58 protein-coding genes and 1 pseudogene (2 of these 59 only partly in view) are annotated in these 57,106 nt (G+C 48.0%); 9 read left to right on the top strand and 50 right to left on the bottom strand.

Annotated elements, in window-relative coordinates; genetic code table 11:
* From OCV68_RS03720 to OCV68_RS03710, 3 genes are all read right to left on the bottom strand, one after another.
* On the bottom strand, positions 1–556 hold the 5' portion of the coding sequence (locus tag OCV68_RS03720; protein ID WP_262570824.1) for a TIM barrel protein. It extends 305 nt beyond the left edge of the window; the window shows 556 of its 861 coding nt (coding positions 1–556); its start codon is at positions 554–556; the stop codon falls past the left edge of the window.
* A 27-nt stretch (positions 557–583) separates the two neighbouring features.
* Entirely contained in the window at positions 584–1,069 is a 486-nt protein-coding gene (locus tag OCV68_RS03715; protein ID WP_022474835.1) for a YqeG family HAD IIIA-type phosphatase, read from the bottom strand.
* 307 nt (positions 1,070–1,376) lie between these two features.
* The gene (locus OCV68_RS03710) at positions 1,377–1,877 is read right to left on the bottom strand and encodes a type IV pilin protein (protein WP_147621121.1); all 501 of its coding nucleotides are present in this window, start codon (positions 1,875–1,877) and stop codon (positions 1,377–1,379) included.
* A 560-nt stretch (positions 1,878–2,437) separates the two neighbouring features.
* Here OCV68_RS03710 and OCV68_RS03705 point away from each other — a divergent pair.
* On the top strand, positions 2,438–2,941 hold the full coding sequence (locus OCV68_RS03705; RefSeq protein ID WP_022474833.1) for a type IV pilin protein: 504 nt from the start codon (positions 2,438–2,440) through the stop codon (positions 2,939–2,941).
* A gap of 113 nt (positions 2,942–3,054) precedes the next feature.
* On the opposite strand, the gene OCV68_RS03700 is transcribed toward OCV68_RS03705, so the two are convergent.
* The 5 genes from OCV68_RS03700 to OCV68_RS03680 form a co-directional block, all read right to left on the bottom strand.
* On the bottom strand, positions 3,055–3,531 hold the full coding sequence (locus OCV68_RS03700) for a type IV pilin protein (RefSeq protein WP_262570819.1): 477 nt from the start codon (positions 3,529–3,531) through the stop codon (positions 3,055–3,057).
* Between the two features lie 292 nt (positions 3,532–3,823).
* Positions 3,824–4,225, bottom strand: coding sequence for a 30S ribosomal protein S9 (gene rpsI, locus OCV68_RS03695; RefSeq protein WP_022474078.1), 402 nt, complete (start codon positions 4,223–4,225; stop codon positions 3,824–3,826).
* 14 nt (positions 4,226–4,239) lie between these two features.
* Positions 4,240–4,668 (bottom strand): 50S ribosomal protein L13, encoded by a 429-nt coding sequence (rplM, locus tag OCV68_RS03690; protein ID WP_022474079.1) that lies wholly within the window; start codon positions 4,666–4,668, stop codon positions 4,240–4,242.
* A gap of 420 nt (positions 4,669–5,088) precedes the next feature.
* Positions 5,089–5,817, bottom strand: a complete 729-nt coding sequence (locus OCV68_RS03685) for a M23 family metallopeptidase (protein WP_262570816.1) — start codon at positions 5,815–5,817, stop codon at positions 5,089–5,091.
* Positions 5,818–5,885: 68 nt separating this feature from the next.
* Positions 5,886–6,332 carry a putative ABC transporter permease gene (locus OCV68_RS03680; RefSeq protein WP_262570814.1) on the bottom strand — a complete coding sequence of 149 codons (447 nt, stop codon included), beginning with the start codon at positions 6,330–6,332 and terminating at the stop codon, positions 5,886–5,888.
* A gap of 160 nt (positions 6,333–6,492) precedes the next feature.
* On the opposite strand from OCV68_RS03680, the gene OCV68_RS03675 reads away from it, so the two are divergent.
* A complete protein-coding gene (locus OCV68_RS03675) occupies positions 6,493–7,875 on the top strand; it encodes a sugar transferase (RefSeq protein WP_262570812.1) in 1,383 nt (460 codons plus the stop codon).
* Here the strand turns inward: OCV68_RS03675 and OCV68_RS03670 are convergent.
* Complete coding sequence (locus tag OCV68_RS03670) at positions 7,870–8,925, bottom strand: ATPase (protein ID WP_262570810.1); 1,056 nt, start codon at positions 8,923–8,925, stop codon at positions 7,870–7,872. The two genes, OCV68_RS03675 and OCV68_RS03670, sit on opposite strands and share 6 nt — an antisense overlap.
* A gap of 455 nt (positions 8,926–9,380) precedes the next feature.
* Here OCV68_RS03670 and OCV68_RS03665 point away from each other — a divergent pair, with 455 nt between their 5' ends.
* Complete coding sequence (locus OCV68_RS03665) at positions 9,381–10,223, top strand: DNA-3-methyladenine glycosylase family protein (protein WP_262570808.1); 843 nt, start codon at positions 9,381–9,383, stop codon at positions 10,221–10,223.
* Here OCV68_RS03665 and OCV68_RS03660 read toward each other — a convergent pair.
* Positions 10,204–10,737: a hypothetical protein gene (locus OCV68_RS03660; protein ID WP_262570806.1), complete on the bottom strand. Its 534-nt coding sequence runs from the start codon at positions 10,735–10,737 to the stop codon at positions 10,204–10,206. The two genes, OCV68_RS03665 and OCV68_RS03660, sit on opposite strands and share 20 nt — an antisense overlap.
* A gap of 88 nt (positions 10,738–10,825) precedes the next feature.
* On the opposite strand from OCV68_RS03660, the gene OCV68_RS03655 reads away from it, so the two are divergent.
* A complete protein-coding gene (locus tag OCV68_RS03655; protein WP_262570804.1) occupies positions 10,826–12,412 on the top strand; it encodes an NAD(P)/FAD-dependent oxidoreductase in 1,587 nt (528 codons plus the stop codon).
* A 65-nt stretch (positions 12,413–12,477) separates the two neighbouring features.
* Here OCV68_RS03655 and OCV68_RS03650 read toward each other — a convergent pair whose 3' ends face one another.
* The 7 genes from OCV68_RS03650 to OCV68_RS03620 form a co-directional block, all read right to left on the bottom strand.
* The gene (locus tag OCV68_RS03650) at positions 12,478–12,636 is read right to left on the bottom strand and encodes a hypothetical protein (protein WP_022474087.1); all 159 of its coding nucleotides are present in this window, start codon (positions 12,634–12,636) and stop codon (positions 12,478–12,480) included.
* A 293-nt stretch (positions 12,637–12,929) separates the two neighbouring features.
* Entirely contained in the window at positions 12,930–14,150 is a 1,221-nt protein-coding gene (locus OCV68_RS03645) for a class I SAM-dependent rRNA methyltransferase (protein ID WP_262570802.1), read from the bottom strand.
* 12 nt (positions 14,151–14,162) lie between these two features.
* Positions 14,163–14,669 carry a threonine/serine exporter family protein gene (locus OCV68_RS03640; protein ID WP_178085988.1) on the bottom strand — a complete coding sequence of 169 codons (507 nt, stop codon included), beginning with the start codon at positions 14,667–14,669 and terminating at the stop codon, positions 14,163–14,165.
* Between the two features lie 13 nt (positions 14,670–14,682).
* Positions 14,683–15,438, bottom strand: coding sequence for a threonine/serine exporter family protein (locus OCV68_RS03635; protein WP_022474090.1), 756 nt, complete (start codon positions 15,436–15,438; stop codon positions 14,683–14,685).
* Positions 15,439–15,454: 16 nt separating this feature from the next.
* The gene (gene ymfI / locus OCV68_RS03630; RefSeq protein ID WP_262570800.1) at positions 15,455–16,174 is read right to left on the bottom strand and encodes an elongation factor P 5-aminopentanone reductase; all 720 of its coding nucleotides are present in this window, start codon (positions 16,172–16,174) and stop codon (positions 15,455–15,457) included.
* Between the two features lie 13 nt (positions 16,175–16,187).
* The gene (locus OCV68_RS03625) at positions 16,188–16,475 is read right to left on the bottom strand and encodes a hypothetical protein (protein WP_022474092.1); all 288 of its coding nucleotides are present in this window, start codon (positions 16,473–16,475) and stop codon (positions 16,188–16,190) included.
* A gap of 16 nt (positions 16,476–16,491) precedes the next feature.
* The gene (locus OCV68_RS03620; protein WP_262570799.1) at positions 16,492–19,251 is read right to left on the bottom strand and encodes a YfhO family protein; all 2,760 of its coding nucleotides are present in this window, start codon (positions 19,249–19,251) and stop codon (positions 16,492–16,494) included.
* 231 nt (positions 19,252–19,482) lie between these two features.
* On the opposite strand from OCV68_RS03620, the gene OCV68_RS03615 reads away from it, so the two are divergent.
* Positions 19,483–20,025 carry an NUDIX domain-containing protein gene (locus OCV68_RS03615; protein WP_147621138.1) on the top strand — a complete coding sequence of 181 codons (543 nt, stop codon included), beginning with the start codon at positions 19,483–19,485 and terminating at the stop codon, positions 20,023–20,025.
* Between the two features lie 72 nt (positions 20,026–20,097).
* On the opposite strand, the gene spoVG is transcribed toward OCV68_RS03615, so the two are convergent.
* The gene (gene spoVG / locus OCV68_RS03610; protein ID WP_022474095.1) at positions 20,098–20,397 is read right to left on the bottom strand and encodes a septation regulator SpoVG; all 300 of its coding nucleotides are present in this window, start codon (positions 20,395–20,397) and stop codon (positions 20,098–20,100) included.
* A 215-nt stretch (positions 20,398–20,612) separates the two neighbouring features.
* Between spoVG and murC the strand changes: the two genes are divergently transcribed.
* From murC to OCV68_RS03590, 4 genes are all read left to right on the top strand, one after another.
* On the top strand, positions 20,613–21,968 hold the full coding sequence (gene murC / locus OCV68_RS03605; RefSeq protein ID WP_262570954.1) for a UDP-N-acetylmuramate--L-alanine ligase: 1,356 nt from the start codon (positions 20,613–20,615) through the stop codon (positions 21,966–21,968).
* A 12-nt stretch (positions 21,969–21,980) separates the two neighbouring features.
* On the top strand, positions 21,981–23,117 hold the full coding sequence (locus OCV68_RS03600; protein ID WP_262570797.1) for a CPBP family intramembrane glutamic endopeptidase: 1,137 nt from the start codon (positions 21,981–21,983) through the stop codon (positions 23,115–23,117).
* Positions 23,118–23,227: 110 nt separating this feature from the next.
* Positions 23,228–24,544, top strand: coding sequence for an aspartate--tRNA(Asn) ligase (aspS, locus tag OCV68_RS03595; protein ID WP_147621140.1), 1,317 nt, complete (start codon positions 23,228–23,230; stop codon positions 24,542–24,544).
* 284 nt (positions 24,545–24,828) lie between these two features.
* Positions 24,829–26,934: a glutamine synthetase III family protein gene (locus tag OCV68_RS03590; protein ID WP_262570796.1), complete on the top strand. Its 2,106-nt coding sequence runs from the start codon at positions 24,829–24,831 to the stop codon at positions 26,932–26,934.
* 343 nt (positions 26,935–27,277) lie between these two features.
* Here OCV68_RS03590 and hemW read toward each other — a convergent pair whose 3' ends face one another.
* The 32 genes and pseudogenes from hemW to OCV68_RS03430 form a co-directional block, all read right to left on the bottom strand.
* Positions 27,278–28,348, bottom strand: coding sequence for a radical SAM family heme chaperone HemW (hemW, locus tag OCV68_RS03585; RefSeq protein ID WP_262570794.1), 1,071 nt, complete (start codon positions 28,346–28,348; stop codon positions 27,278–27,280).
* Positions 28,349–28,355: 7 nt separating this feature from the next.
* Entirely contained in the window at positions 28,356–30,164 is a 1,809-nt protein-coding gene (gene lepA / locus OCV68_RS03580; RefSeq protein WP_262570792.1) for a translation elongation factor 4, read from the bottom strand.
* Between the two features lie 30 nt (positions 30,165–30,194).
* The gene (gene rdgB, locus OCV68_RS03575) at positions 30,195–30,779 is read right to left on the bottom strand and encodes an RdgB/HAM1 family non-canonical purine NTP pyrophosphatase (RefSeq protein WP_022474266.1); all 585 of its coding nucleotides are present in this window, start codon (positions 30,777–30,779) and stop codon (positions 30,195–30,197) included.
* A gap of 405 nt (positions 30,780–31,184) precedes the next feature.
* A pseudogene (ftsY, locus tag OCV68_RS03570) lies at positions 31,185–32,084 on the bottom strand (signal recognition particle-docking protein FtsY); the annotation flags it as partial.
* A gap of 109 nt (positions 32,085–32,193) precedes the next feature.
* Complete coding sequence (locus OCV68_RS03565) at positions 32,194–32,352, bottom strand: hypothetical protein (protein ID WP_262570790.1); 159 nt, start codon at positions 32,350–32,352, stop codon at positions 32,194–32,196.
* Between the two features lie 20 nt (positions 32,353–32,372).
* Positions 32,373–32,882: a hypothetical protein gene (locus tag OCV68_RS03560; RefSeq protein ID WP_262570788.1), complete on the bottom strand. Its 510-nt coding sequence runs from the start codon at positions 32,880–32,882 to the stop codon at positions 32,373–32,375.
* 19 nt (positions 32,883–32,901) lie between these two features.
* Positions 32,902–33,024, bottom strand: coding sequence for a hypothetical protein (locus OCV68_RS03555; protein WP_262570787.1), 123 nt, complete (start codon positions 33,022–33,024; stop codon positions 32,902–32,904).
* On the bottom strand, positions 33,000–33,398 hold the full coding sequence (locus OCV68_RS03550; protein WP_262570786.1) for a phage scaffolding protein: 399 nt from the start codon (positions 33,396–33,398) through the stop codon (positions 33,000–33,002). The genes OCV68_RS03555 and OCV68_RS03550 overlap by 25 nt, the downstream gene beginning before the upstream one ends.
* Before the next feature lie 83 nt (positions 33,399–33,481).
* A complete protein-coding gene (locus OCV68_RS03545) occupies positions 33,482–33,685 on the bottom strand; it encodes a hypothetical protein (RefSeq protein ID WP_262570784.1) in 204 nt (67 codons plus the stop codon).
* Between the two features lie 129 nt (positions 33,686–33,814).
* Complete coding sequence (locus OCV68_RS14670; RefSeq protein ID WP_317259197.1) at positions 33,815–34,177, bottom strand: chitosanase; 363 nt, start codon at positions 34,175–34,177, stop codon at positions 33,815–33,817.
* 41 nt (positions 34,178–34,218) lie between these two features.
* Positions 34,219–35,172, bottom strand: a complete 954-nt coding sequence (locus OCV68_RS03535) for a ketopantoate reductase family protein (protein WP_262570782.1) — start codon at positions 35,170–35,172, stop codon at positions 34,219–34,221.
* A 31-nt stretch (positions 35,173–35,203) separates the two neighbouring features.
* Positions 35,204–35,497 (bottom strand): GNAT family N-acetyltransferase, encoded by a 294-nt coding sequence (locus tag OCV68_RS03530; RefSeq protein WP_262570781.1) that lies wholly within the window; start codon positions 35,495–35,497, stop codon positions 35,204–35,206.
* A 164-nt stretch (positions 35,498–35,661) separates the two neighbouring features.
* Positions 35,662–39,225 (bottom strand): chromosome segregation protein SMC, encoded by a 3,564-nt coding sequence (gene smc, locus OCV68_RS03525; RefSeq protein WP_262570780.1) that lies wholly within the window; start codon positions 39,223–39,225, stop codon positions 35,662–35,664.
* A 16-nt stretch (positions 39,226–39,241) separates the two neighbouring features.
* A complete protein-coding gene (locus OCV68_RS03520; RefSeq protein WP_262570778.1) occupies positions 39,242–40,246 on the bottom strand; it encodes an elongator complex protein 3 in 1,005 nt (334 codons plus the stop codon).
* Positions 40,246–40,962, bottom strand: a complete 717-nt coding sequence (gene rnc, locus OCV68_RS03515) for a ribonuclease III (RefSeq protein ID WP_022474274.1) — start codon at positions 40,960–40,962, stop codon at positions 40,246–40,248. Before rnc ends, OCV68_RS03520 begins: the two co-directional genes overlap by 1 nt.
* Positions 40,963–41,001: 39 nt before the next feature.
* Positions 41,002–41,415 (bottom strand): maltose acetyltransferase domain-containing protein, encoded by a 414-nt coding sequence (locus tag OCV68_RS03510; RefSeq protein ID WP_262570776.1) that lies wholly within the window; start codon positions 41,413–41,415, stop codon positions 41,002–41,004.
* A gap of 12 nt (positions 41,416–41,427) precedes the next feature.
* Positions 41,428–42,438 carry a phosphate acyltransferase PlsX gene (gene plsX / locus OCV68_RS03505; protein WP_262570774.1) on the bottom strand — a complete coding sequence of 337 codons (1,011 nt, stop codon included), beginning with the start codon at positions 42,436–42,438 and terminating at the stop codon, positions 41,428–41,430.
* Positions 42,439–42,452: 14 nt separating this feature from the next.
* Positions 42,453–42,935: a YcxB family protein gene (locus OCV68_RS03500; protein ID WP_022474277.1), complete on the bottom strand. Its 483-nt coding sequence runs from the start codon at positions 42,933–42,935 to the stop codon at positions 42,453–42,455.
* Positions 42,936–42,938: 3 nt separating this feature from the next.
* On the bottom strand, positions 42,939–43,463 hold the full coding sequence (locus OCV68_RS03495; RefSeq protein ID WP_262570773.1) for a YcxB family protein: 525 nt from the start codon (positions 43,461–43,463) through the stop codon (positions 42,939–42,941).
* 1 nt (position 43,464) lies between these two features.
* Positions 43,465–44,412, bottom strand: coding sequence for a YcxB family protein (locus OCV68_RS03490; RefSeq protein ID WP_262570772.1), 948 nt, complete (start codon positions 44,410–44,412; stop codon positions 43,465–43,467).
* Positions 44,413–44,427: 15 nt separating this feature from the next.
* Positions 44,428–45,759, bottom strand: a complete 1,332-nt coding sequence (gene trmFO / locus OCV68_RS03485; protein WP_262570771.1) for a methylenetetrahydrofolate--tRNA-(uracil(54)-C(5))-methyltransferase (FADH(2)-oxidizing) TrmFO — start codon at positions 45,757–45,759, stop codon at positions 44,428–44,430.
* A gap of 5 nt (positions 45,760–45,764) precedes the next feature.
* Complete coding sequence (topA, locus tag OCV68_RS03480) at positions 45,765–47,843, bottom strand: type I DNA topoisomerase (protein ID WP_022474281.1); 2,079 nt, start codon at positions 47,841–47,843, stop codon at positions 45,765–45,767.
* A gap of 39 nt (positions 47,844–47,882) precedes the next feature.
* The gene (gene dprA, locus OCV68_RS03475) at positions 47,883–49,151 is read right to left on the bottom strand and encodes a DNA-processing protein DprA (protein ID WP_262570767.1); all 1,269 of its coding nucleotides are present in this window, start codon (positions 49,149–49,151) and stop codon (positions 47,883–47,885) included.
* 19 nt (positions 49,152–49,170) lie between these two features.
* Positions 49,171–49,977 (bottom strand): TrmH family RNA methyltransferase, encoded by an 807-nt coding sequence (locus OCV68_RS03470; RefSeq protein WP_262570764.1) that lies wholly within the window; start codon positions 49,975–49,977, stop codon positions 49,171–49,173.
* A gap of 73 nt (positions 49,978–50,050) precedes the next feature.
* Positions 50,051–50,404: a 50S ribosomal protein L20 gene (rplT, locus tag OCV68_RS03465; protein WP_022474284.1), complete on the bottom strand. Its 354-nt coding sequence runs from the start codon at positions 50,402–50,404 to the stop codon at positions 50,051–50,053.
* A 59-nt stretch (positions 50,405–50,463) separates the two neighbouring features.
* Positions 50,464–50,661, bottom strand: coding sequence for a 50S ribosomal protein L35 (gene rpmI / locus OCV68_RS03460; protein ID WP_022474285.1), 198 nt, complete (start codon positions 50,659–50,661; stop codon positions 50,464–50,466).
* 45 nt (positions 50,662–50,706) lie between these two features.
* A complete protein-coding gene (gene infC / locus OCV68_RS03455; RefSeq protein WP_147621155.1) occupies positions 50,707–51,249 on the bottom strand; it encodes a translation initiation factor IF-3 in 543 nt (180 codons plus the stop codon).
* Between the two features lie 317 nt (positions 51,250–51,566).
* Positions 51,567–52,061: an Rcat domain-containing protein gene (locus tag OCV68_RS03450; protein ID WP_262570759.1), complete on the bottom strand. Its 495-nt coding sequence runs from the start codon at positions 52,059–52,061 to the stop codon at positions 51,567–51,569.
* 5 nt (positions 52,062–52,066) lie between these two features.
* Entirely contained in the window at positions 52,067–52,588 is a 522-nt protein-coding gene (locus OCV68_RS03445) for a hypothetical protein (RefSeq protein ID WP_262570757.1), read from the bottom strand.
* A 12-nt stretch (positions 52,589–52,600) separates the two neighbouring features.
* On the bottom strand, positions 52,601–53,131 hold the full coding sequence (locus OCV68_RS03440; protein ID WP_262570754.1) for a hypothetical protein: 531 nt from the start codon (positions 53,129–53,131) through the stop codon (positions 52,601–52,603).
* Positions 53,132–53,154: 23 nt separating this feature from the next.
* On the bottom strand, positions 53,155–53,574 hold the full coding sequence (locus tag OCV68_RS03435; protein WP_262570751.1) for a MerR family transcriptional regulator: 420 nt from the start codon (positions 53,572–53,574) through the stop codon (positions 53,155–53,157).
* Between the two features lie 15 nt (positions 53,575–53,589).
* Positions 53,590–57,106: the 3' portion of a UvrD-helicase domain-containing protein gene (locus OCV68_RS03430; protein ID WP_262570749.1), read on the bottom strand. Its footprint extends 110 nt past the window's final position; only the last 3,517 of its 3,627 coding nucleotides appear in the window; its start codon lies beyond the right edge, outside the window — the gene reads right to left on this strand; it ends in the stop codon at positions 53,590–53,592.

Genomic DNA, 57,106 nt, shown 5'->3' with positions numbered 1-57,106 from the left:
TGCGGGCGTTCAGGTGCCCGAAATCCACTGTGGGGAGGAAAGTATCATCTACCTTGCATATCTCAATGACCTCTTCCAGCGTGCCCAGCTGATTTACCTTGCCCATGGTCTCGGGGCAGCAGATGATGTCGCCCAGTCCCTCTGAAATAAGAGCCTCACGGGCTTTTTTCATAGTGTCCTTGGCAAGCTCCAGAGCCTCTTCACGGGATATCTTTGCGCATGATCCGCTGTGGATAACTATCCTCTGTGCACCCATAGCCTTTGCAGCCTTTGCGGAAGCCAGAATGTAGTTTATGGAGTTCATTCTCTTTTCTTCATCTGTGCCCGAAAGAGATATGAAGTAGGGAGCATGGAGGGAAACGGTTATGCTGCCGTTTTTCAGCGCCGTGCCTATCTCTCTTGCTGTGTCCTCGGATATCCTTACGCCCTGACCGCACTGATATTCAAAGTGTGTCAGACCGAATTTGCTCAGATACTCAGGAAGCTGAGTTGACTTTTTATAGCCCATAGCCTTGAAGCTTTCCGCAGTGCCTGCGGGGCCAAAAACTGCGCTCATTTTATTACCTCCGTTTTATGTTATCACTTACATATATTTTTTAGGCAGAAAAGGCTTTTCCGCCGCTCTTTTTATTTTGAAAAACACCGTCTTTTCAGGCTCGATAGGTGGGACAAGAATGGATTTTATACCGAAAAGTTTTGCCCCCAGAATGTCCGTGAAAAGCTGGTCGCCGATGGTGCATATCTCCGATTTGGGCACGTTCATTTTCTCTGCCGCCTGCTTGTAGCCCTTGGGCAATGGCTTTGCACCCTCCGCCACAAATTCAAGCCCCAGCAGCTTTGCAAAGGGGATAACTCTCGGCGGGTGATTGTTTGAAACTATCATCATCTTTATTCCGTGGCTGCGCATGTTGTCCAGCCACTCGAAAAGCCCCTCAACGGGAACGGGATTATCGTGGGTAGTCATGGTGTTGTCAATGTCAAGGATAAGCGCCCTGACGCCCATTTCGGAAAGTATCTCCGGAGTAACGTTCAGTATGCTCTTGTAAGCACGGGTTGGTGTGAACAGCATCGGCAGGTCTCCTGTGGTAGTATTTGCAATCAGCTGTTTTATATTATACTATATTTTCGGCAGAAAATCAATATTTATTTGTGTATCTGTCACAGTATTTTGCGGGGTAATAGAAAAGTGTGACAGCTTAAAAAGCAGAAAAGACAGATCTATCTTTTCTGCAATAAGTATAGTATAGCGATCAATCGGGCAATCGGGGGATATACTATATAAATATATTTACAGGCAAAAGAAAAACAGCCTCACAGCTGTTAAGCTGCAAGACTGTTTTTAAAGTTCAGTTATTATACTGATTTACAAGCTCCGATTAGTGAGTTGTAGCAACAGCGGTAGAGAGAACTACGCTTGTTTCGCCGGAAGCAGTGCCATTGGTATCAACGGTAGCAGCTACAGGGTAACCACCAACGTACTTATCAGAAGCAGTCTTAGCCCAAGCGGTCTTCTCAGGAACACCAACGTTGGAGATAACAACAGTTGCCTGACCGGAAGTAGCGGAACCACCCATGAGGGATACGAGAGCCTCAGAAAGGTGAGAACCATCCTTGGAGTAGTTCTGACCAGCGGAACCAGAAGCGAGGTTATAAGTAGAAGTACCGGAAGCTACAGTGTAACCAGCAACTTCGCAGTTGGTGCAGTATGTAGCAGAGTTGGTGAATGCGAGCTTAGCGTTGGAGTTAGCTGTAGAAAGCTTGGACTGACCAACATAGCCGATCATAGAAGGTACGAGGATAGCTGCGAGAACACCGATGATTGCGATAACAACGATGAGCTCAATAAGGGTGAAACCTTTCATCTTTGAATTTCTCATGAGAAATTCCTCCTTTGTTAAATTAAATGTTTCATACGACCGATAACTAATACTTATCACTTGTCCTTTGACATACAATGCTTTAATTTTACATTCATCTGACCTATAATGTGTAATTATTAGTGCAAATTACATATATTGAAAATGAAATGACATATTCCGCTGCCAAAGTGTAATTTCTGTAGAAAAAAACTGTAATTTTTGCAAGTGTTGTTAAATACTTTTATAAAAAAATGGGATTTTCATAATGTAAACAATTATAAAATTACTGAGCGACTTTTCGCAGGAGTGAAAAGTTGCAAAAATTAGTGATTTGAAATTGAAATCTGTATATATTTTGTGCAAAGTGCCACATAACGTTCTGTTTTAAAGCGTTTATATGAAAAAATATCCAAACTCACAAAATTGCAGGAAAAAATATCAGAAAACTATTGACTTTTCCAGTTTGATAGGCTATAATATAGATACAGTCAAGGAAAGAGTTCCGAGACAAAATAAAACGACCAGTATTAGTTATCAACGGTTCGTTACACATTTAATTATCAAAGGAGGAATTTCTAATGAGAAATTCAAAGATGAAAGGCTTTACCCTTATCGAGCTCATCGTTGTTATCGCAATCATCGGTGTTCTCGCAGCTATCCTCGTACCTTCTATGATCGGCTATGTTGGTCAGTCCAAGCTCTCCACAGCTAACTCTAACGCTAAGCTTGCTTACACTAATACCGCTACATACTGCACAAACTGCGAAGTTGCTGGTTATACTGTAGATGGTGCCGGAACAGTTGTTAAGTGTGATCTTACTGGTGGTGATGCTGGTCAGACATATGCTAAGGATGGTAAGGAACTTGAAAAAGCACTTCAGTCTCTGATGGGTGGTTCTGCTGCCGGCGGTAAGGCTGCTATCAAGCTTAACGCTTCATCTGTACCCGAGGCAACTGCTTGGAGAAAGACAGATTCCGATAAGTATGTTGGCGGTTATCCTGTAGCTGCTACTGTTGCTGTTGGTGCGAATAAGGGCGCAGACGATGTTGAAATCGACTTTGATACAGCTGCGAAGAAGTAATGATTTGTTAAGTTCAAAAGGTTTCACTAACTAATAAAAGGAAAAGGTCCCCTCACTTTTAAAGCGAGGGGACCTTTTTTTCATTATGATGATTTAGTTAACTAAGCTATCAATTAGGAAATAGCAGCTGCAGCCTTTTCAGTAGCAGGCTCGGGATATGTACCAACATAAAGGTCAGAAGCTGTTTTAGCCCACTTACTATTTGTAGGCATACCAGTTGCTGCAATATTAACAGAGCATACACCTGCAGCATCAGAATTAGAACCCATAAGATTCTGTAAAGCTACTGTAAGGTCGCTTGAGGTAGGAGTAGCAGAGGGTGTTGCAGCACTACCAGTCGCTGTTGCAGTCTTAAGTGATGCAGCACCAACAGACATAGAAGTCATAGGATAACCAGCAACCTCACACTTGGAAGCATATGTAGCAGAATTAGAGTAAACAAGCTTTGCATTTGCATTAGCTGTAGAAAGCTTGGAATCGCCAACATAGCCGATCATAGAGGGAACGAGGATAGCTGCGAGAACACCGATGATTGCGATAACAACGATGAGCTCGATAAGGGTAAAGCCTTTCATCTTTGAATTTCTCATTAGAAATTCCTCCTTTGATAATTAAATGTGTAATAAACCGTTGATAACTAATACTTATCGGACATAAAATCATCTGCCAAATAAGACATTTGCTCTCCGAAAAAATGTTGCTTAGCGTCTGACGGGTACGTTTGATCAAAGGAGTTACTTATTGTCGGGCAATGCAGATAAAAAAATCACCCACAGAAAGCTCTGTGGGTGATCCTGAATAATCATTATTATCCCCAAACAAGCCAATTTTTTGATAACTGACTTGAAACCACGCAAATATGTGATATGCTGAGGAGATCTTTTATCTCTTTGAGAACTGGGGAGCACGACGAGCAGCCTTTAAGCCGTACTTCTTTCTTTCCTTCATTCTGGGGTCTCTTGTGAGGAAACCAGCCTTCTTGAGAACGGGACGAAGCTCAGGGTTGAAAACGAGGAGAGCACGGGAAAGACCGTGTCTGATAGCACCTGCCTGACCTGTAACGCCGCCGCCTGCTACTGTGCAAACGATATCGAACTGCTCAGCGGTCTCAGTGAGAGCGAGAGGCTGTCTAACGATGAGCTTGAGGGTCTCAAGACCAAAGTAATCGTCAATGTCTCTGCCGTTGATAGTGATCTTGCCGCTGCCGGGGTAAACTCTTACTCTTGCAACAGAGCTTTTTCTTCTTCCTGTGCCGTAAAAATACTGCTGTTTAGATTCGTACATTGTTTACACCCTCCTTATATATCGAACTTTTCGGGCTTCTGTGCAGCATGGTTGTGCTCAGCGCCTGCATATACTCTCAGACGGGTAAGAGCTGCTCTGCCAAGTGTGTTGTTGGGGAGCATACCGTTTACTGCGATCATCATAGCCTTCTCAGGGTTCTTCTTCATCATTTCGCTGTACTTGGTCTCCTTAAGACCGCCGATCCAGCCGGTGTGCCACTTGTAGGTCTTCTGCTCGAGCTTTCTTCCTGTAAGAACAGCTTCAGCGCAGTTGATGATGATAACGTGGTCGCCGCAGTCAGCGTGAGGAGCGAATGTGGGCTTGTGCTTGCCACGGAGAATTGCAGCAGCCTGAGCAGCTACACGACCGAGGGACTTACCGGAAGCATCAAGCACATACCACTTACGGCTGATTTCATTAGCCTTAGGCATATAAGTTGACATAGTCAGATCTCCTTTTTAATATAGTATCGAAAAAATTGCCGCATAGACGTTGGTACCGCCCTGCACGCAACTCAAATATCACAGGGAACTCATACCTCTTCTTTACACAACATTGATTATTATACACACTTGAAACGGGTTTGTCAAGACTTTTTTTGCTGATTTTTGAAATATATCCCTCATACTCTTGATTTCTCTCTGTTTTGCTTTAATTCTCTCCGTTTCTCTTAAATCGTTTCAGAAATTTTCTGAGGCAAAAATCTATTGAAAATGGCGTGATATAGGGAAAAATCTGTGCTTTTTATGTCCGATCTGCCGCATTTTGATTTTTTTAAATATCACATAAGCTGCATTATAACACAAATATCCCCCTTCAGTCAAGTACACAAGTGCGCCTGACAAAAGGGGGAAATGTTATTTTCAGCTTCCTTCGCCCGAGAGTATCTCAGCGGGATCGGTCCATGAGCCGTTTTTCTTGATGCCGAAGTGAAGATGAGACTCGTCCGCAAGTTCGGCATCAGCAGTGCTGCCCACCTCGCCGATAACTGTGCCTGCGCTTACCTCGTCACCTGCGGAGATCTTTACCTCTTCCGCAAGATTGCAGTAGTAGCCTGTGTAGCCGCTGCCGTGGTCGATTACAACTGTAATGCCCATCATAGGGTCGTCGGTCACTTCGGAGACAGTTCCCGCACAGATTGATTTCACATTCTCGCCCTGTGCTGCCGCAATGTCGATGCCGTCATGGGTCTTCCACACACTGAGAGTTTTGGACTTTACCAGTTCGCCGTCAGAGAATGCTTCCAGTATCTCACCGTCTGCGGGACGTACCACTGCGCTTGTGATAGCGTCCGACTCGGTGGGGGAGACCTCCGCTTCTTCGCCGCCGAATGCGTCATGCTCAAGGATAATGTCCTCCTGAGGGGCTGCCGCTTCTTCAACGGGAACGTTGTCCGCCGCTGCGTTTGCGTCCTGCGCCGCCTCTGTCTGAGCTGTTTCAGATGTACTGCTCACGCCCGAAAGCTCGCTTCTCAGTTCCTTGGCTGATTTGTTGTAGGAGAAGATTCCCAGTGCTGCCACTGCCGCCAGACAGAAGCAGATGATGGCTGCCGTTCCCTTGCCCGATAACTTGCCGTTGAAATGATTTTTCATATTATCGTGTCCTTTCAAATAGTGATCTGAGGATTGCCTCGCTACTATTTTTGCCGTTAATTTGAAGTTTATACAGAAAAATTTTCCGAAAGTCCCGTATTCGGTGTTTCATCGGCAGGGGACTCCAGACTGCATGCCAGTGCCACGGGATATGACAGCAAAAACCATGCTCCCGAGTATGAGGGACATATCTGTCCCAGCACATTCAGGTACATATGGGAATAATCCCACACGTTCCAGCCCATGAGCAGATTTACTATGCAGCCCACGGCGAACTCGAAAAATGTTATCACGCACATTCCGAAAAAGCATTTCATTACGATGCTGTCGTTGGGGTGGCTGATATACCGCAGGTACATTATCAGCAGGCATATGCCGCCTGTCAGCGTCATTGACCAGTGGGTGAAGCCCCGATAGACCACCTCGACAAGCGAGTAGATAATGCCGCCGCCGAGGAATACCGTCAGCCTGCGCCCGAAATGGGAGGTCTGCAGCCAGGGAGAAGGCTCATTCATATTATCACGACCTTTTTTTGTATTTGTTGATGATATTTTATCCCTTAGTCGGCTGAATATTCATCTGAACAGCCCATCTCAACCGCTTGATTTTGCCTTTACGATGTGCTATAATATACTTATTTACTGCATAAACATTATTAAAGGGTGAAATTCCGATATGAATATAAAAAAACGTGAAAAATACAAACGGCTCATAATGGGGCTTATCTCCTCCGTGCTGATAATCTTCTTACTGGGCAGCTACGCCTGCGCATGGCTCACTCACTATAATCTTGTGCTCAATTCCGACAGGATCCAGGCCGACCATTTCGGCTGGAAGGGAAATCTGCTTATTTTCGGCGTGTATGTGGTGCTTATCTTTCTGTTTTCAAGGATATACAACGGCTTCAGGATAGGTCTGCTGAGAGTGTCGGACATCATTTATTCCCAGTGCTTGTCCGTGCTGTTCATCAACGGCATAACATATGTGCAGATATGTCTTTTGGAGCGTTCTGTTGCCGATGTGCTGCCTATGCTCTGGGTCACTCTTGCGGACATGGCGTTCATTGGTATCTGGGCATTCTGCGGCAACCGCATTTACTCAAAGCTTTATGCGCCCAAGAAAATGGTGATAATCTACGGAAGCAGGCAGGCGGTGGGACTTGTTGAAAAAATGAGCCTCCGTGAGGACAGGTTCATGATCTGCCGTGCCGTAAGCTGCGATGAGGATATCAGCCTTATTACCGAGCTTATAGTTTCCTATGACGCTGTTATCATCTTCGATGTTCCCAGCGAGCGGAAGAACGATATCCTGAAAATATGCTTTGCAAACTCCAAGCGCACATACATCACTCCCAAGCTGTCGGATATCATTATCAGAGGTGCTGAGCAGATACATCTGTTCGATACGCCGCTTCTTGTATGCCGAAATTCGGGACTTTCCGCCGAGTCACTTATCATCAAGCGTGCCTTTGATATCCTGCTTTCGGCGCTGGGCTGCATTGTAACATCGCCCATAATGCTCATAACCGCTCTGTGCATCAAGCTGTATGACGGCGGTCCCGTGTTCTACACTCAGGACAGGCTCACCCGTGACGGCAAGGTGTTCAAGGTCTATAAATTCAGGAGCATGAAAACTGACGCTGAAAAGGACGGCGTTGCAAGGCTTGCGGGAGAGCATGACGACCGCATCACCCCTGTGGGCAGAGTTATACGCAAGGTGAGAATAGATGAGCTTCCTCAGCTGCTGAATATCTTAAAGGGAGATATGTCCATAGTAGGACCCCGCCCCGAGCGCCCAGAGCTTGCTTCGGAAAACGAAAAGATAATGCCCGAATTCCGCTACAGGCTCAAGGTCAAGGCAGGACTTACGGGATATGCGCAGGTGCTGGGAAAGTACAACACCACGCCCTATGACAAGCTGCGTCTTGATCTGATGTACATTGAGCAGTATTCTTTGCTGCTTGACATAAAGCTTATACTTATGACCATTAAGATACTTTTTATCCCCGAAAGCACCGAGGGTGTCAAGGACGACAACACCTCGGGCACAGCCTTATAAGCTCTTTATCTCCGAAATAAGCTTGTAGGAAAGGCGGTTAAGGCTGTCGAAATCGGCGGCGGAGACATAATATTTTTCCAGCGTATCATGGATATCTTTTGCGGACTGCATTGCCGAAGCGGCTTCACGGATCATTTCGGAAGCCGCTTTTTTGCCGAATCTCAGCCGCTGTTTTATCATGGGCTGAGGGACATAGAACCGCCTGAAATTTATTACCTTTTTGCTGCTCTCCACAGTTATGTTATTGATGCAGCCCGATGATATGAACGCCGTGCCAAGCTCGGGGATAAGAACGTGCTCGTAGTACATTTCGGTGCAGAGAGGGCAGCGGCTGACGATAACATCATAGCCCTTTCTTACAGCCGAGTCGCAGATGTCACGGAGGAATATATCCGAGCCTGCCATAAAGCTGTCGGACAGCAGATATATCTTCTCATACTCAGGGAGATAGGTCTTGTAGCCGTTCATGGTCATTGCCGAAAGCTGCTTTGCAGTTACCTTGCCGCAGGCTGTTTTTTCGGCTTTCCTTGGGATAAGCCTCTTTGATGTACGGCTGGTAAAGGCGTTCAGCTTTTCTATATCCAGGGACTCGGCTGCGGCGGAAAGCATATCGGATATTACCGAGGAAATAGCCGCAAGGCACAGGCGGCAGCGCTTGTGGAAGCCTGCGCACTCATCGGTGACGGTGATGATATCCTTTTTGTTCTGCCTGAGCTTTGCGGTGTCCAGATATGCCCCCAGGTCGATTATAGACTCCACCGCTTTTGGATAAACAGGGTCAAAGCAGTGGGGAGCGGTGCCGTCCATAATGATAGCTTTTCTGTTTTTCAGATAAACTGCGTCCAGGGAATCGGGGTCGGAGGAGCAGTGGTATATTTCCTGGGGTTCATCGGAAAAGGCAGCGGATATTTTTTTCATCAGTGTGGATTTTCCGCAGCCTGCCGTGCCTTTCAGGAGATAGACAGTGTTGCCCGTGTCGCCCAGCAGCTCCTTGATAGGTGTCACAAAGCCGCATGGGGAAGATGAGCCTAAAAAGTAGTGTTCGTTCATAAAAATACCTCCGTCTGTGTATCGCTCTGCTTCTTTAAAATATCAGCTTTGTCGGCGATACTTTATTTTTATACTTATATTATGCCGAAAAGGCGGATTGTTGAGAAAAACAGTGAGGTAAATTATAATATTGCACAAAAACATTTGAGCCAATTATAACTTTATGTGATAACTGCCAAAAATCCTGAGTAAATAATGTGCAAAAAATGAATTGAATATTTAAAAATAATAGTGTATAATAAGAACATACTCAAAGGAAACAAACCTTTGATAAAAAAACACACTATCCTCTCTTAAAATCTTTCCATAAAAAGCAGTCATCTGTAGCGGATGGCTGCTTTTTATGTTATAATAAATTTTCCTCTTTTCATGTGCCGAAAATTATGTTATAATAAGGTGTAACTTAAAATTTTCAGGCAGGCTTATAAGCAGGTCTGCGAACGATCGGTGATAATATGGATTATACTTATAAAAACGGAGATATCATTCTCTGCGAAGAAAATTTCTCCCTTGACGATACCCTTGACTGCGGTCAGGCGTTCAGGTGGGAAAGCGTAACCTCAGACTATTTCAGGACGTACAAGGGATATTACAAAAATATCCCCCTGACTATATCCCAGACGGAATATGACAAGGGGATATTCATTCTCCACGGCGTTACCGAGGAGGATTTCAGAAACATCTGGCTGGATTACTTTGATCTTAACACGGATTACGGCGAGCTGAAACGCCGCTTTTCCGAGGACGAAACCCTTGCAAAGGCGTGCGCATATGCCAAGGGCGTAAGGCTTCTCAGGCAGGATGCAGAGGAGTGCCTTATATCGTTCATTCTTTCTCAGAACAACAATATCCCACGAATAAAGGGGATAATCGGCAGGCTGTGCGATATGTACGGCGGATTTCCGCAGTTTTCTCAGATGAGGGGCGTTACTGCCGATGATCTGGCGCCTTTGCGTGCGGGCTTTCGTGCAAAGTATATCGAGGACTGTGCCGCAAGGGTCAATTCAGGCGAGCTTTCGCTGGACGAGGTAAAGAAAATGCCCCTGACGGAAGCGGAAAAAGCGCTTATGACCGTCAAAGGCATTGGTCCCAAGGTGGCTATGTGCGTATTGCTTTTCGGTATGTACAGAACGGACGCATATCCCGTTGATGTGTGGATAAAGCGTGTTAACGAAAGCTTTTATCCCAACGGTCTGCCCGACTGCGTAAAGGGCGTTCAGGGCATTGCCCAGCAGTATCTTTTCCACTACATACGCACCTGTCCCGAAGCGGCGGAGCTTATTCATCGGGATAAGTAAGCACCTCTATGTACTCCACATACCGGCTGCTTATCTGCATGGGATAGCTTTCCATGACCTCGCAGTCATCGGAAAGAGTGACCATAAGCACACAGCCGCTTTCTATCTCAGGGTGATCATATGGCAGACCGATTGACACTTTGTCATCCTTTTTGCCGAAAAATGTGTCCTGACTCAGAGCTGCCATAAAGCCGTTTTCGCTTACGGACATAACTGTGACGGTCATGGTGTTGTCGGTCAGCTCCTCATCGGCAAGGTCGGTGATATCGGAAAATTCGCTGTCGTCAAAAACATCGGTATCATCGTCAATAGGAATATCTGCGGTGATGATGGTTTCCGACACAGCGGAGGTCTGAGCCTGTGTTTCAGTGGTTTCTGCCGGCTGTGTCTGCTTTGCGGCAGTTTCGTCGGCAGTTTCCGAGGGTATATCTGCCTGCGGTATCACGGTGATCTCCTTTGAGCAGCCGCATAAGATAAGAGCGGCAATAATGGGAAGGGCGTAAATCCTTTTCATGGTCATGTTCCTTTCGTGGGTCTTTTTATATATTAAACAATTCAGATCAGGAAAATTTTTCATTTTATTCTAAAAAGGCGGTTTTATCATGGCAATTATTATTCAGGGGATAAATTCACCTGTCGGAACAGACAGCAGCGAGATAATCGGAGCGGCGCTAAAAAAGGCAGGCATAAAAAAGGCCGTTCAGACGGGTATTCACAAGATATCTCTTGATGCACGCAAGCAGAACGATATCAAGACTGTCTCTTCTGTCTGGGCGGAGCTTGAAAGCAGAGCGGAAGAGGAAAAGATATGCTCCCTGAAGGATTTCTGCACCTATGTTGATATCACGCCCTTTGAGCCAAAGATAACAGGCAGCATTTCCCCTGAGGGACGTATCGCCGTGTGCGGCTTCGGTCCTGCGGGAATGTTTGCGGCTCTCGTTCTTGCGGAAATGGGCTACCGTCCGCTGGTGCTGGAGCGTGGTGCTGATGTGGATAACCGCAGCAGGGCTGTCTCCGATTTCTGGCATGGGGGAGAGTTTTCGCCCGAAACAAACGTTCAGTTCGGCGAGGGCGGCGCAGGCACATTCTCCGACGGAAAGCTCACCACACGCATAAAAGACCCCCTTTGCAGATATGTTTCCGCACGCTTTGCGGAGTTCGGCGCTCCCGATGAGATACTTACAAAGGCAAAGCCCCACATCGGCACAGACAGGCTCAGGGGCGTTGTGAAAAATATCCGCCGGCGTATAATCAGCCTTGGGGGAGAGGTTCGGTTTAACAGTCAGGTGACGGATATCTCCCTTTCAAACGGCAGACTGCGCTCTGTTACCGTGAACGGAAGCGAGGAGATACCTGTTTGCGCCATGATACTTGCCATAGGTCACAGCGCAAGAGATACCTTTGAAATGCTCTGCCGCCGTGAGATCGTTATGGAGCCAAAGCCCTTTGCTGTGGGCGCACGCATCGAGCATTTGCAGAAGGACGTTAACGTGAGCCTTTACGGCGCTCATGCAGATGACCCTGCGCTGCCCGTGGGAGAATATCAGCTGAGCTACACCAAAAACGGCAGGGGAGTTTACACTTTCTGTATGTGCCCCGGAGGAACTGTTGTTCCCAGCCAGAGTGAGGAGAAAACTATCGTCACCAACGGAATGAGCGAGTTTGCAAGAGACGGTCTTAACGCCAACGCCGCCCTTGTGGTCTCCGTCTCTCCCGAGGATTACGGAAAGAACATACTTGACGGCGTTGAGTTTGCACGAAAGATAGAGCGTGCGGCATTTGAGCAAAGCGGCAGCTACAAAGCCCCTGCGGTAACGGTGGGAGCATTTCTTGACAGAAAGGCAGAGCTTAAAGCTCCGAGTGTAACGCCCACATATGCCATAGGAACGGTTCCCTGCGATCTTGACAAGATACTCCCGTTCTTTGTTACGGATATGATGCGCACGGGTCTTGGCGTGTTTGCACGGAAAATGAAGCGCTTCGGCGACAGGGGAGCGGTGCTTACAGCTCCCGAGACAAGGACGTCCTCCCCCGTAAGGATAAGGCGTGGGGAGAATATGTGCAGCCTTTCGGCAGAGGGACTGTACCCCTGCGGAGAGGGCGCAGGCTATGCAGGCGGAATAATGTCCGCAGCAGTGGACGGCGTAAAGCAGGCTTGCTCGGTAATGAGCCTGTACAAGCCCGAATAAATACAACAAAATAAAGCCCGTCGGAGGATCCTCCGACGGGCTTTGGCATATGTACTAACAAAAGATTATTCAGCAGCAGCTTCGGAATCGCCGAGAGTAGCGGTCTCAGCAACAGCCTCAGATTCGCCGAGTGTAGCGTCCTCAGCAGTATCATTGTTGCCGCAAGCGGTTGCACAAAGTGCAAGTGCAGATGCCAGTACGATTGCCATAATAGTCTTTTTCATAGTGAAATTCTCCTTTAAATCTTTCCCATTTGTATCCTTGCTTTCCACACAAGGATTTTGCTGCGATTTGATATAGCTTTTATATATATCTTACACAACGTTTAGTATTATACCAGTTATTTGAAAGTTTGGCAATACTTATTTGTAACAAAGAAAACAAGGATAAAAGGAAGAATATGTTTATACTGCACAATAATTTACTGTATTTTTATGGCAAAATAACATCTGAGTAATTTTATTACGAGTATTTTCACATATGGTTAGGCTATGGTAACTGTTTCCGCAACACTGCGTCAGATTATCTGCAGCAGGTAGAATTTCAGGTATTCCGTTTCGTCAACGGACATGAGGATAGGGTGATCGGGAGCCTGACGGCGCATTTCTATCATTCTGAGATTTACCCCTGCGGCTCTTGCTGCGTCACGTAGCATCTGAGCGAAAAGCTCCTCTGTCATGAAGTGGGAGCATGAGGCTGTGGCAAGATATCCGCCTCTGGGCAGCAGTCGCATCGCCAGCGTGTTAAGCTCCAGATAGCCGTTCTTTGCGTTGCCAACGGTCTTTCTGGACTTGGTAAATGCAGGCGGATCAAGGATAATATAATCGGCGCTGCGGTCATGGGTCTCAATGCGGTTTTTGAGGAAATCAAACACATCGGAGGTCACAAAGGACATATTGCCCGACAGCCCGTTAAGCTCTGCGTTGGAGCGTGCCATTTCTATCGCCTGAGCGGAAACATCAACAGCGGTGACATGAGCCGCACCGCCCTTGGCGCAGTTAAGCGCAAAGGAGCCTGTGTGAGTGCAGCAGTCAACCACGTTCTTGCCCTTGGCAATGGAGGCTGAGGCACGTCGGTTATATTTCTGGTCAAGGAAAAAGCCGGTTTTCTGACCGTTTTCCACGTCAACATTGTACTTTATGCCGTTTTCGGTAATGACGGTGACGGGGGATACATCGTTCTCTCGGAGATACCAGCCCTTTTCCTCTGCCATGCCCTCAAGGGTGCGTATATTTACGTCATTTCTCAGATAGATGCCGTCAATTTTGCAGCCGTCATTTCTGAGAATATCCAGCAGAGCGGGGAGAATGATATCTCTGCGCTTTTCAATGCCCAGTGAAAGTATCTGAACGGAAAGAAGATTATTGAACCTGTCAACGGTAAGTCCCGGGAAACTGTCGCCCTCGCCGAAAATAAGGCGGCAGGCGGTCATATCCTCATGGGACATAACGGTCTTGCGGTAATCATATGCGTACTGCAGACGGCGGCGGAAAAAGTCCTCGTCAAACTTGTCGTTGGTGCTGCGGGAGATTATGCGCACACGTATCTTGGACTTTGAGTTGTAAAAGCCTGTGCCTATGTAGCGGTTCTTTTCGCTTACAACGTCCGCCAGCTCGCCGTCGGTTATCTCATCGGCGGAGACTACCTCGTTGTCGTATATCCATGGGTGGCCGTAGGCTGTGCGTTTTCTGCATTTTTCGGTGACAGTCACCTTTGGGAGATCTCTGTTAATATTCATAAAAAGTCCTTTCTATATCTTCTTTATTCCACTGCTGCCCTTGTAGGCGCTGCCGTATTTCTTTTCAAGATATTTATACACATTTGAAGCTATGCGCACCAGTGACGATATTGCAAAAATGCCCATGGCAATAGCAGCCGCCTCGCCGAATGCGTCAGCCGCACGGTCAAGGAAGGTCTCATTATCGCCTGTCACAAGGGCAAGCATGGTGTAATACATAAGTCCGCCCGGGACAAGGGGGATTATTCCCACAATGAGGTACATATTAACGGGAGCCTTGCACACACGGGCCATTACTTCGGAATAGAACGCCACGGCTGCCGCTGCCACAAAGCAGCACTTTATGCCGTTGTAGTCGCTCATGCTCATTACCGAGAAGATCATCTGGCTGACTATGGAGCCTACAGAGGCTGCTATCAGGTGCCAGAAGCGTATATTGAACTGCACGCCCACCGCAAAGCAGCCCACAAAGCTGAACACGCATGGGAGCACCACATCTTTTATGATATCTGTATCCATATCCATGCACCTTTCAGAACTTTATTACAGCTGCCACTGCCGAGCCTGTGCCAACAGCCAGACCTGCTGCGGTAAGGATAGCTTCGGTAAGGGTGTATATCCCCGAGAAAAAGTCCCCCGAGATAAAGTCTCTCATGCAGTTTGTCAGGGCAACTCCCGGAACCAGGGACATTGAAACGCCGATTATCATTTTGTCAAAGCGGGGGACTGCCCCTGCCTTTGAAAGCCCCACCGCTATAAGGGACATTACCATTGAGCAGACTACGGCGTTAAGGAATGTGCTTGCCCTTATGGCTGAGAGCTTGTCGCTGGTGAACTTAACGATTATTGCAAGAAGTGAGCCGAAAACCGCTTCCACAGCTCCGCCGCCGAAAAACAGCGTGAAAGCCGCACCCGCAGCCGCATAGCTGAGGTACAGCACGGGCTGACTGTAGGTCCTTCTGTGACGGATAGTGTCAAGGTGCTTCTGTATAGTTTCCGCATCGGGCTTCATTCGGCAGATGAAGCGTGAAAGCTCGTTGAGCTTGCCCACTCTGTCAAGGTTGGTGTTCCTGCCCGAAACGTTCTTCGAGTTGGTTATGGGCACTCCGTCGGGAGATTTTACGGTTATGATGAAGTTTGCGGGGGTGACGTATATTTCCGCATTTTTATGACCGTAGGCAGTGCATATCCTGCGGATAGTATCCTCGGTGCGGTATATCTCAGCGCCGTATGAGACAAGCATTATGGCAAATTCAGCGCATATTTCGGTAAGCTGTATCTCGGTCATTGCCGTTCCTCCATGGTCAGATTATAAAGCCGCCGTTTACTCCTATTATCTGCCCCGTGATAAAGTCGGAGCGTTCATCTGCCAGAAAAAGCGCCGTCCGTGCTATGTCATGGGGAGTTCCCAGACGGTTCATGGGAGTTTCCTCTTTAAGATATTCCATAGTTTCAGAGTCAAGATTTTTGTTCATGTCAGTGTCTATAACGCCCGGGGCAATGCAGTTGACGGTAATGCCCGAAAGCCCCGTTTCCTTTGCCAGAGCCTTTGTGAAGCCTATGACAGCCGCCTTTGCTGCGGAATAATGCACCTCGCAGGAAGCGCCCACCTGCCCCCACATGGAGGAGATGTTTATTATCCTGCCGTATTTTTCGTGTATCATATGAGGAAGCACCCCATGGGTGAAGTTATAGACGCTTTTTACGTTGGTATCAAACATATTGTCCCACATTTCCTCGGTTATATCCGAGAAAAGTGCCTGCTGTGCAATGGCTGCGTTGTTTATCAGCACATCAATGCTGCCGAAATGCCTGAAAACAGCTTCGACAGTCTCATGAGCCGCTTTGCAGTCGGAAACGTCGCATTTGTATATCCCGCAGCCTGTCTCTTCTTTAAGGCTGAGAGCCGCTTCCTCGCTTTTGTTGTATATGGCGGCGACATTGTAGCCTGCCTGCGCAAACAGCCTTGCACATTCCCTGCCGATGCCTCTTGATGCGCCTGTTATAAGTGCGGTCTTTGACATAGTATTCTCCGTTTCATTTGCTTTTGTAAAATGTTACCCAGCTTCTGTATGCTCTTTTCCAATCGGGATACTGTTTTTGCAGCATGGGGGAGCTTTGCCACAGTCTGCGCCATATTTCAAGGCTCTCTTCAAATGAGCCTTCATATAATCGGTGGTCGCAGATGTTCCATGAGCAATAATGCTTTTTGTATTCACCGATGCCCGAGACCTCGTGCCTGCGTACAGTACGTGATGCCTGCCGTTTGCTGTAAGCACAGTTTTTGTCCTTATAAACGGCGTGACGTTTATAGCTTCTGCTCATAGTTCTCCTTTAATACTCAGTCATTGAGCTTGTCAAGCAGTATCTTTTCTTCCTTTTTGGGGTAGATTGCGATTATAACGATAGCGATGATGCCGCATACCGAAAGAATGATTCCCTGTGAAAGTCCCTTGGGGAAGAAGGTCATTTCGATATCGTGAGTGCCCTCGGTAAGCTCTACGCCGATAAGTGCGTCGCATACCTTTACAGGCTCGACCTTCTGACCATCGACCTTAACAGTCCAGCCCGGCTCCCAGCTGATAGTTGTGAACATAACGCCGTCTTTGTCGGCGGTGATGGTTCCCTTGATGTGATCTTCGCTGAAATCGGAGATGTTCAGGGGGTGTTCTCTTAGGGTGCTTACGGCTTCCTTGAACTTGTCCTCGTCAAGATAATAGAAGAGCTTGTCCTTGAAAAGCACTTCCTTTTTGTCCTCGGTAATGGTAACGATAAGGGATATTTCTTCATTTTCCTCAAATTTGCCAAGGGTCTGGATGACCATGTTTCCGCCCTCGAAATAATAGTCAAGGAAATCCTTGTTGAGCCAGAGATTTACCTTGCGCTCATAGTTGGAGGGGAGATACATATATATCATATCCTCGGTGGGAGCCTTGATGATGAACTCGATGTGGGAGTTTTCGCCCTCAACGATAGGAGTGTATTTTATGTGTGCGCCGTAGCTTGACTGCTTTGCATTCTCGGGAAGTGTCTTGCTGACGGATATCTGCTTGAAGTATTCGGTGTATTCATCGGAAACAAGGTGGCTGAGAAGATTGTTCTGGTTTGCAAAGGGATTGTCCTTTTCAAGAACCACGTCAAGAACGGAGCTGTCAGCCATGAATGCGATCGGCAGGGCGTTGGGGTTTTCATACACAGCCCAGATGTCCTTTTCGTCACGGTTTGTGAGCAGCAGGTCATCGTAATGCTTGTTTGTGGGGATTATATCGTCCTCAGCGTCGCCCTTTTCCATAACATACTTTATGCCAAGGATAGCGTCGCTCACATAGGTGGAGCCCTTATACTTTGTATAGTGTCCGCCGTAGGAGAAGCCCAGCTTTCTCAGGAACTGAATTGGAGCGGCATTAAGGGTGGAGCTGGAATGGGATATGCCGTAGCTTCCGAATGCCATTGCGTCGTTTACGGTGCGGTGATGGTTCTTTTCAATGCGGTAAACGCCGTCATCAAAGCTGTCTTTCTGGAGTATCTTCTTTACGGTGTCACGTCCGAGAGTAATGTATCTGTTGTAAGAGGAATATTTTGAATATACAACATCGCTGTTTATTGCCTCCATGGTGGAGAGCGATGTTCCGAAAAGCTCACCGATAACGAATATGCCGATAATGAATGTGAGCACCGAGCGGCGCTTTCTGTCGGAAAGCTTTACAAATCTGAGAATGATAGAGTAGATAACGGTGAATATAACAGTGTACCAGACAGTGAGCAGCAGGGTAACGCCGTCAAAATCCTGCCTGCCGATGTAGAATGCGTATATGCACAGTCCCACGCACACGCAGCCTATTTCCTTGAGTGTGATGCCGCTGAGGCGCTCAAAGGTCATGGCAGCCATTACCAGAAGAATGAAGCTGAATGTAAAGCTGTAGCGGTAGGGGAGCCAGTTCGGCACCTGGAAGCCGTGCCATGCAAGGTCAACGGTGGAAAGGTACATTGAGAGCAGGATAGTCATAAGCACTGCGCCCAGACCCATCTTCTGGCGGAAGCGAATCTTCTCGTTAAGGAAGAACAGGGGCAGCAGGATTATGGTAAGCACGCCGCAGTAAACAACGGGAGAACCCTCGGGGCGGCAGGTGTCATAGACATTTGGCAGGAGATTTTTGAAAAAGTCGATAAAGTCAAACTGAGTTTTAAGCTCATAGCTGGGGGTGGAAAACTCAAACTTGCCAAGCTTCAGGGAATAATACAGCGGGATAAGCACCCATGATGCGGAAGCCGCTGCGATTATGCCGCCCAGACCGAATTTCAGTCCCGACTTGAAGAAGGACTTCACCGAAAGCTTGTAGTTCTTCTGACCTGCAAAATAATAGTACAGGAAATAGATGACCGAGAAAAATGTTATCATCCAGCCGATGTAGAAATGCGCCATATACATAAGTGCCAAGGGGATTATAAAGCGCAGCCAGCCGCCGTCGTCGATCATCTTTTCAATGCCGTAGATGATAAGGGGCAGATAAATAAGTCCGTCCAGCCACATTGGGTTCATGAGCTGCACTATCATATAGCCCATAAGAGAGTAAAGCAAGCCGAAAAGCATTGCTGTGGAGTTGCGGCAGCCCTTTGAGTGCCTGAGGTAATAGTTGAAGGTAACGGAAGCTGTTCCCACCTTGCACAGCTGCATTATAAGCAGGGATTCTGTCATTACAGAGCGGGGGAGCAGCATTGGTATCAGCGTAAAGGGGCTTGCAAGGTAATATGCAAACATTCCCACGGTCTCACCGGTAAGGTTGCGGCTCCATGAGATAAAGGGGCTTCCGCTGCCGTGGAGCACGTCACGCAGGTGCTCGAAGTAATACACGTACTGACCGTTCAGGTCAAGCACCAGCACGGACATATCGCCGAAGGGGTGAACACCGAATGCGGCATATGCTCCGAAAAGGAGAATGGCAGGGATAAAAAACGCAATGAAATAGCTGCGCTTTTCCTTAATAAAGTTCCATATTTTTTTCAAAAACAGTGCAGGCTTGCTGCTTTTCTTTTTAGTCTCCGTATTTACCGCTGCTGCCTCGGGAGCGGTATCGGGCTGAATATTAAGATTTTCTTCCATATTCGTCTCCGTTTCTGTTTGTGTAACGTATTTGCAGACTTGTTCGCAGGTGCATAAAGTCATACAATATCATTATAATATTTTCCTGTGTAAAAAACAAGGATTATCGGTAGAAAATAATAAAAAAAATTCTGAAAATTGTCTTGTTAAATTGGTCAAAATGTGTTATAATGAATAACTGAGACCTGCATTACGGCAGGATAGCAGTTCCTATGATGAGGAGTGGTTTTTGTGCATCTGAGCGAAAAAACAGTTGATAAGGAAGTTGTCTTTGAGGGCCGCATCATTACGGTAAGAAAGGACAAGGCTGAGCTTGAGGACGGCTCTGTAGTCGGAAGAGAGCTTGTTATCCATTCGGGCGGAGTGTGCGTTGTGCCCCTGACAAACGATAACAAGGTGATAATGGTGCGCCAGTTCCGATACGCATTCGGCGAGCCTCTTCTCGAGATACCCGCAGGGAAGCTTGAAAAGGGCGAGGAGCACCGCAGCGCCGCTCTCAGGGAGCTTGAGGAAGAAACGGGCGCTCACTGCGGCAGATTTGAGTATCTGGGCGTATGCTACCCCTCTGTTGCATATCTTACCGAAAAGATCCATATGTATCTTGCAAGAGACCTTGAATTCGGTAGCTCACATACCGACGCAGGGGAGTTTCTTGACGTTCTTGAAGTTCCTCTTGACGAGGCTGTGCAGATGGTTATGGACGGCAAGATACCCGATGCCAAGACACAGATAGCTCTGCTCAAAACAAAAATGATAGTTGACAGCGGCAAATAAGCAAATAAAAAGCTCTTGCTTTTCACAGCAAGCTGCGGAAAGCAAGAGCGATAATATATTCAGTAATCAGAATTAAAGAAGACCTGCTTCTTCAGCTTCAGCCTCAGCCTGCATCATTTCGATGTGGCGGGTGTAAGCGTCAAGGATCTGGCTCTCGATAGACTGTCTTGCATCAGGGGAGATAGGATGAACGATATCTCTGAATACGCCGTTCTCGTCCTTACGGCTGGGCATTGCAACGAAAAGTCTTGCGTCGCCCTGAACTACCTTGATATCGTGAATAGCGATCTGGTCGTCCACGGTGATGGAGATAACGGCTCTGAGACGGCCGTCGGGAATGATCTTTCTGATCTTGATGTCTGTGATTGTCATTTTCAGTGTCCTCCTTAAAATCTGTGCTTTCGGATATGGATATTATGAATAGTATCCGTCTGCAATATACATATATCATGGAAAAATATTTTTCCTACCCACGGCTTTAATTATAATATACTACTCTTAAATTATTCTTAACTGAGGTGAAACTTTTGAATAACTTTGTTGGAAAATTTGATGATGATATTTTGAAAGATAAAAAACATATTCATATGATAGGAATTGGCGGCAGCGGTATGTATCCCCTTGCCCAGATACTTCATTCAAAGGGTTATTATATCACAGGCTCGGATAATAACGAGACCGACACCCTAAAGGCTGTAAGGTCGATGGGAATTGAGGTATTTCTGGGTCAGAGCGCTGACAATATCAAGGGCGCCGATCTGATAATCCGCACGGCTGCCATTATGCAGGATAATCCCGAGCTTATTGCGGCAAACGCCAGCGGAGTTCCTGTTCTGGAGCGAAGCGAGCTGCTGGGCATCATCACAAAGATGTACTCCAATGCCGTATGCGTCAGCGGAACCCACGGCAAGACCACCGTTACCTCTATGATAACTCAGATACTGAAGCAGGGCGGCATTGATATCACCGCTTACATCGGCGGAAAGCTGCCTATCATCGGCGGAAGCGGCTGCGTAGGCTCTTCCGAAACGATGGTGTGCGAGGCCTGCGAGTTTGAGGATCACTTCTTAAAGCTTTATCCCGATATCGCAGTGGTGCTGAACGTGGACGCAGACCACCTTGACTATTTCGGCACTCTCGATAACATCAAAAAGTCCTTCGGCAAGTTCTGCTCCATGGCAGGAAAGGTCATTGCCAACGGCGATGATAAAAACACAATGAGCGCTCTTGAGGGCATAGAAAACATTATAACCTTCGGCTATTCCGATGGCTGCGAGTGGCAGCCTGCCAATGTTGAGAGAAAGAACGGTCTGCTTACCGAGTTTGATATTCTCCATAATGGCGAGCTTTTCACCCATGCGGCTCTTCATGTCCCCGGCGAGCACAATGTTCTCAACGCCGTTGCCGCAGCTGCTGCCGCATATGAATCGGGCGCTGACGGCGAAATGGTGAGAAACGGTCTTGACTCCTTCAGAGGTGCAAAGCGCCGCTTTGAAAAATACGGCGAGGTGCATAACATCACCGTCTGCGATGATTACGGTCATCACCCTACAGAGCTGGAAGCAACTCTCAGGGCGGCAAAGGGCATGAACTTCAACCACGTATGGGCAGTTTTCCAGCCCTTTACATTCTCACGTACTGCACTTCTGCTGGACGATTTCGCAAGGGTGCTGAAAATCGCCGACAAGTGTGTTATCACCGCTATTATGGGCTCCCGTGAGAAAAATACTTACAATATCTATGACAAGGACCTTGGCAACAAGGTCGAGGGCGCTGTGTGGTTTGAGGACGAACAGGATCACGACCGCAACTTTGAGCTGTGCGCCGAGTATGTGAGCAGCCATGCGGAAGAGGGCGACCTTATCCTTACCATGGGCTGCGGCGACATCAACAAGTGCGCATGGCTTATCCTTGACAAGCTGAAAGCACGCTTCGGTGAGTGATACGGAGGTAATATGGATAACAATTTCAACGGACAGAATTACGGGCAGAACAGCAATGAGCCTGCAAACAATGGTTATAGCGCACCCGTTCAGGGCGGATATCGTCCCTATGTGCCTTATACTCCGCAGTATCCGAGCGGAAATATGGGGAACGGAGATATGTTCGAGGTCTCCCCGCAGGAGCGCAAGGCGCTGAAAAGGCAGTATTTCGGCACATTCGGCAGGGCTATGGTGCACTGTGTCGGCTCGTTCATTATGGCGCAGGCTATCTTTATAATAATGAGCCTCAGCGGATATGAGTTCCGCTATACCGAGGACGGAACGGCTATAGTTGACTGGCTTTACAATATTGCGGGAAGTCTGCCGTCCATTGTGTTCTGCATAGGTATTTTCCTTTTTGACAAGGGCACGAGCCATGCTTCCGCCGGTGATTATTTCAGAACGGACAGGATTGGTTCAAAGTCTGTTCTTGCTTTCTTCGGAATGGTAATGTTCGCATATGCTGCGGCGCTTATCTGTCAGGCGCTGCTTATAAACGGAATGTTCTCCATAGGCATATCGCCCATATCGGAGGATTACCTGACTGAGGAGGAGCTTAGCCCCACATATCTGGCGGTAAGCTTTGTGACCACCGCCATACTTGCTCCCATTGCTGAGGAACTTATGTTCAGAGGGGTTATTCTCCGCCGCCTCAGCAGGATAAGCCAGAGCTTTGCCATATTCATGTCCGCACTTATCTTCGGACTTATGCACGGAAACTTCGTTCAGACAGTGCTGTGCATTTGTCTCGGCATAGTTTTCGGTTACGCTGCGGTAAAAACAGGCTCCCTCATTCTCCCCATAGCAGGGCATATATTCGTGAATACCTCTGCCATGACCAACAGCTTTGCGGAGTATTATCTGGGCGAGGAGTCCGCTTCCATATACTGGATGCTGCTTATTGTGGGCTTCGGTGTCATCGGCACCATAACCTTGATAGTGCTGCTTGCTAATCACAGGATATCCTTCCCTCAGTTCAATGAGTACCATAAGAAAAGGACTTTTCCCATAATTTTCACCTGCGTGTCCTTCTGGCTGATGATGTGCATTTATCTTTTCGACTGCATTTCTACCTGCGGACCTGTCACAGAGAAGCTTATGGGAGAATAAATTGAGGGCTGAAAGGCAAAAATGTTGACAACAGCGGAAAGCTGTGGTATAATCTTTTTTATAAAGAAAAATTTCTCGGTGAAAAATGCCGAAAAAGGTGGTTAATATCAATGGAAAAAATCAACGGCAATGACATTTTGTGCGAATTTGACCTTGAAGAAGCCAAGAACAGCGAGGGCAAGGAGATAGAGATCTCTGCCTGCGTTCATAAGGTTAAGAAGATGGGCGGATTTGCTTTTGTAATACTCAGAACAGCAAGATACCTTATCCAGTCCGTATATTCCCCCGAGACCTGCCCCGACAGCATCGACGGCATCAAGGAGGGCTGCTTCGTTACAGTCAAGGGTACTGTAAGAAGGGACGACCGTGCTTACAACGGCATCGAGATCGCCATGACAGGCATCAAGCTTATCCACAAGCCCGAGTTTGATTATCCTCTCCACGTTTCCGCAAGAAAGATCGGCTGCACACTGGACGTTAATCTGGATAACAGAAGCGTTGCCCTGAGAAATCCCGTGGAAAGAGCTGTTTTCAAGTTCCAGGAGGGCGTTGTTTCAGGATTCAGAGAGTTTATGATAAAGAATAAATTCACCGAGATCCACACACCCAAGATCGTTGCACAGGGCGCAGAGGGCGGCGCAAACATCTTCCGTCTTGACTACTTCGATCACGAGGCATTCCTCAACCAGTCTCCTCAGTTCTACAAGCAGGCTGCTGTGGCTTTCTTCGACAGAGTTTTCGAGATCGCTCCCGTTTACCGTGCAGAGCGTCACTCAACCTCACGTCACCTGAACGAGTACATCGGTCTTGACTTTGAGATGGGCTTCATCAACGATATGTACGACGTTATGAATATGGAGACCGCAATGCTCCGCTACCTGATGGATTACCTGAAGGAAAACTATGCAAATGAAATAAAGATACTGAATGCAGATATCCCTGAGATCACCGAGATACCCGCAGTAAAGTTCGAGGACGCTGTTACACTTATCAAGGGCAGCAAGGCAAAGAACAAGTTTGACCTGGAGCCTGAGGACGAGGTGTTCCTCTGCAACTGGGCAAAGGAGAACTACGGTACAGAGTTTATCTTTGTAACAAACTTCCCCTCTTCCAAGCCTCCTTTCTATGCAATGAACGACAAGGAAGACCCCAGAACAGCCTGCAAGTTCGACCTTCTTTTCAGAGGTCTGGAGATCACAACAGGCGGTCAGCGTATCCACGATTACAACGAGCAGCTTGAAAAGATGAAGGCACAGGGTCTTGACCCCGAGGACTTCAAGAGCTACCTCGAGAGCCACAAGTACGGACTTCCTCCTCACGGCGGTCTGGGTATCGGTCTCGAGAGACTTGTTATGAAGCTTCTCGGTCAGGCAAATGTCCGTCAGGCTTCCATGTTCCCCAGAGACATGAACCGTCTGCTTCCGTAAACAAAGATTATGCTGAATGTTAATGCTCTTTAAAATTCGTATTTCGGCTGATTTTTCTGCAAAATGCGTAAAAAAGATGTCAAAATGCAAGCTATTTTATAAATCTTGCAATAATGTTTGAAAAAGGGCTTGACAAACAGGAAATAATGGTGTATTATATAAACATACTAAAACACAGTTAATATTTCAAAGGCAATGACGCCGATAAACAGTTACCGCATAAAAAGCGGGCACTGTCTGTCGGTGTCTTTTGTTTTTGATGATTTTTAAGGGAGGAAAATATTATGTCAGAGAGTATTATCCAGGGAGTTAAGAATGTACCCGATTATTTCGGCTGCAATGTTTTTAACGAGGAAACAATGAAGTCCAGACTTCCCAAGAACGTTTATAAGGCTCTTCTTAAGACCAAGACTATGGGAACTGCACTCGATCCCGATGTTGCCGATGTTATCGCAACCGCTATGAAGGACTGGGCTGTAGAGCAGGGCGTTACTCACTACACCCACTGGTTCCACCCCATGACAGGTCTTTCCGCAGAGAAGCACGATTCCTTTATCTCTCCTACAGATGACGGAAAGGTAATAATGGAATTCTCAGGCAAGGAGCTTATCAAGGGCGAGCCTGATGCGTCTTCCTTCCCCTCCGGCGGTCTGAGAGCTACATTCGAGGCAAGAGGCTACACCGCATGGGACCCCACATCTCCCGCATTTATCAAGGATAACACACTTTACATACCTACAGCATTCTGCTCCTACACAGGCGAAGTCCTCGATAAGAAGACTCCTCTTCTCCGTTCAATGGAGGTTATTTCCGAGCAGGCTGTAAGAGTTCTGAAGCTCTTCGGTTCCAATGCTACAAGAGTTACCACTACTGTAGGCCCCGAGCAGGAATATTTCCTCGTTGACAAGAAGCTTTACGATCAGCGTAAGGATCTTATCTACACCGGCAGAACCCTTTTCGGCGCTAAGGCACCTAAGGGTCAGGAGCTTGAAGACCATTACTTCGGCAACATCAAGGACAGAGTTCATGAGTACATGACCGATCTTGATGAAGAGCTCTGGAAGCTTGGTATCTACTCCAAGACTGAGCATAACGAGGTTGCTCCCGCTCAGCACGAGATGGCTCCTATCTTCACCACATCAAACGTTGCTGCTGACCAGAACGCTCTTACCATGGAGATCATGAAGAAGGTAGCTCTTAAGCACGGTCTTGTCTGCCTCCTCCACGAGAAGCCTTTCGCAGGCGTTAACGGTTCCGGTAAGCACAATAACTGGTCTATCTCCACTAACGAGGGTCAGAACCTTCTCGACCCCGGCAAGAATCCTAAGGACAATATCCAGTTCCTTACCTTCCTTGCAGCTATCATCAAGGCTGTTGATGAGAATGCTGACCTGCTGAGACTTTCCGTTGCTTCCGCAGGCAATGACCACCGTCTTGGCGCTAACGAGGCACCCCCCGCAATCATGTCCATCTTCGTAGGCACTGAGCTTCAGCAGATACTTGATGCTCTCGAGTCCGGCGAGATGATAAAGACTGACGCCAACGAGGAATTTGTTATCGGCGTTGAGGCTCTCCCCAACTTCCCCAAGGATACCACAGACCGTAACAGAACTTCTCCTTTCGCATTCACAGGTAACAAGTTCGAGTTCAGAAGCCTTGGTTCTTCCGAGACCATCGCCTGCACAAACTGCATACTCAACACTATCGTTGCAAATTCCCTTAAGGAATTTGCCGACAGACTTGAAGGCGCTGCTGATTTCTCCACCGAGCTTAACAAGCTCCTTGTTGAGACTATCAAGAAGCACAAGAGGATCATCTTCAACGGCAACGGCTATGATGCAAGCTGGGTAGAAGAGGCTGCAAAGCGTGGTCTTCCCAACTATGCTTCCACTGTTGATGCTGTTCCTCACTATACTGATGAGAAGAACGTCAAGATGTTCGAGATGTTCAAGATCTACACCAGAACCGAGCTCCAGTCCAGAACCGAGATCATTCTTGAGAACTACTCCAAGATCATCAACATCGAGGCTCTTACAATGCTGGATATGGCTAAGAAGCAGATCCTGCCCGCAGGTATGGGCTTTGCTAAGGAGCTTGCTGATTCCGTTAATGCTAAGAAGGCAGCAGGCGTATCCGCTGACCTGGAAAAGAAGCTTGCTGACAAGGTAAGCGCTCTTAACGCAGGCATTGCAGACGCTATTGACGACCTTGATGCAAAGCTTATCGGCGTTGCTGATGAGGACGGCTACGAGGCTACTGCAAGATACTACAGAAACTCCGTATTTGCTTCCATGCAGAACCTGAGAGCTGTTGCAGATGAGCTGGAGACCATCACTCCCGAAAAGGAATGGCCTTTCCCCACCTACGGCGACCTCCTTTTCAGAGTTTGATTTCAATATCAGCCTGAAACAGAATAACACTAAAAAACGCTATGGCAGCGCTGTCCCAAAGACAACGCTGCCATATTTGTTTTTCATTATTTATGATTATTCCCATTTTCCGATAATGCGTGATTCCCTGTCACGTATGCTCACTCTACAGACGATATGCTTTTTCCCTGAGAGCGTACCGTCATCTCCCTGAAAAAGCCCCTGCTCATATGAACAGGGGCTTTTCTCTTTTTTATTGTATTATACTAATCACCAATAAAACTATAGACAAAAAATCATCGCATAATCCATATACGCAAGATTATGCTCAATTTTTTGTATAGTTTTTAATTGGTGCTTAGTATTACAATTCATCGGTGAGCCTGCAAATTATCTCGTTGGAGAGCAGAAAGCCCTCGGGGGTGAGAATTATTCTGTCTCCGTTTATTTTAAGCAGCCCATGGGGTTCCATGGGTTTTGCTGCTTTTATAATATTTTCCTTGCTTTTGCAGCCTGAGATATCGCAGCCCTCGGAAAGCCGCAGGGCAAGCATCATTTTTTCTTCTTCGGTGCAGGGGGACTCGTCCGAGACTATCTCATGCTGGCGTGGGGAACTAATGTAGCCTGCAATATCCCTCGGAACATAAAATCTTTTGCCGTTCATGCAGGAGTGGGCGGAGGGGCCTGTGCCGAAATATTCCTCGCACCGCCAGTATTTCAGATTGTGACGGCATTCATAGCCTGCTTTTGCAAAGTTGGATATCTCATACTGCCCGAAGCCGTTTTCCGCAAGCATATCTACTGCCATAAGATAGATGTCCGCCGATTTGTCATCGTCCGCCGCAGCGCTTACCAGCTCGGGGCAGCCCGCTAGGGGAGTGTTCTCCTCGATTTTCAGCATATAGGCAGAAATGTGGGTAACATTCAGCTCCGCAAGCTTCCTGATATTATCCCGCACGGTCTCTTCTGTCTGATAGGGAAGTCCAAGCATAAGGTCAGCGGAGATATTTTCAAAGCCTGCCTTTTGTGCGTTCTGTACAGCCTCCGCCGCCTGACGGGAGCTGTGTAGCCTGCCCATCATTTTAAGCTCGTCATCATTAAAGCTCTGTATGCCGATAGAAAGGCGGTTTATGCCTGCCGCTCTGAAATCCCTCATAAGCTGGAGAGTGGCGGAATCGGGATTGCACTCGGCGGATATCTCAGCGTCCGCCGAAATATCCGCCGCAGAAATGATATCATAAATTTGTGCGCCGCTCAGGAGAGATGGCGTTCCGCCGCCGAAATAAACGGTATCGGCGGTGATATTTGCAGCCCTTATGTTCCTTACCACAGCCTTAACGTAGCTGTCGGTAAGGGAAAGATCGGTCTGGGAATAAAAGTCGCAGTAAAGACATTTCCTGCGGCAGAAGGGCACATGAATATAAAGTCCTGTCATATTCGTTTTATTCATCAAGCTTGAGCACAGCCATAAACGCTTCCTGAGGAACTTCAACAGTACCCAGCTGGCGCATACGCTTCTTGCCCTCCTTCTGCTTTTCAAGCAGCTTTTTCTTTCGGGTGATATCGCCGCCGTAGCACTTTGCAAGCACGTCCTTGCGCATTGCCTTTACGGTCTCTCTTGCAATGACCTTGCCGCCGATAGCCGCCTGAATGGGAACTTCAAACATCTGGCGGGGGATATTGTCTTTGAGCTTTTCAGCAATTCGTCTGCCTCGTGCATATGCCTTGTCAACGTGGATAATGAACGAAAGTGCATCCACCACCTCGCCGTTGAGAAGCACATCAAGCTTGACAAGCTTGGAAGGAGCATAGCCCATAAATTCGTAATCAAATGAAGCATAGCCCCTTGTCTTAGATTTGAGGGCATCAAAGAAGTCATAAACTATCTCGTTGAGGGGCAGCTCATAGTGAAGCTCCACTCTTGTTTCGTCCAGATATTTCATATCCTTGAAAATACCACGCCTGTCCTGGCAAAGCTCCATAATGTTGCCCACATAGTCGGAGGGGGAAAGGATAGATGCCTTTACCATTGGCTCCTCGGCGGAGGCGATAACTGAGTTGTCGGGATAGTTTGAGGGGTTGTCGATATATACCGTCTCGCCGTTTGTAAGGTTTACTTTGTAGATAACGGAGGGGGCGGTGGTGATAAGGTCAAGGTTGTATTCACGTTCAAGGCGCTCCTGGATTATTTCCATATGGAGAAGTCCAAGGAAGCCGCAGCGGAATCCGAAGCCCAGAGCGATAGAAGTCTCAGGCTCAAAGGAAAGGGCAGCGTCATTGAGCCGGAGCTTTTCCAGTGCGTCACGGAGATCGCCGTACTTTGCGCCGTCCGCAGGATATATACCCGAATATACCATGGGGTTTACCTCACGGTAGCCGGGGAGAGCTTCATCGCAGGGATCAGCTGCATCGGTAACGGTGTCGCCCACCTTTGTGTCGCCGATAGATTTGATTGAAGCGGCAATGTAGCCAACCTCGCCTGCCTTTATAGTTCCTGCATTAACAAGGTCAGTAGCGCCCATGTAGCCCGTTTCTACAACGGTGAAATCAGCGCCTGTTGCCATAAGATGAATGGTCTGACCAATCTTTACGGAGCCGTCGATAACACGGACGTAAATTATAACGCCCTTGTAGGAATCGTAGTAGCTGTCGAAAATAAGAGCTTTCAGGGGAGCGTTCACATCGCCCTTGGGGCAGGGTACGTCGGTAACTATCTTTTCAAGTACTGCCTTGACGTTTGTGCCCATTTTTGCGGAGATACGGGGAGCGTCCATTGCGGGAATGCCGATAACGCTTTCCACCTCGGCGCATACCCTTTCAGGCTCTGCGGAGGGCAGGTCTATTTTGTTGACAACGGGAACGACTTCAAGATCATGCTCAATAGCAAGGTAAGTGTTGGCAAGGGTCTGGGCTTCGATACCCTGAGATGCGTCCACTACCAGCACAGCGCCCTCGCAGGCTGCCAGCGAGCGTGAAACTTCATAGTTGAAGTCAACGTGACCCGGGGTGTCGATAAGGTTGAAAACATATTCCTTTCCGTCGTCCGCCTTGTACATGAGCCGCACGGCACGGGCCTTTATGGTTATTCCACGCTCTCTTTCGATATCCATGTTATCAAGCAGCTGATCTTCCATGTCACGCTTTGCGACAGTGGAGGTAAGCTCCAGGATACGGTCCGCAAGAGTTGACTTGCCGTGGTCGATGTGGGCGATAATGCAGAAATTTCTTATATTTTCCTGGCTGTAATCCAAGTTAACACTTCCTTTTGCTGAATATGGGATTTACTGCTTTGCAGGGTAATTTTTTTCAATAAGCTCTCTGAATTTCCTGAGAGCATCGCTTCTGTGGCTCACCTGATTTTTTTCATCGGCGGAAAGCTCCGCAAAGGATCTGTCGCCGAACATGAAGATAGGGTCATAACCGAAGCCGTTGGTTCCACGCTTTTCGTAGCCTATCTTGCCCTCGCAGGCGCCTGAAACTATATTCTTATTGCCGTTTTCGTCAATGTAGCAGATGCAGCATCTGAATCGTGCTGTGCGTTTGTCATCCGGGACGTTTTCAAGCTCGGAGAGAACTCTTGCGCAGCGCTTGCCCTCCTCCGCATATCTGGCGGAGTATATTCCGGGAGCGCCGTTCAGGGCATCAACTTCAAGTCCGCTGTCATCGGAAATGACAGGTAGGTGGAACATATCGTAAATTGCCTTTGCTTTGAGATAAGCATTTTCCTCAAAGGTAGTTCCTGTTTCCTCTACCTCGATGTTTGCGCCGGCTTCCGACTGGGATATTACATCAAAGCCCATAGGCTCCAGAATCTCACGGAATTCTCTCAGCTTGTTTTTGTTGTTTGAAGCTAATATCAGTTTCATATATGACCTCGTTTACTTTTCTTCATCGTCTTTTTTCTTCTTGCCGAAGGTAATTTCCTTGAACAGGAAGCCGAACTTGCCGTCCTTCAGGCTCTTCTTTTCAGGCTCCGCAGGCTGTTCTTCTGTGTCGGGTATGGGAATTTTCTCCTCGGCAGCCTCTGTGGGCATTTCCTCAACGGGGGATTCGTCCATTATTTCCTCAGGCATATCAATGGGAGCAGGCTCTTCATCGAGAACTTCCTCGGTGATTTCGGGGATTTCCTCTTCCTCCTGAGTTTCTTCCTCGGAAGAAGCTTCTTCCTCAGTTTCATCGGCAGGCTGTGCTTCCTCAGCGGTATCTTCCTCAGCCTCGTTTTCATCATCTGTCAGACGTTCATAGTTGCCTGCAAAGTCTGTCTCGGTGGCAAAGAGAGCGTCCGCATAATCCTTTGCGGAAAATTCCATAAGATCGTCTATCTTCTCGCCCACGCCCACAAGCTTTACGGGAATGCCAAGCTCACGGTGAATGGTGATGATTATGCCGCCCTTTGCAGTGCCGTCCAGCTTTGTAAGTACGATACCCGTAATGTCAGCCACTTCCGAGAAAAGCTTTGCCTGATTAACGGCGTTCTGACCTGTGGTAGCGTCAAGCACCAGCAGGGTCTCTATGGAGCAGCCCTCTGCCTGCTGTGAGCAGATTCGGGTTATCTTTTTCAGCTCGTCCATAAGGTTCTTTTTGTTGTGAAGTCTGCCTGCGGTGTCGCAGATAACAACGTCCGCATTTCTTGCCTTTGCGGCTGTGATTGCATCAAACACAACGGAAGCGGGGTCGCTGCCCTCATTGTGCTTTACGATATCCGCACCTGCACGATCCACCCATATCTGGAGCTGGTCGATAGCAGCGGCTCTGAATGTATCGGCGGCGGCAACTATTACCTTTTTGCCCTGATTTGTGAGCTGTGCCGCCAGCTTTCCTATGGTGGTGGTCTTGCCCGCACCGTTTACGCCGATAACAAGCACTACAGACGGCTTTGTGGAAAGGTCAAGCTTCTTGTCCTCGCCAAGCATTTCGGTGATGATGGCTTTCAGCTCGTCTTTTATGAGCATAGGGTCGGTGATGCCCTTTTCCTTGACCTTTTTTCTCAGCTCGGCGCAGATATCAACAGAAGTCTGCACGCCGATATCGCACATTATAAGAGTTTCTTCAAGCTCTTCAAAAAAATCTTCATCTATCTTGGTAAACGAATTTATAAGGGAATTGACCTTGCTCATCATCGAGTCTCTGGTCTTTTTGATGCCCTCGGCAATTTTATCGAAAAATCCCATATATGACAGCCTCCTTGAGATAGTGCAGCAGCGCACGCATATATACCTATCTTATATTATAAATAAAAAGCCGCTCCTTTTAGTTAATTTTTTATTAACAAAGGTATTATCAGGCAATTATTTTTTTTACTGATGTGTCAGCTCGCTCTTTATTTTGCCGCACTGGTTGAGATGAAGCAGCTAATGGCGTGTCAGGGGCATGAGGATTATGCCCGCTGCGTCCTTTTGTGTCCAGAAGTCCGCCAAGATCATCACCGAAATATTTCATCGTTACCTCCGGAATGTCTGTTATCTTTTTATCCTGTCATTTGCCCGATAGGGTATCGGCCGGGAATTTTCCTTTTGCAGCCTGCCTATTTTGTCGCAGATAATGTCATACAGGTTATCCTCCGTGTAAGCAAGCTTTTCTATATCAACATTTTCATCCGGGCTTTTGCTGCTGTTATACCTTTTGGCATACAGACCGCATTCCTTTATGAAGTTCATTATGAGGGATATCTCTTCCTTATCCTCATCTGAAAAAATGCTCTGAGCGTTCAGAGATGATCTGATAAAATCGCAGAAATAAGCATAGTCATAATCCCAGTTGATGTTTCCGTTGTCCTGAGCCTCGCAGCGGAGTGCTTCTGCTTCCCTCAGCAGTTCTCCCTGCAAATTATCCGCCTGACCGCTCTTGGGTACATAGTTTTTCCAGATATATTTGCATTCCTCAAAATATTCCTGCTCATATTCCCTTGATTTAAGTTCATCAATGGTGATGCTTGGCTTTTGGCGCTTGAACAAATCAAATATTCCCATAATTTACCCCATTCCGTATTTAGTCTGCTATACCGTCGAGCTGTTCTTTGTCAAGATAAAATTCATCGCCGTACATAGTCCATTCAAGAGGAAGCTCCAGCGTGAAATTTTTCCCGTTCAGGAATTTGCGCTGAGTATCCACTCGGGAAAGCTCGGCATGAGCCTCTTCCGGCTGCATAACAGCCTGTCGATGAGGTGTCGGGCAAGACCAACGTCCTTTGCACCCGCTCTTGTGAGTGCCAGCGAGACCGCATTATCCACCTTTGCCTTTGTGATGTCCGCATTGTACTTGGTCTCCCAGTCCTCGGCGGTCTTTTTGAGGGCAGCCACGTCAACGCCGTCAAATGCCTTGACCTTTTCGGTAAGCTCCTTGGCGTTCTTCTCCGCAGCGGCAAGCTTATTTTCAGCCTCCGAGAGCTTGGACGCAGCTTCATTCTGCTCCTTTCCGTGCATTTCCAGCACCTTTGCCGCCTGCTCATCGGTAATTCCGAGAGCTGTAAGTTCTTCCTTCTTCATGGAAATTCCTCCTTTAAAAATTGGTTTAAGGGCTTTTTAGGCAAAATTATACCGCCCCCGAAGGAGCAGTTAAAAATTATTATTTAATGTAAATTTCTCCACCCTATAGGGTCTTCGTGTGAGTATTCGGATTTTGGCATCTGTGAAGCTATTGTTGCCATATGCTGCTGTATAATAATTTGTGCATCTTTATCAGAAAAGCCTTTGCCTAACAATTCACTATACAATTCTCCCATTGTTTTTCCTTCGTTATTCGGAATAATTGTTTCAAGCCTTTCAATAGTCATTTTTTACCAACCTTTCAATATAATCGAATAGCAAAGGGTCTTTCTTTTTCAGTAACTTAGAATTGTAAAAATAATATTCATAACCAACAGAGAAGTATTCCTGTAAAAGAATAGGATCAAGTTTATCCATTATGAAATACTTTTTACTATCATAAAAAACTCACTCTTGCATCCAGGAACGCAGCAAGATAGTTCCACCACGTCCGGCAGACCGCCAATGCCTGTGGTAAAGCCAATGATCCCTGCAGTGTAGCCTCTGCCGTCGCCGATATCCTCGATGTATCCGTATTGCAGGGAGTAATCCGTGTCAGAATTTTCAGCACTTGAAACAAGCGCAAAAACTTCCTTGCGAAGTATCCCGCCAGAAATATCATCTTCCGAAATTTTATCAGATGATTTGTTATCGGAAGTACAGCCGACAGCAGAAAACAAAACGCAGGATAATAAAAGCATTTCCACTGTGCTTCTTAAATGCTTTGATCTGAGCTTCAATATGACCTACCCTTTCAGAATGTTAGTTTATCGGGCAAAAATCATCTTGAATACGTCGCCTGTTCATTGCCAGAATAGTCAAAAAGTCCGTCGTTCTTTTCTTCCAGCGCCTTTATCATGTGATAGGTGTATTCATTGTAAGGCGTGGGGATACCAAGCTCCCTGCCCATTTTCATAAGCGCACCCGAAAACATATCTATCTCCGTGTGGCGCTTTGCATCAAGGTCCTGCAATGTGGAATATCGTGCAGAGGGCGGAACGGCGCTTCCACGGCTTGATGACTTGTCCGCCTTGCTTATATCTATGCCCTTTGCCGCCGCAATGGCTTCCAGCTCCTGCCTTAGGCCGTCGCTTATAGCCTGCATATGAACGCTGTCACGATAGCAGCCCACACCTGCGCCAAGTATCGCCTGAGGAAGATTGTTGCATACATTCATCCTGAATTTGCTCCATATCTCCTCTCTGATATATTCGGTGCGGCGGAAGTGGATATCCGTACCCGAGAAAAGCTCTTCCACTGCAAGTACATTTTCGCTGTCAAAAGGCGCTTCATTTTCGCCGAAAACTATGCCGATAGTGGTCTCAGGGTCAAAGCAGCAGCCGTCAGCTTCATGGTGAGAAGCGACCTTTATAAGTGAGTATAAAACATTTTTGCTGCCCGTTTCTTTTTCGATAAGCTCCTCGCTGTCAACGCCGTTCATAAGGCTCATAACTATAGTATTTTCGCCAACGGCTTCACGGATACTTTCCATGGCAGAGGGCAGTGCACCGTATTTCAGCGAAACTATGAGCAGGTCAACTCCGTGAGCTTCCTTGGGAGTCCACACCTGTGGGTGATAGGTCACATGATTTATGGTGCAGCCTTTTTTTAGGCGCTCTGCACGTTCACCTTCGGCGATAACACCTGTTGTAACATCTTTGCGGTCTGCCAGACCCCATATGATATATGAGCCTACAGCGCCTGCACCTAAAACGGCAACAGTCTTTATTTTCATTGGCTTTTACCCTCCTGTTTGGTATGGATTTTTACAGCTTTTTTCTAAAATACAGCACATCGGGCATGGGATTGTGATAATACGGCTCACACTCGGCAAAGCCCAGCTTTTTGTACATATGTATCGCCGACTGCAGGGGGACGATGGTGTCAAGCACCATTTCCTTATATCCCGCCTGCCTTGCGTGATCGATAAGCTCTTCAATAAGCTTTTCGCCAAGCTTCATGCCACGGCATGAGGGCTTTACATACAGCCGCATCATTTCGCAGCGTGTGTCGGAATGTCTGTGATAGGCTATCATTCCAAGGACATCTTCGCCTTCCACCGCCACGAGAAGCTCTCCCTCGGGAGCGGTGTATTTTTTTTGTCTATAGTTTTATTGGTGATTAGTATAAGGTCACATACAAGCCGCTTGGTGTATTCGATAATAAGCTCCTTTATTTGTTGTATATAAGGCTTTCCGTCAACTATTTGCATGGCTTTGCTTCCTTATTCAGCTTCAATATCCGCAGGAGGCTGCTCCATTTTCAGCAGTCGGGAAATGCCCTTTTCCTGCATGGTAACGCCGTACATAACGTCCGCCTCTTCCATGGTGCCACGACGGTGAGTTACGGTGATGAACTGTGTAGTGTCGGTAAAATTGCGCAGATAATGTGCGTACTTTGATACGTTCACATCATCGAGCGCCGCCTCGATCTCGTCAAGGATACAGAAAGGCGCAGGCTTTATTTTAAGTATTGCAAAGTAAATTGCGATAGCCACGAAAGCCTGCTCGCCGCCTGAAAGCAGCGACAGATTTTTTATTACCTTTCCGGGAGGTGCAACATTTATCTCGATTCCCGATTCAAGCACTTCGTCAGGGTCGGTGAGAACCAGCTCCGCACGGCCACCGCCGAAAAGCTCGGTGAATATGCGCTTGAAGTTGGCGTTTATCTCCTTGAAGCTTTCCGCAAATCTTGTCTTCATAGTCTCGGTCAGCTCGTCTATAAGCTTTTCCAGCTCACGCTTGGAGCTGTTTATGTCGGAAAGCTGACCCGACATAAACTCGTATCTTTCGGAAACTTCCTTGTATTCTTCAATGGCCGAAAGATTTACCGTGCCCAGATTTCTTATCTTCTGCTTTATGGTGTTGAGGCGTGCGGTTATTTCGCCCTTGTCTGCATCGGGGATAATGAGCGACGCTGCTTCCGATGGATAAAGCTCGTACTGCTCCGCCATGTCGGAAACTATCTTGTCATAAGCGGACTGAGATGTTTTCCTCCGCTCTTCCAGACGGGTCTTTTCAGCACCCAGCTTTTCCTTGTCATCGGTGAGCGTTTTTATCTTCTGGCGTATCTCCACAGACTGCCGTTCCTTTTCAAGGTTCTCCGCCTGTGTAAGGGATATCTGCCTGTGGATATCCTCTGTCCTGCTGCCCGAGCTTTCCAGAGCCTTTTCACGCTTTGCGATAAGCTCGTTCTTTTCAGCGATAATGCGGTTCTGCTCCTCGATAGCCATTGCGGACTTGACAGAGCTGTCACCGATGGAGCGGCTCTGCTCTTCCAGAGCCTTTATGCTTTCCTTAACAGCCTCCAGATCCTTTTCCAGAGCCGTTTTCTTTATCTTCATGTCGGACATTTTTGATGAAAGAGAGTCACGGCGGCTTTTCAGCTCGTCCATTATCCTCTTGTCCTCGCCCGACTTTTCCTCTGCGGCGGATATTTCTTGGCAGAGCCTTGCAAGCTCCGCTCCTGCCTTTTCGGCAGCGGCTCTTATATCGCTCAGACGCTTTTCAAAGCGGGCAATGGTCTCCTCGGCATTTTTCCTGCCGTTCACGCTCTGCTCCGCAACCTGTTCGATTCGTTTAAGCTCAGACTCAAAGCGAATCTTATCCTGATCCATTGCACGCAGATCGTCATTTGCCGCTTCTATGTCAATTCGCATCTTGTCCGTCTCAGCCCTTAGAGAGGCAGTGCGGCTTTTCAGCTCATCAAGCTTGCCTGTCAGATCGGTAACTTCGCCGTTCAGCTTTTCAATCTCGTTCTTACGTGTGAGAATGCCTGCGGAGCGGTTTGCGGAACCTCCCGTAAATGAACCGCCTGCATTTACCACCTGACCGTCAAGCGTAACTATCCTGAAACGGTAGCCGTATTTCTTGGCGATATTTCCTGCGCAGTCGATATCCTCCGCAATGACGGTCCTGCCCAGCAAAGAATTGACTATGCCCGTAAATTTCGGGTCATATGTAACGATATCGCAGCCCAGAGCCACAAAGCCCACACAGCCGTCAAGACCGCTTTCGTTGAGCCTGTTTCCCTTTACCGAGGTAATAGGCAGGAATGTGGCACGACCGCCCTTGGTTTCTTTAAGCAGACCGATACCACGCTTCGCAGCATCCTCATTTTCGGTGACGATGTTCTGCAAAGCACCGCCCAGAGCTGTTTCCACCGCAAGGCTGTATTCCGACGGCACGCTGATTATCTGCGCCACCGAGCCGATTATTCCACGTATGCGGCCGTTTTTGCCTGCGCTCAGTACCTGCTTTACCGCATGACCGAAGCCCTCCATGCTGTTTTCAAGGTCACGGAGCAGCCGCATTTTCTGTTCCTTTTCCCTGACTGACATGGTAAGGTCGTTCTGCTCCTTTTCGGCAGCTTTCAGCTTTTCTGTTTTTGAGGCATAAAGCCTGTTCAGACCGCTTATGCGGTTTGTCTGCTCGTCACGCTTTTCAGCCAGCAGCGCAAGACCGTCTGTTACCTCTTTGCGCTCGCTGTCAAGGTTCTGCGCACCCGAAACTATGGTTTCAAGCTGCTTTTCGGCAGCCTGCTTCTGTTCCTCGGCTTCCTTTATCATATTGTCGGAGGTGTTTACGGTGATGTTCAGCTCCGACTGACGGATATACATTTTGTTGAGCTGCTCGCTGTGACCCGAGAACTCCTTTTCAAAGCCGTCCTGCTGTCCCACAGCTTCGGCAAATTCACGCTCCGCATCGGAATATTCCCTGTCAGTGGTGAGGATATCCGCCTCGATGCGCTTTATCTCTTCCAGCTTTTCCTCTGTAAGGCGGCGGTTCTCGCTGTCGGAGAGCTTGGCGCTTTCCATCTGCTTTTCCAGATCCTCGATAGCCTTTCTGCAGTGCTCGATATCGTTTTTGAAAACGGCGATGTCAGAATGGATAGCCGTGTTGGAGCGCTCCTCTTCAAGAACAGCGTTGTTGAGGTTCTCTATGCGGATATTACCCGCCGCAATGTCCTTGTAAACAATGCGGTATTCTTCTTCAAGGCGGTCGATATCCGTTTCGGTGTTGTTGTATTCGGTAGCGTTGATGAGCACCTTTTCGCCCAGCTCGTTAAGGCGTGTCCTCAGCTCATCAAGCTCGTGCATCCAAACGGTTATTTCCAGCGATTTCTTTTCGTCCGAAAGCTCTATGAACTGCGCAGCCTTTTCCGACTGCTTTCTCAGCGGTTCAACACGGCTTTCCAGCTCGGATATTATATCCGTCAGGCGCAGGATATTGTCCTCTGCCTGAGTGAGCCTGCGCTGCGCTTCCGCCTTTTTGTAGCGGAATTTGGAAATGCCTGCGGCTTCCTCAAAAATGTCACGGCGCTCATTGGATTTTGATGAAACTATCTCCGCAACTCTGCCCTGTCCGATAATGGAGTAGCCGTCCTTGCCCAGACCCGTGTCCATGAAAAGCTCGGTAACGTCTTTCAGGCGCACCTGTGAGCCGTTTATTATGTATTCGCTCTCGCCGCTGCGGTAAAGCTTACGGGTAACGGATACCTCGGGAGCGTCAATGTTCAGCAGCCCTTTATCATTTACAATGTTCAGCGTAACGCTTGCAAAGCCCACAGGCTTTCTCAGCTGAGTGCCCGCAAAAATAACGTCCTCCATTTTCGCTCCTCTGAGAGTTTTGGAGGACTGTTCGCCCAGCACCCACCTTACGGCGTCGCCAATGTTTGATTTTCCGCTTCCGTTGGGGCCGACAACGGCGGTTATGCCCTTGCCGAAATCAAGCTTCACCTTGTCGGGAAAGGACTTGAAGCCCTGCAGTTCCAGTGATTTTAAGTACATATATCTGATATCCGCCTTAATATAGTTTGAATATTCTGCCGTTTACCGAGATCACATTTTCGGGCAGCTCTTTGTTTGTGAGAAATTTAACGTTCCTGTCCGCAAAATATATCCTGTTTGATCTTTTATATCCCGACAGACTGCTTGTGAGCCGTGGGGGAGCCTCGCAGAGGTTTTCGCCCTCCGTGAGATTTTCTTCGATTATTTTTCTTATTATCTCCGTGCGTACTATCTCGCCGAAAGCAGGGTGATAAAAGCCCGCCACAGCGTTCTGCTCCACGCCGTCCTCAGCGTGAAGACCCATGCGTATCACACGGATATTGTTTTTGACAAAGGTGCTGTATATCTCTGCGCACAGCTTCACACATTCATCAAAGGGGTAAAGCACATATTTTCCCTCTTTGTAAAGCTCCGCAAGCTTTGTGCCCTCAAGCACCGCCACGGGATATATCCTTGCCGTTGCGGGAGCGCATCTGACGATCTCGTTCATGGTGTAAAGCTCGTCAGCGGGAGATGAGCCGTAAAGCCCCACCATCATCTGGAGACCAAGCTCAAAGCCGTATGACTTTATCATTGCGGCGGAGCGGCGAACGTCCTCGGAAGTGTGGCCACGCATATTCATTTCCAGCACACGGTCATTCATGGACTGTGCGCCCAGCTCGATGGCGGTAACGTGATATTTTTTCAGCAGCATAAGAATTTCCTCGTCAATGCAGTCGGGACGAGTGGAAATTCTTATACCGCAAAAACCGTTTTCGCAGGTGATGTATCTGTCCGCACTTTCAAGCAGGGATATCATATACTCCCTGTCAATGGCGGTAAAGCTGCCGCCGAAAAAGGCGATTTCGGTGTTTCTCCTCTTTTCGGGAGACATATATTCATATGCCCCTCTGATGATACCCTCAGCCTCATCGGGGGAGGGGGCGTGAGCCGTGCTGCTTATGGTGCGCTGATTGCAGAATGAGCAGGCATTGGGGCAGCCCATATGGGGGATAAACACTGAGATATTTGCGTGGGACATTACTTTACCTCGCCCATAAGACGGAGCGCTTCCTTTGCAGCCTGCTGTTCAGCCTGCTTTTTGCTGTGACCCTCGCCGTGACCGATAACGTTGGAGTTAAGGCAGACCTCAACGATGAAGTGCCTGTCGTGGTCGGGACCTGTCTGACCCTTGAGTACGTACTCCACCTTTTCCTCGGGATTTCTCTGGATTATCTCCTGAAGAATGGTCTTGTAATCCTGAAGATTGTTTGCGGTGCTCTTGTCAAGGTCCTTTGGAATAAAGCCCAGCACATATTCTCTTGCGGCTTCCATTCCGCCGTCAAGGAACACCGCTGCGATAACAGCCTCAAATGCGTCGGATACGATAGAGGGGCGTGTTCTTCCGCCTGTGTTTTCCTCGCCTCTGCCAAGAAGAATGTACTGACCCAGAGATATCTGCTTGGAAAATTCATACAGAGCCTTTTCGCATACCAGTGACGCTCTTATCTTTGTAAGGTCGCCCTCGGGCAGATGCTTGAAGTGATTGAACAGATGCTCGGATATTACGATGGAAAGCACGCTGTCGCCCAGAAATTCCAGTCTCTCATTGGAGTGCCTGCCCTTCTTATATTCATTGGCGTAGGAGGAGTGGGAAAGCGCCTCGTAAAGCAGATCCTTGTTTTTGAAGGTGTAGCCTATCTCTTCCTCGAAGCTTTTCAGCCTTTCGTCAATGTCTGTCTTGTTAACTGTACTCATATCATGCCACGCAGTAACTGCGTGTGCCTCCTTTCTTCCTTACAGAAGTTCCTTTTTAAGAATGATATCGTCCCTGTCGGTTATCTCACGTATCACACGGCATGGATTTCCCGCCGCAAGGCAGTTGTCGGGGATATACCTTGTTACCACGCTGCCTGCGCCGATAACACAGCCGTTTCCGATGGTAATTCCGCCTGTAATGGTAACATTTGCGGCTATCCGGCAGTTGTTTCCTATAGTTATGGGCTTGCCGTATTCAAGGTCGTAAAGCTCGCCGTTTTCGCCCATATCGGGTACAAGCTCTCTGATTATCTCGGCACGCTTTTCTTTCTCGTCCTCAAAGGTGTCATTAAACATTTTGCTCAGCTTGTGAGCCTTTATTCTCAGGTCGGAAAGCTCCTTGTCCGATGGGTCATAGAGCTTTCTTGCCAGCATTTTTCCCTTTTCGGTCATATGCTTCTCCTTTTACGCCTCTGCGTCCTGCTTCTTTACAGCTTCAAGAGAACGGGAAATTTCTTCGATGACCTTTCCGTCAACGCACTTCTTAGCCTGACGGATAGCGTTGTAAAATGCCTTTCCGTTGGAGCTTCCGTGTGCCTTGATAACAGGCTTTGAAACGCCCATGAGAACGCCGCCGCCTACCTCGGTGTAGTCCAGCTTCTTCTTGAAAGCCTTTACCTTTTTCATTATGAGCAGAGCCGCCAGTTTTCCGCTGAGACCGTCGGTGAGCATTCCTTTAAGCTCGCCTGCAAAGAATGAGCCCATGCCCTCGTAAAGCTTCAGTGCGATATTTCCTGTAAATCCATCGGATACAGCAACCTGACAAACACCCTTGGGCATCTCTCTTGCTTCAAGGTTGCCGTAGAAGTTAACGGGAGCATCTTTAAGGAGCTTGTAAGCTTCCTTGTCAAGCTCACGGCCCTTAGTGTCCTCTGCGCCGACATTCAGCAGACCTACCTTGGGGGACTTTACGCCCATTACCTTTTCCATGTAGCAGCTGCCCATGATACCGAACTGCATGAGCATCTCGGGGCGGCAGTCAACGTTAGCGCCGCCGTCCATCAGTATAAGATGACCGTTTGCGGTGGGGAGGATAGGCGCAAGAGCGGGGCGCTTTATTCCTTTAAGTCTCTTTGCGATAAATGTGGAGCCGACCACCAGCGCACCTGTGCTTCCTGCGGAAACAAAAGCGTCGCCCTTGCCGTCAGCCAGAGCCTGTAAGCCCACAGCCATGGAGCAGTCCTTTCTGCTCTTGATTATCTCGGTAGGCTCCTCGTGGATATCAATAACAGACTCGGTATGTATAATGGATATCTTGTCAAGGCTCAGGTTGTTTTTCTCGGCAGTCTCCCTGATTATCTTCTCATTTCCTGTGAGAGTTATCTCAACGCCAAGCTCTGCCACAGCCCTTGCAGCGCCCTCAATAACAGCTAAAGGTGCGTTGTCTCCGCCGAATGCGTCAACGATTATATTCATACTATCATTTCCTTTCATATGCGTTTGTACTTTTTTATTTTTGAACTGAGGAAGCGGCTGAGTTCATCGGCAGCCTCCTTAGAAACAGTCTCTTTAAGTATAATGTGCTTGCGCATGGGTTCAATGTATATAACAAAAGCGTCCTTTGTTTCTGCGGCTTTTATGATAAGATCGTAAGGCACCGCAGTCCTTGACAGCCTGTCGATGTTTATGTAGCAGCTGTCATAGAAATAGAACACATTGTAGTTGCGGTCGGTGGACTGCTTTGCTTTGAATATCATGTCGGCAGTCATAATGCCCGTAAAAGCGGTGAGGATAATCACGCCCGATATGGGATCATTGCCGCTTTTTACGGCGGACAAAGCTATGACCGCAGCGCAGACAAGATATATTATCCCAACAAAGACAAGGCTCTTTTTCAGGGAATTTCTGTTTCCCATGCACTGCCTGTCCTCGGTGCAGAAAAGGGGAGTGCCCATATCATTCACAGTGTTCATATGTCATACCCCCTGTTCACGCAGCTTTTTGCGGAGAAATTCGCAGGCGGCCTTGTAATTATTCCACCCGAAGCACCGCAGAGGTATCATTATGCTGTCCGCTCCGTTTAGCTCCAGCACCATTGAATATTTGCCCATGTGGAGCTTTTTCACATCGGAATACTTTGCGCTGAGGGCAACATATTCTGTGGAATATTCCAGGCTGTCCTCATAAAGCCTGACCTGCGCATGGACATTTTGATTTATGGGAGCATTCACCTTGCCGCTTATTATCTTGTGCTTGAAAACTGCCGTGAAAACAACAGGGATAAGACACATAACGGCAATTCTCATATATGCGGCAGAGTTTTCACGGCTGACATTGGGGAGCATAAATGCTATGAGGAACAACACGGCAAGTGCCAGCATAAAGCCGGTGACAAGCTTTATTATCGTTCCCGTGACATTTCCGAAAGCGGTAAGCACGGCACATTCTTTAAGGTCGTTTTTGCTTATCTCCGAAGAACCGCTGAAAACAGGTTCGCTCATATTACCCCTCCGTCTTTTTTATCCTGCTGTAAATTTCGTCTGTGGCGGGCAGAATAATTTTCCTGCCGCTTTTTCTTGTGATGATCGCAGCCGAGCCTTGCTTTTTTATATCCTTTATATCAGAATATAAAACCTCCGACGCATTTTCGCCGATGATACATTCAAAGCCGATGCCGGAAAATCTGTATGTGGCGGTGCTGTCAGTTATCCTGTTTTTTATATCGGCAGCCGTTTTGCACAGATTGGATATCAGCGCAATTCCCAGACAGAGAAGCGACACTGCTATGGCAAACACAATGGACAGCTTCCAAAGTATAAGCACTGTAAGCATGAATGTGTAGAATATTTTCACTGCTGTGGGAATATTGAGCAGGGTTGCTCTCGCCGCTTCCGACGGGAACTTGTCCGAAATATTGAATGATACTTCACTTTCGGCTTTACCGAATGATATTATGCCATCGGCACTTTTTCCCTGAAAACAGTCATCGCTCTTTCTGCCTTTGAGCTTTGATGAAAAGATATCTCTGAGCCTGCTGCCCTCATCAGCGGTAAGATATTTCTTTGGCAGGATATATGCCGCATATTTGCTTGGCATAAGATAGAAATATTTCTTATTTTCCCTTACCGCATATATCGCCGAATATTCCGTCGTGCAGGTTCCCTGTTCGTTTTTAACGGTGAAATTATTATCGGAAAAGGTGTATTCCGCAACTCCCGCAAAATCTGCGCCGTCCTGCTTTATTGTGACAAAAAGCATTGCCGCAAGCGCAATAACATACAGCAGCAGAACAGGGCTTATTGTCCCTCTTGCCGCAAATGCTACAAGCTGCATCACAGGCAGGACCGCAAGGAAAAACACGCAGCATATGAACAAAAACGGGCTTCTGAGCATGGTGCTCAGAGTAAGAGCGTTTTTGTCCTTTTTTGAAGTCTCACACCTTATTACCATATGGGTCATTGCGTATCAGTTCTTATTTTCTGAGATATAGTTGTCAAAAGCCTCCAGCGCCCTGTCGGCAACAGCCTGATATCTTGCCTGCTTGTCCTTTATGCGCACGCCGATATCGGGAAGTACTCCCATATTTGCGCCCATGGGCTGAAAATTCGTCACAGTCTTGTCGGAGATATATGCGCCAAGACCGCCTATCATTGTCTCTCTCGGGAGTATGAGAGGGGACTGACCGTTCATTTTCCTTACCGCATTTATTCCCGCAATGATGCCGGATGCGGCGGACTCCATATAGCCCTCAACGCCTGTTATCTGACCGCCGAAGAATATTTCGGGGCGGCTCCTCATGGAAAAGTCGGCGTTCAGGAGCTTTGGGGAGTTGATGAACGAGTTGCGGTGCATTACGCCGTAGCGGACAAATTCCGCATTTTCAAGCCCGGGTATAAGCGAGAAAACTCTTTTCTGCTCGGGAAATTTCAGGTTTGTCTGAAAGCCCACCAGATTGTACATAGTGCCGCTTTCATTCTCACGCCTCAGCTGAACTACCGCATATGGGCGCTTTCCCGAACGTGGGTCGGTAAGCCCCACAGGCTTCATTGCACCATAGCGAACAGCGTCCTCGCCACGCTTTGCCAGCACTTCAACAGGCATACAGCCCTCGTAAACGGTGAAGTCGTCCTTTGAATTTTCGGGACGGTCAAAGTCATGAACGGGAGCTGACTCAGCATTTATCAGCTCGTTGTAAAATCTCAGGTATTCTTCCTTGTCAAAGGGGCAGTTGATGTAATCGTCGCCCCCTCTGCCGTATCTTGCGGCGGAGAATGCCTTGGTCATGTCGATGGATTCGGCGGTAACTATCGGAGCTGCCGCATCAAAGAAGCTGAGATATCCGCCGCACAGCTCTGATATGCTCTGCGCCAGTTTTCCCGCTGTAAGAGGGCCGCTGGCAATCACCGCATATCCCTCTGTGGGAACAGCTTCTATCTCTTCGTTTATAACAGTGATGTTGGGGTGAGAGCGAACCTTTTCGGTAACAAGGTCGGAAAATTTTTCTCTGTCCACCGCCAGTGCACCGCCTGCGGGAACGGCTGTTTCTTCCGCACAGGGAACTGTCAGCGAACCCAGCCTGCGCATCTCTTCCTTCAGCAGTCCCGCCGCAGAATTTACACGGGAGGCTTTCAGCGAATTGGAGCAGACAAGCTCCGCAAATCCGTTATATTTGTGAGCAGGTGAGAACTTCTTGGGCTTCATCTCGTAAAGCTCCACCTTTACACCCCGTTCAGCCGCCGCCCATGCCGCCTCGCACCCTGCAAAGCCTGCGCCGATAACAGTAAGCTTATTATTCATAAAGATTATTTTTCCTTTTTGATAACAGTTTCATAGCCGCAGCCCTCTTTCAGGCAGAACAGCTTTCCGCCCTTTTTGAAAAGGGTAGTGCCGTCGTTGCACTTGGGGCACTTGTCCGAAACGGGAGTATCCCATGTCATAAAATCGCAGGTGGGATTGTCCTCGCAGCCAAAATATTTCTTGCCCTTCTTGGACTTTTTCTGGAGCACCTTTTTGCCGCACTTGGGGCAAACGCCGCCTGTGGGCTTGATTATCTTCTTTGTGTTTGTGCACTCGGGGAAGCCTGAGCAGGCAAGGAATCTTCCGAATCTGCCTATCTTTATTACCATGGGCTTTCCGCAAACATCGCACACCTCGTCGGTCTCCTCATCGGGGACTTTGACACGCTTGCCGTCCATAGCCACCTCAGCCTTTTTCAGGGTAGCGTCAAAATCCTTGTAGAAGTCCTCCAGAGTTTCAACCCAGTCCTTTTCGCCCAGCTCGACCTTATCAAGGCTGCTTTCCATGGAGGCAGTGAACTTGGTATCGACTATCTGCTTGAAATGGTCTTTCAGCAGGTCAGTGGTAACTTCGCCCAGACCTGTGGGCTTCAGCTGCTTGCCGTCACGCTCAACATAGAAGCGGTTGATTATCGTTGAAATGGTAGGCGCATATGTGGAAGGTCTGCCTATGCCGTTTTCTTCCAGCGCCTTGATGAATGATGCTTCGGTGTATCGTGCGGGAGGCTGAGTGAAGTGCTGCTTGCCCTCAATGTTTTTGAGCTTCAGCACATCGCCCTCATTGATAACGGGAAGCACCTTGTTTTCCTCATCGTCCTTGGACTCCTCATACAGCACGGTGAAGCCGTCGAACTTGACGGAAAAGCCTGTTGCCTTGAAGCCGCAGCCGTTTGCGTCGATATCAACGGAAACGGTATCCAGCAGAGCGTTTGCCATCTGGCTTGCGATAAATCTTTCCCAGATGAGCTTGTAAAGCTTGTACTGCTCGGCAGTAAGGCTGTCCTTGACTCTTTCTGGAGTAATCTCGGGGGTAGAGGGACGTATAGCTTCGTGAGCGTCCTGTGCGCCTGCCTTGGACTTGTATATCTTAGGAGACGCAGGTAGATAATTTTTGCCGTATGCTCCCTCAATGTATTTGTAAGCCGCAGCCCTTGCCTCGTCGGAAATTCTCAGGCTGTCTGTTCTCATGTAGGTGATAAGACCCACAGCACCCATGCCCTCGATCTCAACGCCTTCATAAAGCTGCTGAGCGGCTCTCATTGTCTTTGAAGTCTGGAAGCCAAGCTTCTTTGAGGCTTCCTGCTGCATTGTAGATGTGGTAAAGGGTGCGGCAGGGGACTTTCTTCTTACAGATTTCTTTACGCCTGTTACCTTGAACTCAGCGCCGTTTATCTTTTCAAGTACCTTATCGGTCTCTTCCTTGGAGTGAAGTTCGGTCTTGTTTCCGTCAATCCCTGTGAAAACAGCGTCAAATTGCTTTTTGGAGGAAGGGGCTGTCATCTTCGCTTCTATTGACCAGTATTCCTCGGGCTTGAAAGCATTTATTTCCTTTTCACGGTCAACTATCATCTTAACGGCTACAGACTGCACACGTCCTGCGGAAAGACCTCTGCGGACTTTCTTCCAAAGGAACGGAGACAGCTTGTAACCAACTATTCTGTCAAGGATACGCCTTGCCTGCTGAGCATTCACCAGATCAAGGTCGATGGAGCGGGGGTGCTCCATACCGTACTCAACGCCTGATTTTGTTATCTCGTTGAATGTAACTCTCACGGGAGCGTTAAGGGGAATATCCAGCAGCTGCGCCAGATGCCATGAGATTGCTTCTCCCTCACGGTCAGGGTCCGTTGCGAGATAAACGGTGTCGGAGTGGGAGGCTTCTTTTTTCAGCGAGGATATTACTTCTTCCTTGTCCTTCATGGGCACATAAACGGGTTTGAAGCCGTTGTCAACATCAACGCTGAGCTTGGATTTCGGCAGGTCACGGACATGACCCATGGAAGCCATTACCTCGTAATTGGGACCCAGATATTTCTTTATTGTCTTTGCCTTTGCAGGCGACTCAACTATTACAAGATTGGACATATGTTCAATCATTCCTTTCTCAGAATCTTTCCACACTTTTTATGAGATGCGGTAAACGCCGCCCTCGGCAGTTACCGTTCCCATTATTTCAAGCTCTGTAAGAGCTGTAAGAATGTCGTCGATATTTTCGGATATCTCCCGTGCAATATCGTCCGCACGCATGGGTGCAGCGTTTATTGCCGTAAGTATTTTTCTTTGGATATCATCACCGCCTGCCGCCTCTATTTCCTCTTCGGAAAGCGATTTGGGATTATCCTCAGGCTCAGCTTCCGCAGGCATTTCGGGCTTGGACTTTGCAGGCTTCTTATCCTTTTTATCATTTTCCTGCTGCCTGCTTGCCGCCTCAAAAGCGTCATCGCAGAAACGGTTGAGGGCTTCTATCTTCTCGAAGATGCGTTCATTTTCGACTATTGTATGCGGTATATTCATACAGTATTCGCTGAAAATGTCCCTGGCACCCATAAGCGGAACAGCGCCCTCACGGATAAGCTCCGTGTTTCCCTTGTACCTCTGGTCAAATATGTCGCAGGGCGGAACGGCAAACACCGTTTTTCCCTGAGATGTGGCGTGTGAGGCGGAGTTCAGCGAGCCGCTTCTTTCTCCTGCTTCAATGACCGCCACCGACATGGACAGCCCCGCAAGTATTCGGTTTCTTTTAATGAAATTCGGCTGTGCGGGAAATGTTCCGGGAACACATTCGGTGATGAGCGCTCCGTTTTCAATAACAGCGTCACGGTACTTGGAGTTTGGCTTGGGATAATCGTAATCTATTCCCGCACCCAGCACGGCATAGGTCTTTGCGCCGCTTTCGATGGCATGGGTATGAGCGCAGATGTCGATGCCCTCGGCAAATCCGCTTATAATATCAAAGCCCTGCCTGCCAAGAACTCGGGCAATGCCCGCCGCAACCTTAAGGCTGTATTCGGAAGCCTTTCTTGCTCCGACTATTCCTATGCTCAGCCTGTCGTCTATCCCCGAGATATCGCCCCTGTAAAAAAGAACGGCAGGGGGAGCATAAATGTGCCGCAGCCTGTCGGGATAAAGCTCCTCGTCTCTTGTGACTATCCGGATATTTTTCTTGGAGCAGAATTCCATTATTTTTTCCGCAGCGGAAAGGGTAACGTCGTTTGCAGCCCTCACAGCTTCATTCGGAAGTCCCTTTGCGCCGTCTTTGAAAGCGCAGTAAAGCTCTTCGCCGCTGTCAAAGCGCTCGGAAAGCTCCGCAAGCAGCCGTGAGCCTGCACCGAAAGCAGCCACTGACCATATTCTGTAAAGCCTGCTGTAATAAGCGGTATCGGAAGCGTTCATATCCTGACTCCTTTTCAGCTTACGCCTTTGACAGCTCCCACATGATTATTCCCGCAGCCATGGCGGCGTTAAGGGAATTTATGGTGCCGTGCATTTTTATTGTAAGAGGTACATCTGCCAGTGCCGAGTGCTCACTGGGGAGACCGTTGCCCTCGTTTCCTATCATAACTGCGCCGCCCTTTGAAAAATCGCATTCTGTGAGAGAAACGGCGCTGCTGTCGATAACAGCCGCATAAACTGCAATACCCGCTTTTTTAAGGTTCAGCACTGCATTGTAAATATCATCGTCAATGATATTCACACGCATAAGGCTGCCCATAGCCGAGCGGACAGTCTTGGGATTATAAACATCGCAGCAGTTGCAGGTGATTATTGCGTCAATTCCGCAGGCATCGGCAGTCCTTAGCATAGTTCCCATATTTCCGGGGTCCTGGATATTATCCAGAATGATATATTTTCCGCCTGACTTCATTTCTGCATACTGAGCTGCATTGTCGGACTTGGGCATTCTGCATATGGCAAATATTCCCTGAGACATCTGCGTATCCGAAAGCGATGCCGCCAGCTCGTCCGATATCATCGAAAACGTTTTTTTATTATACTTTGAAAAAAGAAGCTCCAGAGCTTCACTGTATTTTTTCAGGGCGTTTTCGGTAAAGAAAACACAGTGAAGCTCTATAGCTTCTGCGGCTGCGTCGGCGGTGAGACGTGCGCCCTCAACGGTAAAAAGCTGCTCTTTCCTGCGGAGCTTTTTATCGGCGCTGAGCCTTTTGTAAAGCTTTATCTTCTCATTGTCTGCCGAGGATATAAAAGTAAAGTCAGTCATAAATACCTCTATTTTAAACAAAAAGCTGTATCACATAGACATACGCCTTTGTGATACAGCCTGTTTACGAAAATTAAAGAGCAGCCTTAGCCTTTTCAGTAAGTGCTGTGAAACCTGCTGCGTCGTTGATAGCGATTTCGGAAAGCATCTTTCTGTTGAGAGTGATGCCAGCCTTCTTGAGACCGTTCATGAATGTAGAATAGTTCATGCCGTTCATCTTGCAAGCAGCGGAAATTCTGGTGATCCAGAGCTGTCTGAAATCACGCTTCTTGAGGCGTCTGCCGATGTAAGCGTAATTGCCGGACTTCATTACGGCTTCCTTAGCCATCTTGAAATGCTTGCTCTTTGCGCCCCAGTAACCCTTGGCAAGCTTTAATGTTTTATTTCTTCTCTTGCGAGTAGCCATTGCTCCCTTAACACGAGCCATATTATTATACCTCCAAATGTATTATTGAATCTTCTGAAATATAACGCCGGTGCCGCCTATTATTTGTAAGGCATAAGCTCTCTGAGAGTAGCTGCGTTTGCGGAACCTGCAACGCCCATGTTACGGGCAATTCTCTTGCGCTTGTGGTCCTTCTGAGTAAGTCTGTGTCTCTTGTTGGTCTTCTGATACTTAACAAGACCGTTCTTGGTGAGCTTGAAACGCTTCTTAGCGCCGGAATGAGTCTTCTGCTTTGGCATGGAAATATCCTCCCTTTTATTTTTACAGTATGATTTGAACAGCGGTTACTTGGAAGCCTTGGGGGAAACGAACATAACCAGCGCTCTTCCCTCCATTTTAGGCGGCTTCTCAACGGTGCCTGCCTCGGCACAAGCTTCCTTGAACTTGTCAAGAAGCTCTTCGCCAAGCTGAGGATGTGCAATGGCACGCTTGCGGAAGCGAACGGAAACCTTGATCTTATCTCCGCCCTTCAGGAACTTGACTGCCTGAGCGGTTTTTGTATCAAAGTCATGGGTATCAATGGTGGAGAACATTCTGATCTCCTTGATATCAACGACCTTCTGATTTTTTCTTGCTTCCTTTTCACGCTTAGCCTGTTCAAAGCAATATTTGCCGTAATCCATGATCTTGCATACAGGCGGAACAGCCTGAGGCGCAATTTTTACCAGATCCAGATCCTTTTCTGCCGCAAGCTTCTGAGCGTCCCTTGCGGACATAAGACCGAGCTGACTTCCGTCGGCACCGATTACTCTGATTTCCTTGTCACGGATTTCTTCATTGATTTGAAGCTCCTTGCTATCCTTGTTAGCTATGGCGAGCACCCCCAAAATATCAAATTAAACTATAAATGAATGTGAAATAAAAAACGGCAGAGCATAAGCTCCGCCGATAATCTCAAAACCACTCCGCATACATAACGCCTGCGGAATAAATTTGTAATTATTGACCGTAACGTGCCATTGCAGTACGGTGAGAACGGAAGCTCTGCTTTATTTTTCGTACTCAAGTATTATATCATGCACATATGCTTTTGTCAATATGATATCACAAGTTTGTATGATATGACAACTTGAAAGCAATTTCAAGCGTTGCCATGCGCATTTTGCACAAAAGACGTGCTTCTCTGCTGTAAAAGCCCTCACATTTATCTGTAAAATCTTTGCAGATACTCTTCCTCTGTCAGAGTTTTTGGGGCTTCATTGCCGCTTCGGGCATTGAAACGGAGCCTGCCGCTGTTGAACACCGCATAATAGCAGTCGGGCGACATTCCCTGAAGTGACAATATCTGCCTTAAATATTCCTCGTCAGCGTTCAGTCGTTCCAGACTTTTTCTCAGGCGGCTCAGCGCATATTTGTTCTTTTGAAGCTCTGCTTTCCATGTCCCTGCATATCCGTTTGCAGCTGCCATAAATGCTTTTTCGGGAGGAAGCAGCGCTATTTCCGCCGCAAGAGGGTCATGGACAATGTTTCCGCAGCTCGGGCAGCGTATCAGCAGGGGAGAGTCAACGCTTCTTTCTTCGATATGTTCAGGATATCTTTTTATTGCGTGTTTGCATCGGGGACAGGTGCATACTTTGTTTTTATTTGCATTCCTTAACGATTTGCATATAACAGAAGTTACAATGCTTACGATGCCCATGCCGTTCACTCCTCAAATTTGTCGTTTTTGATATATCCCTTTGCCTTTTCGGGGCAAGTTTCCGCCAGATATCCGTACATATTAAGCAGAGGAACATTGCAGTTCGTGATATTATCAAGCTTTGACAGTATATCCTCAGCGTCTATGTAATCGCTGAAATCTTGCTCTTTGCCGTCATATGTCTTTACGCAGAGAATTATTCTGCCCAGGCGTGAATACCGCTGATTTTCCCTGCCGTAGGAATACCACACCGCCTTGATATCGCCGAGAGCAATGGACTTTTTTATCCACAGATAATGAAAATCAAGCTTTTCACCGTCACAGCTGAGTGTGGCTTTGGGGAAACGCATAAGCACGCAGGCCGCTGCGGCAGGCGCTGCAAATGCAGCGATAAGCAGCCATATATCAGCTGCTGTTATGTTGCCCGATGCCGCACAGGCAGGCACGGCTATAAAAGCTACGACCAGTGATATCGGTATGGCTGCGTAATTATAATTGAACGGGTGATGTGTTATCCTTATTGTCATATTTGAGTTCCCTTATATGTCAGCCTCATTTTTCTCCTGCTTTACATATCCCTTTGCTTTATCGGGCATACGCTCCGCAAGGAAGCGGTAAAGCTGTATGAGCGGGATATTTGTCTCGCCGTCTGAATCAAGTGCGGCGACAAAGCTTTCTGTTGATAAAGAATCATTTAACTGATGTACTGTTCCGTCATTTGTTTTTATGGTGAGCAAAAGCCTCTGTTCGGCGTATCTGCCGTGATGTTCGATACAAACGGAATAGCTTATCTCCGTGACATCTGAAAGCATTATAACGCTGTCCTTATTCAAATAGCGCCGGCACAGCTTTTCGTCATTCGCATACACCGCAGCCTTTGCACTTGAAAGAACTCCTGCCACTACAGCCGTAAGTATCACTGCAACAAGACCCAATAAGAGCAGTGAAAACGAATCAGAATAAGATGCGAGCCAAAAACACGGAACAGCAAAAAGGATCATTATCCACAGAGCTATTTGCATAAAGTTCACAGGGTGATAGTTTATCTTTACCTTGATGCTGTTATCCATATGTCCCTCCCCTAAAGGATAGGTTATTCCTCAGAAGCGGAAGAATTGTTGCTGGTCATGGTATCATAAGCCTTCTGACCGAAGAATGTATCCAGCTGATCTACGGAAATAGTGTAACCGCTCGATGTCTTTACGTACTGCTCGATCTCTCCCTTTGTGATGGCAGCCTTTATCTCCTCAACAGGCATATTGAGGTAAGCGGCAGCCTCGGTCTCGGTGAGATATTTCTTGTCCGCAGTGCTGCTTACGGTAAGGTTGGAGGGAGAAGCATAGCTTGATGCAAAGGTCTGAGCCTCCACAGCTGCGGTAAGCTTCTTTACGGAGCCTGCTACCGTTGAGCCTGCGATGATGATGCACACGCCCAGCACTACTGATCCCAGCAGTGAACCCAGTGCGTTGTTGGGCTTAGGAGCGGGCTTGCGGCGGTTAGGTGTCTGTTCCATTAAAATCAGTCCTTTTTATTTTAATTCAATGCCAATGGCCTTGCCAAGTGAAAACGAATATAGGCAGCCCTCGCTTATCTTTTCCCCGAATATCATCGAAAGAGCACGGGCATAAAGCGAAAGCTGGCGGGAATACCTTTCACGGAGTATATCCTCGGTAACTCGGCGGTCGGTCTTGTAGTCCAGAAGCACGTATTTTCCGCCTTCTCTGAACACACAGTCTGCAACGCCCTGAAGCATTCCCTCGGTACTATTATAAACCATTAAATCACTATCGTCAAGGTTTAAGTCGGAAATTTTAACCAGAAATTTCTTTTCTCTGTATATTTCATCGGCATTCATCATTCTTCCGCAAAGCCCGCTGTTCAAAAAGCCGCTTATCACGCTGCTGTCGGCACATTCCGCCTGGATCTTCGTCAGCAGTCCCAGCGAGCAGAGCCGTTGGGCTTCCTTGGCAATGGCATTGTCGGGAGAAGCTTTCTCGGCGTACAGCTTTTGAAGGTCTGCATATTGCATGAACGCATGAACGGCAGTTCCTGCGGCAGCTGCGGATATTCCCTGAGGTCTGCTTTTGTCCTTGGTGAAAATTGCTTTCGGGGGAATAAGATGCTTTTCGGCGATCTCGCTGACGGTTATCTTTGAAGCGGTGTTTGCGAGGGTAAGGTCATATTCATGGGACATAAGGCTGCGGAAAAGCTCAGCACGTTCGGGGGAATATTCAGCCTGATTTGTTTCGCTTTCCTCTGCCGCTTCCGCCTCGGAAAGCTCTGCCCCGGTCATTACCATGTCACAGCTTCCAAGAGAATACACATCGTCATGCTTTTTGAAAAGCCCTATGGCTGCGTCAAGCCAGTCCGCCATGGAAATTCCAGCGCTTACGGCTTCCTCCTGACGGATCTTTCCGCTTTCCAGCAAGCCTATTATCTCCTCACGGTGCTTTGCGGATTTTTCATCGGTACGTCTTGTTATGAACAGCTTGTTTTTCGCTCTTGTGAGGGCAACGTAAAGGAGCATCATTTCCTCATCACGCTGATTTTTCTCCATGATAAGGCTCAGCGCACGCCTTGGAAATGACTCATACGCCGTGAGACGTGACGGGTCGCTTATCTTGAAAGCAGTGCCGTAATCGGATACAAACACCATGCGCTGATTTTTGTCAGTAAGGTTGAATTTTGTCCAGCTGCGGCAGAGGAATATGAACGGATATTCCAGTCCCTTTGACTTGTGGATAGTCTTTACCGAGACAGCTTCCTCGGAGGATACGGCAGCAGATGCCGCCGCAAAATCCTTGCTGCTGTCCAGCATATTGTTTATCCTGCGGACAAATCCGCTGAGACCGCCTGTGCCGTTCTTGTCATAGTCTGCGGCATAAACGGGCAGCAGCCGCAGATTGGCTTTCTTTTTAAGGCTGTCCTTGTAAATGCTTATGACGGACATAAAATCCGTCTTGTCGTAGATAAATCCGATAAGCTCCTCAACGCTGTGGGCAGCGGCATATTCTCTCAGCGTGCCGAAAACGGTGAGAAATTCATCGCACTGCTTTTTCAGAGCCGCAGATGTGCCCTTGCCCGAGCTTACCGCCGTAATATCAGCAAAAACGGAAGAGCTTCTCAGCGATCGGATATTTGCCATATCCTCAGCGGAAAACATGAACATGGGTGACATTAGCACCGCCGCCATAGGAATATCCAGCGTTGGGTTATCTATGCACCTGAGCAGGTTTATGAGCACGGATATCTCCCTTGCCTCCAGATAGCTCTCCTCCGCAGCGCCCGATGCGCTTATACCCAGCTCCTCAAGGCAGCTTATGAACAGGGGAGCGGTGCTGGTGTTTCGTGTAAGGATACATATGTCCGAGGGGCGCACAGGGCGCTCGCCGTTTTTGTCGTGGAGCTTTCCGTCCTTTATAAGGTGGGCTATCTTTGCCGCCACGCACCTTGCTTCAATAAGGTCGATGCTGAGGCTGTCGCCGTTTTCGTCCTCGTCACTGCTGTCGATATCGGGCAGCTCTATTATCTCGGTGGGGCCGAAATCGTCCTCGCAGGAAGCACCCTCGATAAGACTTTCATCATCGCCGTAATCAATGCCGCCGTTCTGCTTTGACATTATCACCCTGAAAACCGCATTGACAAACTCCACCACATGGTGAGAGCTTCGGAAATTCCTGTTCAGCAGGATATATGCAGGCTCGCTGCCTTCCTCCGAATAGGGAACGCTGTCGGCGATATTTTTCATAAAGATACGTGGGTCGGCACACCTGAAACGGTAAATGGACTGCTTTACATCGCCCACCGCAAAGAAATTCCTGCCTGGGATCACTGCCGTTCCGTCCTTGGATATCATTCTGAAAATAAGCTCCTGAACTGCCGTGGAGTCCTGAAACTCGTCGATCATCACGATGGAAAAATAGTCGGAAAGCTCCTTTGCCAGCGGTGATTTTTCAACAGTTCCGTCAGGCAGTCGGCTGCACAGCAGTGAGCAGGCTATCTGCTCAGCATCGGAGAAGCCCAGAGCGTTCTTTTCGTTTTTCAGTCTGCGTTCCTCAGCAAAAACGTCGTTCATCAGCCCGAACAGCTTTTCGCTTATCTCGGCGTGAATTATATAGTCGCTTCTGATATCCTCATAGGTGAACTCTCCGCCGAACTTTTCAAAAGCCGCCTTGCAGGCATTTCTCTTGTCCTTGACCGAGTCAATGACAGTCTGGTCGAACTGTATATCCATCTTTTTTCCGTCAGCATCCTTTGCGCTGCCCGAGGAATAGAAAGTCACCTTGTCAAATTTGACGGAGAATTTTCCCGTGAAAAGCAGCGACGGGTCGTCGGAAATGCAGTCGGCGGCTGACATGATGTTCGAGACCTCCGCACTGAAAATATCCATGTTTTTCTTTATCTTTGCAATGCCGCCGCAGTCGGAACCGTATTCGTTCACAGCGTCCTCATATGCTTCCTCTTCAAGAGCGGCAGCGGCTTTCAGCTTCTTTACAACATAGTCGGTGTAAAGCTTGATAAGGCTGTCGTCCTCAGGCTCGGGCGGCTCCTTGTAGCGGTCTGCCGCCTGAGCCATATAATCGGCAGGAAACGGCAGGGCAAGGATATTGTCCCGCAGTTCGGGGATGATTGCCGCAAGTCTCCGCTGATCCTTTGCACCGGGGCAGAAAAAGTCCGTCAGGCGCTTCATGTCATCGGGGCGGCGGTCGAACCAGTCGTCAAAGACATTTTCCGCTGCCTTTGCGGCGATAACATCGTCCTCCGCAGGGTCAAGCACCCTGAAAGAAGAGTCAACGTCAAGGCTGCCCGCATTTTCACGTATCAGGCTGAAACAGAAGGAGTGGATAGTGGATATCTTTGCCGAGGGGATAAGCGCCTGCTGGGCGGTGAGCCATTCATTCTCAGGCTCCAGCTCTGCGGCAGCAGCCAGTGCAGATGTAAGCCGCTGCTTCATCTGGGCGGCGGCATCGTTTGTAAAGGTAACAACGGCTATCCTGTCCGCAGGAACGGGATTTTCCCTGTCGGAAAGTATTCTCAGCAGCTTT

This window comes from Huintestinicola butyrica (genome assembly GCF_025567215.1).
Classification (GTDB): domain Bacteria; phylum Bacillota; class Clostridia; order Oscillospirales; family Ruminococcaceae; genus Huintestinicola; species Huintestinicola butyrica.
This window is presented reverse-complemented; position numbering and strand designations above follow the sequence as displayed.

Coding starts and splice junctions, on each gene's coding strand:
- OCV68_RS03715 (WP_022474835.1), bottom strand. CDS start 1,069: ATGCTGTTCACACCAACCCGTGCTTACAAGAGCATACTGAACGTTACT.
- OCV68_RS03710 (WP_147621121.1), bottom strand. CDS start 1,877: ATGAGAAATTCAAAGATGAAAGGTTTCACCCTTATTGAGCTCATCGTT.
- OCV68_RS03705 (WP_022474833.1), top strand. CDS start 2,438: ATGAGAAATTCAAAGATGAAAGGCTTTACCCTTATCGAGCTCATCGTT.
- OCV68_RS03700 (WP_262570819.1), bottom strand. CDS start 3,531: ATGAGAAATTCAAAGATGAAAGGCTTTACCCTTATCGAGCTCATCGTT.
- rpsI (WP_022474078.1), bottom strand. CDS start 4,225: ATGTACGAATCTAAACAGCAGTATTTTTACGGCACAGGAAGAAGAAAA.
- rplM (WP_022474079.1), bottom strand. CDS start 4,668: ATGTCAACTTATATGCCTAAGGCTAATGAAATCAGCCGTAAGTGGTAT.
- OCV68_RS03685 (WP_262570816.1), bottom strand. CDS start 5,817: ATGAAAAATCATTTCAACGGCAAGTTATCGGGCAAGGGAACGGCAGCC.
- OCV68_RS03680 (WP_262570814.1), bottom strand. CDS start 6,332: ATGAATGAGCCTTCTCCCTGGCTGCAGACCTCCCATTTCGGGCGCAGG.
- OCV68_RS03675 (WP_262570812.1), top strand. CDS start 6,493: ATGAATATAAAAAAACGTGAAAAATACAAACGGCTCATAATGGGGCTT.
- OCV68_RS03670 (WP_262570810.1), bottom strand. CDS start 8,925: ATGAACGAACACTACTTTTTAGGCTCATCTTCCCCATGCGGCTTTGTG.
- OCV68_RS03665 (WP_262570808.1), top strand. CDS start 9,381: ATGGATTATACTTATAAAAACGGAGATATCATTCTCTGCGAAGAAAAT.
- OCV68_RS03660 (WP_262570806.1), bottom strand. CDS start 10,737: ATGAAAAGGATTTACGCCCTTCCCATTATTGCCGCTCTTATCTTATGC.
- OCV68_RS03655 (WP_262570804.1), top strand. CDS start 10,826: ATGGCAATTATTATTCAGGGGATAAATTCACCTGTCGGAACAGACAGC.
- OCV68_RS03650 (WP_022474087.1), bottom strand. CDS start 12,636: ATGAAAAAGACTATTATGGCAATCGTACTGGCATCTGCACTTGCACTT.
- OCV68_RS03645 (WP_262570802.1), bottom strand. CDS start 14,150: ATGAATATTAACAGAGATCTCCCAAAGGTGACTGTCACCGAAAAATGC.
- OCV68_RS03640 (WP_178085988.1), bottom strand. CDS start 14,669: ATGGATACAGATATCATAAAAGATGTGGTGCTCCCATGCGTGTTCAGC.
- OCV68_RS03635 (WP_022474090.1), bottom strand. CDS start 15,438: ATGACCGAGATACAGCTTACCGAAATATGCGCTGAATTTGCCATAATG.
- ymfI (WP_262570800.1), bottom strand. CDS start 16,174: ATGTCAAAGACCGCACTTATAACAGGCGCATCAAGAGGCATCGGCAGG.
- OCV68_RS03625 (WP_022474092.1), bottom strand. CDS start 16,475: ATGAGCAGAAGCTATAAACGTCACGCCGTTTATAAGGACAAAAACTGT.
- OCV68_RS03620 (WP_262570799.1), bottom strand. CDS start 19,251: ATGGAAGAAAATCTTAATATTCAGCCCGATACCGCTCCCGAGGCAGCA.
- spoVG (WP_022474095.1), bottom strand. CDS start 20,397: ATGACAATCACAGACATCAAGATCAGAAAGATCATTCCCGACGGCCGT.
- murC (WP_262570954.1), top strand. CDS start 20,613: ATGATAGGAATTGGCGGCAGCGGTATGTATCCCCTTGCCCAGATACTT.
- OCV68_RS03600 (WP_262570797.1), top strand. CDS start 21,981: ATGGATAACAATTTCAACGGACAGAATTACGGGCAGAACAGCAATGAG.
- aspS (WP_147621140.1), top strand. CDS start 23,228: ATGGAAAAAATCAACGGCAATGACATTTTGTGCGAATTTGACCTTGAA.
- OCV68_RS03590 (WP_262570796.1), top strand. CDS start 24,829: ATGTCAGAGAGTATTATCCAGGGAGTTAAGAATGTACCCGATTATTTC.
- hemW (WP_262570794.1), bottom strand. CDS start 28,348: ATGACAGGACTTTATATTCATGTGCCCTTCTGCCGCAGGAAATGTCTT.
- rdgB (WP_022474266.1), bottom strand. CDS start 30,779: ATGAAACTGATATTAGCTTCAAACAACAAAAACAAGCTGAGAGAATTC.
- OCV68_RS03565 (WP_262570790.1), bottom strand. CDS start 32,352: ATGAAATATTTCGGTGATGATCTTGGCGGACTTCTGGACACAAAAGGA.
- OCV68_RS03560 (WP_262570788.1), bottom strand. CDS start 32,882: ATGGGAATATTTGATTTGTTCAAGCGCCAAAAGCCAAGCATCACCATT.
- OCV68_RS03550 (WP_262570786.1), bottom strand. CDS start 33,398: ATGAAGAAGGAAGAACTTACAGCTCTCGGAATTACCGATGAGCAGGCG.
- OCV68_RS03545 (WP_262570784.1), bottom strand. CDS start 33,685: ATGACTATTGAAAGGCTTGAAACAATTATTCCGAATAACGAAGGAAAA.
- OCV68_RS03535 (WP_262570782.1), bottom strand. CDS start 35,172: ATGAAAATAAAGACTGTTGCCGTTTTAGGTGCAGGCGCTGTAGGCTCA.
- smc (WP_262570780.1), bottom strand. CDS start 39,225: ATGTACTTAAAATCACTGGAACTGCAGGGCTTCAAGTCCTTTCCCGAC.
- OCV68_RS03520 (WP_262570778.1), bottom strand. CDS start 40,246: ATGTCCCACGCAAATATCTCAGTGTTTATCCCCCATATGGGCTGCCCC.
- rnc (WP_022474274.1), bottom strand. CDS start 40,962: ATGAGTACAGTTAACAAGACAGACATTGACGAAAGGCTGAAAAGCTTC.
- OCV68_RS03510 (WP_262570776.1), bottom strand. CDS start 41,415: ATGACCGAAAAGGGAAAAATGCTGGCAAGAAAGCTCTATGACCCATCG.
- plsX (WP_262570774.1), bottom strand. CDS start 42,438: ATGAATATAATCGTTGACGCATTCGGCGGAGACAACGCACCTTTAGCT.
- OCV68_RS03500 (WP_022474277.1), bottom strand. CDS start 42,935: ATGAACACTGTGAATGATATGGGCACTCCCCTTTTCTGCACCGAGGAC.
- OCV68_RS03495 (WP_262570773.1), bottom strand. CDS start 43,463: ATGAGCGAACCTGTTTTCAGCGGTTCTTCGGAGATAAGCAAAAACGAC.
- OCV68_RS03490 (WP_262570772.1), bottom strand. CDS start 44,412: ATGGTAATAAGGTGTGAGACTTCAAAAAAGGACAAAAACGCTCTTACT.
- trmFO (WP_262570771.1), bottom strand. CDS start 45,759: ATGAATAATAAGCTTACTGTTATCGGCGCAGGCTTTGCAGGGTGCGAG.
- topA (WP_022474281.1), bottom strand. CDS start 47,843: ATGTCCAATCTTGTAATAGTTGAGTCGCCTGCAAAGGCAAAGACAATA.
- dprA (WP_262570767.1), bottom strand. CDS start 49,151: ATGAACGCTTCCGATACCGCTTATTACAGCAGGCTTTACAGAATATGG.
- OCV68_RS03470 (WP_262570764.1), bottom strand. CDS start 49,977: ATGACTGACTTTACTTTTATATCCTCGGCAGACAATGAGAAGATAAAG.
- rplT (WP_022474284.1), bottom strand. CDS start 50,404: ATGGCTCGTGTTAAGGGAGCAATGGCTACTCGCAAGAGAAGAAATAAA.
- rpmI (WP_022474285.1), bottom strand. CDS start 50,661: ATGCCAAAGCAGAAGACTCATTCCGGCGCTAAGAAGCGTTTCAAGCTC.
- OCV68_RS03450 (WP_262570759.1), bottom strand. CDS start 52,061: ATGGGCATCGTAAGCATTGTAACTTCTGTTATATGCAAATCGTTAAGG.
- OCV68_RS03445 (WP_262570757.1), bottom strand. CDS start 52,588: ATGACAATAAGGATAACACATCACCCGTTCAATTATAATTACGCAGCC.
- OCV68_RS03440 (WP_262570754.1), bottom strand. CDS start 53,131: ATGGATAACAGCATCAAGGTAAAGATAAACTATCACCCTGTGAACTTT.
- OCV68_RS03435 (WP_262570751.1), bottom strand. CDS start 53,574: ATGGAACAGACACCTAACCGCCGCAAGCCCGCTCCTAAGCCCAACAAC.